This is a genomic window from Streptomyces violaceusniger Tu 4113 (assembly GCF_000147815.2).
Lineage (GTDB): Bacteria > Actinomycetota > Actinomycetes > Streptomycetales > Streptomycetaceae > Streptomyces > Streptomyces violaceusniger_A.
Genome location: NC_015957.1, coordinates 9,512,748 through 9,569,918, shown reverse-complemented (window position 1 = coordinate 9,569,918; position 57,171 = coordinate 9,512,748). Strand labels below are relative to the sequence as shown.

Annotated in this window: 48 protein-coding genes and 1 tRNA gene (2 of these 49 running past the window's edge); 34 read left to right on the top strand and 15 right to left on the bottom strand. The window is 71.3% G+C overall.

From position 1 onward, the window contains the following. A protein-coding gene (locus STRVI_RS39130) for a HelD family protein (RefSeq protein ID WP_014061094.1) crosses the window boundary here: on the top strand, window positions 1-2,291 show its 3' portion. Its footprint begins 250 nt before the window's first position; only the last 2,291 of its 2,541 coding nucleotides appear in the window; its start codon lies beyond the left edge, outside the window; it ends in the stop codon at window positions 2,289-2,291. 293 nt (window positions 2,292-2,584) lie between these two features. On the opposite strand, the gene STRVI_RS39125 is transcribed toward STRVI_RS39130, so the two are convergent. Then, entirely contained in the window at window positions 2,585-2,794 is a 210-nt protein-coding gene (locus tag STRVI_RS39125) for a cold-shock protein (RefSeq protein ID WP_014061093.1), read from the bottom strand. A 268-nt stretch (window positions 2,795-3,062) separates the two neighbouring features. Here STRVI_RS39125 and STRVI_RS39120 point away from each other — a divergent pair, with 268 nt between their 5' ends. Next, window positions 3,063-4,484 carry an NAD-dependent malic enzyme gene (locus tag STRVI_RS39120; RefSeq protein WP_043241279.1) on the top strand — a complete coding sequence of 474 codons (1,422 nt, stop codon included), beginning with the start codon at window positions 3,063-3,065 and terminating at the stop codon, window positions 4,482-4,484. 255 nt (window positions 4,485-4,739) lie between these two features. After that, complete coding sequence (locus STRVI_RS39115) at window positions 4,740-5,021, top strand: HU family DNA-binding protein (RefSeq protein ID WP_009717479.1); 282 nt, start codon at window positions 4,740-4,742, stop codon at window positions 5,019-5,021. A gap of 291 nt (window positions 5,022-5,312) precedes the next feature. Here the strand turns inward: STRVI_RS39115 and murA are convergent, their stop codons facing one another. Continuing rightward, on the bottom strand, window positions 5,313-6,656 hold the full coding sequence (gene murA, locus STRVI_RS39110) for a UDP-N-acetylglucosamine 1-carboxyvinyltransferase (RefSeq protein WP_014061091.1): 1,344 nt from the start codon (window positions 6,654-6,656) through the stop codon (window positions 5,313-5,315). Window positions 6,657-6,910: 254 nt separating this feature from the next. On the opposite strand from murA, the gene STRVI_RS39105 reads away from it, so the two are divergent. The 10 genes from STRVI_RS39105 to STRVI_RS39060 all read left to right on the top strand — a co-directional run bounded on the left by STRVI_RS39105 (window position 6,911) and on the right by STRVI_RS39060 (window position 19,150). Continuing rightward, window positions 6,911-7,498, top strand: coding sequence for a YqgE/AlgH family protein (locus STRVI_RS39105; RefSeq protein WP_014061090.1), 588 nt, complete (start codon window positions 6,911-6,913; stop codon window positions 7,496-7,498). 21 nt (window positions 7,499-7,519) lie between these two features. Then, a complete protein-coding gene (locus tag STRVI_RS39100; RefSeq protein ID WP_014061089.1) occupies window positions 7,520-7,813 on the top strand; it encodes a DUF3039 domain-containing protein in 294 nt (97 codons plus the stop codon). A 144-nt stretch (window positions 7,814-7,957) separates the two neighbouring features. Beyond that, window positions 7,958-8,368 carry a hypothetical protein gene (locus STRVI_RS39095; RefSeq protein WP_014061088.1) on the top strand — a complete coding sequence of 137 codons (411 nt, stop codon included), beginning with the start codon at window positions 7,958-7,960 and terminating at the stop codon, window positions 8,366-8,368. A gap of 157 nt (window positions 8,369-8,525) precedes the next feature. Then, entirely contained in the window at window positions 8,526-9,863 is a 1,338-nt protein-coding gene (locus STRVI_RS39090; RefSeq protein ID WP_014061087.1) for an extracellular solute-binding protein, read from the top strand. Next, entirely contained in the window at window positions 9,860-10,858 is a 999-nt protein-coding gene (locus STRVI_RS39085; protein WP_014061086.1) for a carbohydrate ABC transporter permease, read from the top strand. The genes STRVI_RS39090 and STRVI_RS39085 overlap by 4 nt, the downstream gene beginning before the upstream one ends. Continuing rightward, complete coding sequence (locus tag STRVI_RS39080) at window positions 10,855-11,724, top strand: carbohydrate ABC transporter permease (protein ID WP_014061085.1); 870 nt, start codon at window positions 10,855-10,857, stop codon at window positions 11,722-11,724. The genes STRVI_RS39085 and STRVI_RS39080 overlap by 4 nt, the downstream gene beginning before the upstream one ends. Before the next feature lie 86 nt (window positions 11,725-11,810). Beyond that, window positions 11,811-13,466, top strand: coding sequence for a beta-N-acetylhexosaminidase (locus STRVI_RS39075; RefSeq protein ID WP_014061084.1), 1,656 nt, complete (start codon window positions 11,811-11,813; stop codon window positions 13,464-13,466). A 325-nt stretch (window positions 13,467-13,791) separates the two neighbouring features. Next, entirely contained in the window at window positions 13,792-14,691 is a 900-nt protein-coding gene (locus tag STRVI_RS39070; RefSeq protein WP_043237255.1) for an FAD binding domain-containing protein, read from the top strand. Beyond that, window positions 14,688-16,832 carry a 2Fe-2S iron-sulfur cluster-binding protein gene (locus STRVI_RS39065; RefSeq protein ID WP_043237253.1) on the top strand — a complete coding sequence of 715 codons (2,145 nt, stop codon included), beginning with the start codon at window positions 14,688-14,690 and terminating at the stop codon, window positions 16,830-16,832. Before STRVI_RS39070 ends, STRVI_RS39065 begins: the two co-directional genes overlap by 4 nt. Further along, window positions 16,829-19,150, top strand: a complete 2,322-nt coding sequence (locus STRVI_RS39060) for a xanthine dehydrogenase family protein molybdopterin-binding subunit (protein WP_014061081.1) — start codon at window positions 16,829-16,831, stop codon at window positions 19,148-19,150. The genes STRVI_RS39065 and STRVI_RS39060 overlap by 4 nt, the downstream gene beginning before the upstream one ends. 135 nt (window positions 19,151-19,285) lie before the next feature. Here the strand turns inward: STRVI_RS39060 and STRVI_RS39055 are convergent, their stop codons facing one another. The 3 genes from STRVI_RS39055 to STRVI_RS39045 all read right to left on the bottom strand — a co-directional run bounded on the left by STRVI_RS39055 (window position 19,286) and on the right by STRVI_RS39045 (window position 24,887). Continuing rightward, complete coding sequence (locus STRVI_RS39055) at window positions 19,286-23,386, bottom strand: non-ribosomal peptide synthetase (protein WP_106685790.1); 4,101 nt, start codon at window positions 23,384-23,386, stop codon at window positions 19,286-19,288. 319 nt (window positions 23,387-23,705) lie between these two features. Then, window positions 23,706-23,780: transfer RNA gene (locus STRVI_RS39050), tRNA-Cys, on the bottom strand. A 231-nt stretch (window positions 23,781-24,011) separates the two neighbouring features. Beyond that, on the bottom strand, window positions 24,012-24,887 hold the full coding sequence (locus STRVI_RS39045; protein ID WP_043241274.1) for an alpha/beta fold hydrolase: 876 nt from the start codon (window positions 24,885-24,887) through the stop codon (window positions 24,012-24,014). A gap of 228 nt (window positions 24,888-25,115) precedes the next feature. Between STRVI_RS39045 and STRVI_RS39040 the strand changes: the two genes are divergently transcribed. The 3 genes from STRVI_RS39040 to STRVI_RS39030 all read left to right on the top strand — a co-directional run bounded on the left by STRVI_RS39040 (window position 25,116) and on the right by STRVI_RS39030 (window position 27,865). Then, complete coding sequence (locus STRVI_RS39040) at window positions 25,116-26,021, top strand: LysR family transcriptional regulator (RefSeq protein ID WP_014061078.1); 906 nt, start codon at window positions 25,116-25,118, stop codon at window positions 26,019-26,021. 126 nt (window positions 26,022-26,147) lie between these two features. Beyond that, window positions 26,148-26,798, top strand: a complete 651-nt coding sequence (locus STRVI_RS39035; protein ID WP_014061077.1) for a cysteine dioxygenase family protein — start codon at window positions 26,148-26,150, stop codon at window positions 26,796-26,798. After that, window positions 26,795-27,865: a YeiH family protein gene (locus STRVI_RS39030; RefSeq protein WP_014061076.1), complete on the top strand. Its 1,071-nt coding sequence runs from the start codon at window positions 26,795-26,797 to the stop codon at window positions 27,863-27,865. The genes STRVI_RS39035 and STRVI_RS39030 overlap by 4 nt, the downstream gene beginning before the upstream one ends. A 979-nt stretch (window positions 27,866-28,844) precedes the next feature. Here the strand turns inward: STRVI_RS39030 and STRVI_RS39025 are convergent. Beyond that, window positions 28,845-29,759, bottom strand: coding sequence for an IS982 family transposase (locus tag STRVI_RS39025; protein ID WP_014056674.1), 915 nt, complete (start codon window positions 29,757-29,759; stop codon window positions 28,845-28,847). Window positions 29,760-29,891: 132 nt separating this feature from the next. On the opposite strand from STRVI_RS39025, the gene STRVI_RS39020 reads away from it, so the two are divergent. From STRVI_RS39020 to STRVI_RS50280, 6 genes are all read left to right on the top strand, one after another. Beyond that, window positions 29,892-31,406, top strand: a complete 1,515-nt coding sequence (locus STRVI_RS39020; protein WP_014061074.1) for an MFS transporter — start codon at window positions 29,892-29,894, stop codon at window positions 31,404-31,406. A 41-nt stretch (window positions 31,407-31,447) separates the two neighbouring features. Next, window positions 31,448-31,645, top strand: coding sequence for a ribbon-helix-helix protein, CopG family (locus tag STRVI_RS39015; RefSeq protein ID WP_014061073.1), 198 nt, complete (start codon window positions 31,448-31,450; stop codon window positions 31,643-31,645). Continuing rightward, entirely contained in the window at window positions 31,646-32,029 is a 384-nt protein-coding gene (locus tag STRVI_RS39010) for a type II toxin-antitoxin system death-on-curing family toxin (RefSeq protein WP_014061072.1), read from the top strand. A 111-nt stretch (window positions 32,030-32,140) separates the two neighbouring features. Continuing rightward, window positions 32,141-33,937 carry a DEAD/DEAH box helicase gene (locus STRVI_RS39005; protein WP_014061071.1) on the top strand — a complete coding sequence of 599 codons (1,797 nt, stop codon included), beginning with the start codon at window positions 32,141-32,143 and terminating at the stop codon, window positions 33,935-33,937. A gap of 431 nt (window positions 33,938-34,368) precedes the next feature. Then, window positions 34,369-35,010 (top strand): IclR family transcriptional regulator, encoded by a 642-nt coding sequence (locus STRVI_RS39000; protein ID WP_014061070.1) that lies wholly within the window; start codon window positions 34,369-34,371, stop codon window positions 35,008-35,010. 319 nt (window positions 35,011-35,329) lie between these two features. Next, window positions 35,330-36,115, top strand: a complete 786-nt coding sequence (locus tag STRVI_RS50280; protein ID WP_014061069.1) for a S16 family serine protease — start codon at window positions 35,330-35,332, stop codon at window positions 36,113-36,115. On the opposite strand, the gene STRVI_RS38990 is transcribed toward STRVI_RS50280, so the two are convergent. The 4 genes from STRVI_RS38990 to STRVI_RS38975 form a co-directional block, all read right to left on the bottom strand. After that, window positions 36,054-37,382 (bottom strand): MFS transporter, encoded by a 1,329-nt coding sequence (locus STRVI_RS38990; RefSeq protein WP_043237248.1) that lies wholly within the window; start codon window positions 37,380-37,382, stop codon window positions 36,054-36,056. The genes STRVI_RS50280 and STRVI_RS38990 overlap by 62 nt on opposite strands. 61 nt (window positions 37,383-37,443) lie before the next feature. Then, on the bottom strand, window positions 37,444-37,668 hold the full coding sequence (locus STRVI_RS38985) for a hypothetical protein (protein ID WP_014061067.1): 225 nt from the start codon (window positions 37,666-37,668) through the stop codon (window positions 37,444-37,446). 21 nt (window positions 37,669-37,689) lie between these two features. After that, window positions 37,690-38,286 (bottom strand): ArsR/SmtB family transcription factor, encoded by a 597-nt coding sequence (locus STRVI_RS38980; RefSeq protein WP_043237246.1) that lies wholly within the window; start codon window positions 38,284-38,286, stop codon window positions 37,690-37,692. A 94-nt stretch (window positions 38,287-38,380) separates the two neighbouring features. After that, complete coding sequence (locus tag STRVI_RS38975; RefSeq protein WP_014061065.1) at window positions 38,381-38,848, bottom strand: Lrp/AsnC family transcriptional regulator; 468 nt, start codon at window positions 38,846-38,848, stop codon at window positions 38,381-38,383. Between the two features lie 182 nt (window positions 38,849-39,030). Between STRVI_RS38975 and hppD the strand changes: the two genes are divergently transcribed. The 3 genes from hppD to STRVI_RS38960 all read left to right on the top strand — a co-directional run bounded on the left by hppD (window position 39,031) and on the right by STRVI_RS38960 (window position 42,824). Beyond that, window positions 39,031-40,179: a 4-hydroxyphenylpyruvate dioxygenase gene (gene hppD / locus STRVI_RS38970; protein ID WP_043237243.1), complete on the top strand. Its 1,149-nt coding sequence runs from the start codon at window positions 39,031-39,033 to the stop codon at window positions 40,177-40,179. A 208-nt stretch (window positions 40,180-40,387) separates the two neighbouring features. Further along, the gene (locus tag STRVI_RS38965; RefSeq protein WP_251982825.1) at window positions 40,388-41,383 is read left to right on the top strand and encodes a phage baseplate protein; all 996 of its coding nucleotides are present in this window, start codon (window positions 40,388-40,390) and stop codon (window positions 41,381-41,383) included. Window positions 41,384-41,456: 73 nt separating this feature from the next. Beyond that, entirely contained in the window at window positions 41,457-42,824 is a 1,368-nt protein-coding gene (locus tag STRVI_RS38960) for an FAD-binding oxidoreductase (protein WP_014061062.1), read from the top strand. Window positions 42,825-42,938: 114 nt separating this feature from the next. Here STRVI_RS38960 and STRVI_RS38955 read toward each other — a convergent pair whose 3' ends face one another. Then, entirely contained in the window at window positions 42,939-43,988 is a 1,050-nt protein-coding gene (locus STRVI_RS38955; RefSeq protein WP_014061061.1) for an NAD(P)-dependent alcohol dehydrogenase, read from the bottom strand. Window positions 43,989-44,150: 162 nt separating this feature from the next. After that, a complete protein-coding gene (locus STRVI_RS38950; protein ID WP_050993843.1) occupies window positions 44,151-45,071 on the bottom strand; it encodes a helix-turn-helix transcriptional regulator in 921 nt (306 codons plus the stop codon). Window positions 45,072-45,374: 303 nt separating this feature from the next. On the opposite strand from STRVI_RS38950, the gene STRVI_RS38945 reads away from it, so the two are divergent. The 3 genes from STRVI_RS38945 to STRVI_RS38935 all read left to right on the top strand — a co-directional run bounded on the left by STRVI_RS38945 (window position 45,375) and on the right by STRVI_RS38935 (window position 48,472). Continuing rightward, a complete protein-coding gene (locus STRVI_RS38945; protein WP_014061059.1) occupies window positions 45,375-47,102 on the top strand; it encodes an RDD family protein in 1,728 nt (575 codons plus the stop codon). 149 nt (window positions 47,103-47,251) lie between these two features. Next, window positions 47,252-47,827 (top strand): RDD family protein, encoded by a 576-nt coding sequence (locus STRVI_RS38940; protein WP_014061058.1) that lies wholly within the window; start codon window positions 47,252-47,254, stop codon window positions 47,825-47,827. Window positions 47,828-47,965: 138 nt separating this feature from the next. Next, on the top strand, window positions 47,966-48,472 hold the full coding sequence (locus STRVI_RS38935) for an RDD family protein (protein ID WP_014061057.1): 507 nt from the start codon (window positions 47,966-47,968) through the stop codon (window positions 48,470-48,472). On the opposite strand, the gene STRVI_RS38930 is transcribed toward STRVI_RS38935, so the two are convergent. Then, entirely contained in the window at window positions 48,458-48,739 is a 282-nt protein-coding gene (locus STRVI_RS38930; protein ID WP_014061056.1) for a hypothetical protein, read from the bottom strand. The genes STRVI_RS38935 and STRVI_RS38930 overlap by 15 nt on opposite strands. Window positions 48,740-49,056: 317 nt before the next feature. On the opposite strand from STRVI_RS38930, the gene STRVI_RS38925 reads away from it, so the two are divergent. Further along, window positions 49,057-51,444, top strand: coding sequence for an immune inhibitor A domain-containing protein (locus STRVI_RS38925; RefSeq protein ID WP_014061055.1), 2,388 nt, complete (start codon window positions 49,057-49,059; stop codon window positions 51,442-51,444). A 133-nt stretch (window positions 51,445-51,577) separates the two neighbouring features. Continuing rightward, window positions 51,578-51,892 carry a hypothetical protein gene (locus tag STRVI_RS38920; protein ID WP_014061054.1) on the top strand — a complete coding sequence of 105 codons (315 nt, stop codon included), beginning with the start codon at window positions 51,578-51,580 and terminating at the stop codon, window positions 51,890-51,892. 106 nt (window positions 51,893-51,998) lie between these two features. Here STRVI_RS38920 and STRVI_RS38915 read toward each other — a convergent pair whose 3' ends face one another. Both STRVI_RS38915 and STRVI_RS38910 read right to left on the bottom strand, forming a co-directional pair. Further along, entirely contained in the window at window positions 51,999-52,583 is a 585-nt protein-coding gene (locus STRVI_RS38915) for a nicotinamidase (protein ID WP_043237238.1), read from the bottom strand. A 71-nt stretch (window positions 52,584-52,654) separates the two neighbouring features. Continuing rightward, complete coding sequence (locus tag STRVI_RS38910) at window positions 52,655-53,998, bottom strand: nicotinate phosphoribosyltransferase (RefSeq protein WP_014061052.1); 1,344 nt, start codon at window positions 53,996-53,998, stop codon at window positions 52,655-52,657. Window positions 53,999-54,081: 83 nt separating this feature from the next. On the opposite strand from STRVI_RS38910, the gene clpS reads away from it, so the two are divergent. From clpS to STRVI_RS38890, 4 genes are all read left to right on the top strand, one after another. Continuing rightward, entirely contained in the window at window positions 54,082-54,393 is a 312-nt protein-coding gene (clpS, locus tag STRVI_RS38905; RefSeq protein ID WP_014061051.1) for an ATP-dependent Clp protease adapter ClpS, read from the top strand. After that, window positions 54,393-55,004, top strand: coding sequence for a DUF2017 domain-containing protein (locus STRVI_RS38900; RefSeq protein WP_014061050.1), 612 nt, complete (start codon window positions 54,393-54,395; stop codon window positions 55,002-55,004). The genes clpS and STRVI_RS38900 overlap by 1 nt, the downstream gene beginning before the upstream one ends. 212 nt (window positions 55,005-55,216) lie before the next feature. Beyond that, window positions 55,217-56,629, top strand: coding sequence for an amino acid permease (locus tag STRVI_RS38895; protein WP_014061049.1), 1,413 nt, complete (start codon window positions 55,217-55,219; stop codon window positions 56,627-56,629). Between the two features lie 168 nt (window positions 56,630-56,797). Continuing rightward, on the top strand, window positions 56,798-57,171 hold the 5' portion of the coding sequence (locus STRVI_RS38890) for a Mov34/MPN/PAD-1 family protein (protein ID WP_014061048.1). Its footprint extends 52 nt past the window's final position; 374 of the gene's 426 nt are visible here — the first part of the coding sequence; it begins with the start codon at window positions 56,798-56,800; its stop codon lies off the right edge, out of view.

Genomic DNA, 57,171 nt, shown 5'->3' with positions numbered 1-57,171 from the left:
TGAACAGCGAGTTCGAGGACTTCCTCTTCGGCCGCATCGATCTGCTGCCGGGCAAGGACGGCGACCGCGGCCCCGACGGCGCCTACACCTCCGTCGAGCCCGCCGACGACGCCATCCGCACCGCCCCGGACGGCGACCGCGCGGAGATCGCCGAAACCCTGCACATCGGCCGCATCGGCGTGCTCGACGCCGACTACGCCCCGCTGGTGATCGACTGGCGGGCGCCTGCCGCCGCGCCCTTCTACCGCTCGACTCCGGTGTCCCCCGGCCGCGTCGTCCGCCGCCGGGTGATCCGCAGCAAGGGCCGCCGGGTGCTCGGCGTCGAGGACGATCTGCTGCGCCCGGAGCTCAGCGCGACCCTCGACGGCGGTGCGCTGCCGGTGGTCGGCGACGGCGCGCTGATGGCCGCGCTCGGCCAGGCCCGTGGCCACACCATGCGGGACATCGTCGCCTCCATCCAGGCCGAGCAGGACCAGGTGATCCGCGCCCCCGCCGCCTCCATCACCGAGGTCGAGGGCGGCCCCGGCACCGGGAAGACGGCCGTCGCGCTGCACCGCGCGGCGTACCTCCTCTACCAGGACCGGCGGCGGTACGCGGGCGGCATCCTCGTGGTCAGCCCCACCCCGCTGCTGGTCGCCTACACCGAGGGCGTGCTGCCCTCACTGGGCGAGGAGGGCCAGGTGGCCATCCGCGCGGTGGGCTCCCTGGTGGAGGGCGCCGAGGCCACCACGTACGACACTCCGGCCGTGGCCCGTGTCAAGGGCTCCTCCCGGATGCTGAGGGTGCTGCGCAAGGCCGCTCGCGGCGCGCTGGAGATGCCGCGGGGGGCCGCCGCCGGATCGGCCCCGTCGTCGGATCGTTCGTCGGCCTCGTCGTCGAACTCTTCGTCAGACCTCTCGTCGGCCCCGTCGTCGGATGACGGCCAGTTGACCCTCGACGCGGCGCTCGGCGCCCCCGCCGCGGCCCCGTCGAACGACGGCGGCAGACCCGGCGCGGGCTCCGGGACCAGACCCGGCGGCCCGCCCGAGCGGCTGCGCGTGGTCGCCTTCGGCGCCCGGATCGAGCTGGACGCCGATGAGCTGCGCCGCATCCGCCAGAACGTGCTGGGCGGCACGGCACCCGTCAACCTGCTGCGCCCCCGCGCCCGTCGGCTGCTCCTGGACGCGCTGTGGACCCGTTCCGGCGCGCCCGGGCGCTACACCGACCCCGAGCTGGCCGCCGAGGCGCGGGAGGGTTTCGACGAGGACATCTCCTCCGAGGACGTCTTCCAGGAGTTCCTGGACGCCTGGTGGCCCGAGCTCACGCCCCGCTCCGTCCTCGCCGCCATGGCCGATGAGAAGCGGCTGGGGCGCTGGTCGCGGCGGGTGCTCAACCCCCGCGAGGTCCGCCAGGTGGCCCGGTCGCTCGCCCGGCTCGGCCCGGACGGGCAGGGCCCGCTGTCGGTCCACGACGTGGCGCTGCTGGACGAGCTGAACACCCTGCTGGGCCTCCCCGCCCGCCCCGCCACCCCCCGCGAGGTGGATCCACTGGACCAGTTGACCGGTCTGGAGGAGCTGACCACCTACGCCGACCGGGCCGGCCCCCGCCGCAGCCGCGCCGACCGCGCCGAGCGGGAGCGCGCCGACTACGCCCACGTCATCGTCGACGAGGCGCAGGACCTCACCCCCATGCAGTGGCGGATGGTGGGACGGCGTGGCCGCCACGCCACCTGGACGGTCGTCGGCGACCCGGCCCAGAGCTCCTGGTCCGACCCGGACGAGGCGGGGCGGGCCCGGGACGAGGCGCTCGGCAGCCGCCCGCGCCGCCGCTTCACCCTCACCGTCAACTACCGCAATCCGTCCGAGATCGCCGAACTGGCCACCAGGGTCCTCACCCTCGCGATGCCCGGCACCCCCGCGCCCGAGGCGGTCCGCTCCACGGGCGTGGAGCCGCGCTTCGCACCGGGCGTGGACGGCGACCTCGGCGCCGCCGCGCGCCGGGAGGCGCTCCGGCTGCTGGACGAGGTGGAGGGCACCGTCGGCGTCGTCGTCGCGATGAACCGCCGCGAGCAGGCCCGTCAGTGGCTGACCGGTCTGGGCCACCGGGTGGTGGCGCTGGGCAGCCTGGAGGCGAAGGGGCTGGAGTACGACGCGACGGTCGTGGTCTCGCCCGCCGAGATCGCCGACGAGTCCCCGGCAGGGCTACGGGTGCTGTACGTGGCGCTCACCCGCGCGACCCAGCGGCTGACGGTGGTGTCGGGCGTACGCGACGAGCCGGACCCCCACGGCGTCCCCGACCTGCTGCGGGAGTGAATCCCTCGCCACGCTCGGCCGGGGGCGCCCAGGCCCCCGGCCGCCGCTGGGAGGCGGCCGTAAGGGCCGGCCCGGCCCGCTCGGGACGACGGGGCGAAATCAACCCCCGGGAGGGGAATCCCTTCCCGGACCTGTTTGTTAGCCTTGATGTGGCACCGGCCCGATCCAAGCCCCCGGGCCCAACCTTCGTCGCTTCGAGCGACCACTTGCCGCGAGGCGAGCATGGCGGGTCGGTGCCACTCTTTCTCTTCCGACCCCTCATCTTTTCCGTAAGAGGTCCGCGCCGGGCGGTGTCAGCCGCCCAGGATGCGGACCTCTTCGGCTTGCGGGCCCTTGCGGCCCTGCACGATCTGGAATTCGACCCGCTGCTCGTCGACCAGGCTGCGGTAGCCGCTGCCGTCGATCGAGCTGTAGTGGACGAAGACGTCCGGTCCGCCGTCCTCCTGGGCGATGAAGCCGTAGCCCTTCTCGGCGTTGAACCACTTCACGGTGCCCTGAGCCATGCCCGCGCTCCTCTTGTCTCTTCTCTGACGCTGTAGCGCGCCAGAGCCTAGGACGGTGGATGCGGCGGACGGCCCGCCTCGCCAGGCGTTCCCGCGAAGGAGTGGGGCTTTCCACTCGGGTGACCCCACTCTGCTATGTCAGAACAATATGTCCGAAAGTCGGGCCGGGTTACCCCGTACCCAGAGGTAGGTGCAACTATCTGAGGACGTGGCCCGGCATTCCCGCGGCCCGGACAGCATGTTCAAGGGAAAGCAGAGGAAGCAGGCCATGGCAACGGCGCCCAGCGTCTCGTACTCGATGACGGTCCGGCTGGAGGTGCCCGCGAGCGGTACCGCGGTCAGCCAGCTGACCACGGCCGTGGAGTCCTCCGGCGGCTCGGTCACCGGCCTCGATGTGACCGCTTCCGGCCACGAGAAGCTCCGCATCGACGTCACCATCGCCGCCACCTCGACCGCGCACGCCCAGGAAATCGTGGAGAAGCTGCGGGGCATCGAAGGTGTCTCGCTCGGCAAGGTCTCCGACCGTACGTTCCTGATGCACCTCGGCGGCAAGATCGAGATGTCGTCGAAACACCCCATCCGCAACCGTGACGACCTCTCCATGGTCTACACCCCGGGCGTCGCCCGGGTCTGTCAGGCCATCGCGGAGAACCCCGAGGACGCCCGGCGCCTCACCATCAAGCGCAACAGTGTGGCCGTCGTCACCGACGGCTCCGCGGTCCTGGGCCTCGGCAACATCGGCCCCAAGGCCGCCCTGCCGGTCATGGAGGGCAAGGCGGCCCTCTTCAAGCGCTTCGCGGGCATCGACGCCTGGCCGATCTGCCTGGACACCCAGGACACCGACGAGATCGTCGCGATCGTGAAGGCCATCGCCCCCGGCTTCGCGGGGATCAACCTGGAGGACATCTCCGCCCCCCGCTGCTTCGAGATCGAGGCGCGGCTGCGCGAGGCCATGGACATCCCGGTCTTCCACGACGACCAGCACGGCACCGCGATCGTGGTGCTGGCCGCGCTCACCAACGCGCTGCGGGTGGTCGACAAGAAGATCGAGGATGTGAGGGTCGTCATGTCCGGCGCGGGCGCCGCCGGCACCGCCATCCTGCGGCTGCTGATCGCCGCGGGCGTGCGGCACGCGGTGGTCGCCGACATCCACGGCGTGGTGCACGCCGGGCGCGAGGACCTGGTCTCCGCCGACCCGGAGTCCCCGCTGCGCTGGATCGCCGACAACACCAACCCGGAGGGCGTCACGGGCACCCTGCGCGAGGCCGTGCGCGGCGCTGACGTCTTCATCGGCGTCTCGGCCCCGAACGTGCTCTCGGGCGCCGACGTGGCCGCCATGGCGGACGGTGCGATCGTCTTCGCACTGGCCAACCCCGACCCCGAGGTGGACCCGGCGATCGCCCGTCAGACCGCCGCGGTGGTGGCCACCGGGCGCTCGGACTTCCCGAACCAGATCAACAACGTGCTGGTGTTCCCGGGCGTTTTCCGTGGTTTGCTGGACGCGCAGTCGCGTACGGTGAACACCGAGATGATGCTGGCCGCTGCCGGCGCGCTCGCGGACGTCGTCCACGACGACGAGCTCAATGCCAACTACATCATTCCGAGCGTCTTCAACGACAAGGTCGCGGGGGCGGTCGCCGGAGCCGTACGGGACGCGGCGCGCCCTGTGACCGGTACCACTGCGGTCTAGGCCCGGCACGGCGCGTCGCGCGCTGTGGGGTCCCGGAGGCAGCCATAGGGTGGCGGGCAGGAAAACGACCGCCACGGCGCTTTTCGTGTGACTCTCGAGGGCTCCGGATTGGCTTTCCCGCCACAGGTGCGGGCAGGATGCGTTCCGGGCGCGAGGGTCTGAACAGCAGACCCGGGTCCGGGGACTGTCCGAGGGCCCTGGCAGCATCGGCTTCGATCTCACGCCTCATTGGCAAGATGAACACGGGAGTACAACATGAACCGCAGTGAGCTGGTGGCCGCTCTGTCCGAGCGCGCCGAGGTGACCCGAAAGGACGCCGACGCCGTGCTGGCCGCCCTCGCCGAGGTGACCGGTGAGGTCGTCGCGAAGGGCGACGAGAAGGTCACCATCCCCGGCTTCCTGACCTTCGAGCGCACCCACCGTGCCGCTCGCACCGCGCGCAACCCGCAGACCGGTGAGCCGATCGAGATCCCGGCCGGCTACAGCGTGAAGGTCTCCGCGGGCTCCAAGCTCAAGGAAGCCGCCAAGGGCAAGTAAGCCCTCGCGAACGAAGGGGGCGGTCACCCGAGAAGGGTGGCCGCCCTTTTTGGCGCTCCTACGGGCCCTGAGACCCGTCTACGAGGCTCTAGACGCCGTCGGTGCCGCCCGGGAGTTCTGCCTTGGCGTCGAGTTCCACGAGCTTGCCCATGCCGCATCCTCCCGGGGGGTAACTCCCGGACGCTCAGCCGGGGGTGTCGTCGTGGCTCGGGGTGTGGGGATGGGGCAGCCCGCCCCGGGTGTCGGGGCGGGCTGTGGTGGTCGGGGCCGGGTGGCCGGGCCGGGTGTGGGTTATGCGGGGTCGGTGCCGCCCGGGAGTTCTGCCTTCGCGCCGAGCTCCACGAGCTTGCCCATGAAGTTCTCGTAGCCGCGGTTGATCAGGTCGATGCCGTGGACCCGCGAGGTGCCCTGGGCCGCCAGGGCCGCGATCAGGTAGGAGAAGCCGCCGCGGAGGTCGGGGATGATGAGGTCGGCGCCCTGGAGCTTGGTGGGGCCGGAGACGACCGCGGAGTGCAGGAAGTTGCGCTGGCCGAAACGGCACGCGGAGCCGCCCAGGCATTCGCGGTAGAGCTGGATGTGGGCGCCCATCTGGTTGAGCGCCGAGGTGAAGCCCAACCGCGACTCGTAGACCGTCTCGTGGACGATGGACAGGCCCGACGCCTGGGTCAGGGCCACCACCAGCGGCTGCTGCCAGTCGGTCTGGAAGCCGGGGTGGACGTCGGTCTCCAGGGCGATCGCGTTGAGCTTGCCGCCCGGGTGCCAGAACCGTATGCCCTCGTCGCCGATGTCGAAGGCGCCGCCCACCTTGCGGTAGGTGTTCAGGAAGGTCATCATCTCGCGCTGCCGGGCGCCGCGCACATAGATGCTGCCCTCGGTCGCCAGCGCCGCGCTCGCCCAGGAGGCGGCCTCCAGACGGTCCGGGAGGGCGCGGTGGTTGTAGCCGCCGAGCTTGTCGACACCGGTGATCCGGATCGTGCGGTCGGTGTCCATGGAGATGATGGCGCCCATCTTCTGCAGGACGCAGATGAGGTCCTCGATCTCCGGCTCGACCGCCGCGTTGGAGAGTTCCGTCACACCCTCGGCGAGCACCGCCGTCAGCAGCACCTGCTCGGTGGAGCCCACCGAGGGGTACGGCAGCCGGATCTTGGTGCCGCGCAGCCGGTGCGGGGCCTCCAGGTACTGCCCGTCCGCCCGCTTCTCGATCGTCGCGCCGAACTGGCGCAGTACGTCGAAGTGGAAGTCGATCGGCCGGCCGCCGATGTCACAGCCGCCCAGGCCCGGGATGAAGGCGTGGCCGAGGCGGTGCAGCAGCGGGCCGCAGAAGAGGATCGGGATCCGCGAGGAACCGGCGTGCGCGTCGATGTCGGCGACATTGGCGCTCTCCACGTGCGTGGGGTCGAGCACCAGCTCACCGGAGTCGTCACCGGGGCGCACCGTCACGCCGTGGAGCTGCAGCAGCCCGCGCACCACCCGCACATCGCGGATGTCGGGGACGTTGCGCAGCCGGCTGGGCCCACTGCCGAGCAGGGCGGCCACCATGGCCTTCGGCACGAGGTTCTTCGCGCCGCGGACACGGATCTCGCCTTCGAGCGGGGTGCCGCCGTGGACGAGCAGGACATCGTTCGAGCGGGTCATCGGGTCTCGCGTTCCTGAGACGGGCAGGGCCAAAAGGCACAGGGGCCAAAGGGCAAGAGTAATGGCCCTGGAGACCGCCTCCGTAAGACTCTTGCGCGCATTGAGTACTCGCGTGTGGGCGGCAACACGTTCCGTCCCCCTCGAAGAGCAAACAGTCACGTGCGCCGCATCTGCTGTCTTGCGCCCCGACCTGCTCTCATCCGGGACTCGTCTTCCACTCCCCCTCCGGCCCGGATATGGGGGATCATGTGGCCATGACCGAGGTGTCCTCGCTCACAGGACGGCTGCTTGTCGCGACACCGGCGCTTGCTGACCCGAACTTCGACCGCGCGGTGGTGCTCCTCCTCGATCACGACGAGGAGGGCTCGCTCGGTGTGGTCCTGAACCGCCCGACCCCGGTGGGGGTGGGCGACATCCTTCAGTCGTGGGCCGAGCTGGCCGGGGAGCCGGGGGTGGTCTTCCAGGGCGGTCCGGTCTCGCTGGACTCCGCGCTGGGCGTGGCCGTCGTCCCGGGCGAATCGGGGCGGTCCGCGGCGCGCACCGAGGAAGGGCCACTCGGCTGGCGCAGAGTGCACGGGGCGATCGGGCTGGTCGACCTGGAGGCGCCGCCGGAGCTGCTGGCGGCCGCCGTGGGGTCCTTGCGGATCTTCGCCGGTTACGCGGGCTGGGGGCCCGGGCAACTGGAGGACGAGCTCGCCGAGGGCGCGTGGTACGTGGTCGAGTCCGAGCCGGGCGATGTGTCCTCGCCCGCCCCCGAGCGGCTGTGGCGCGCGGTGCTGCGCCGCCAGCGCAGTGAGCTGGCCATGGTCGCCACGTATCCGGACGACCCTTCTCTCAACTAGGCATGAGTACCCTAGGGCTGTATGAGCACTCTTGAGCCCGAGCGCGGGGCAGGCACGGGGACCCTCGTTGAGCCGACACCTCAGGTGTCGCACGGTGACGGCGACCACGAGCGCTATGCCCACTATGTACAGAAGGACAAGATCATGGAGAGCGCCCTCTCCGGATCTCCCGTCGTCGCACTCTGCGGCAAGGTCTGGGTCCCGGGTCGTGACCCGAAGAAGTACCCGGTGTGTCCCATGTGCAAGGAGATCTTCGAGGGCATGGGCGCCGGCGGCGACAAGGACAAGGGCAAGGACGGCGACGGCAAGAAGTAGCCGGTCCGCCGGCCCCCGGCCCTGACGGAAAGCCCCGCGCGACAGACGGCTCGCCCGGCCCGCGACCCCACTCGGGGTCGCGGGCCGGGCGAGCCGTGCTTGTGCGCCCTGCCGTGCGCCGGAGGACCCCAGTAGGGTCGGCCCATGAGCGGGCGTACGGAGAACGGGGCGGCGCGGGCCGCCTATCTGGTGTTCGGGGCGCGTGAGGTCGACGAGCCCGATGCGGAAGGCGCCAGCGCCTACTGCCAGTTCGAGAAGGACTGGGACGCCCAGCTCGGACAGTGCGGGCGGCTGGCCGCCGAGCGGGGCTACCGGCCCGCCGGGAGCTGTGTGATGTCGGTCGCGCAGCCGACCCTTCCCAGACTTCTGGAGTGGGCGGCCGACCCGGGCTGTGACGTGGTGCTGGTGGCCAGCGACCGCGTCCTCGAGCGGATCCGGAAGACCTGGCCCGACTGGGACCGGGTGATCGCGCGCCTGGCGGAAGCGGGTGCGCGGGTGGAAGCCGTGCCGTATGTTGAACCCGCCTATCCGGGCGAGGAGTTACCGCATCGCTAGCGCGAAGTTCGTTGCGCCGCACAGCGGCTCGGCTCATTTGGTCACGGAGTGGTTCAGACCTCTTGTGGGCTCGCTCAAGGTTCCCTAGCCTCACGCATATTGTGCTGAGCGAAACATGCGTTGCGTATGTTGCAACGCCAAATGTTTAAGGGTCCTCATGAAGTCGTCCCATCTCTCCGTGTTCTCCCGCTTGTCCTCCCGCGTCACCGTGCCCGTGGCGGCACTGACCCTGGCGGGGCTGGCCGCGACCGGATGCGCTCCCTCCACCTCCGACAACAGCTCCGACAAGGACGAGAAGAGCGGCAAGCTGCGTGTCTGGCTCTTCCAGGAGGTCAACAACGCGCCCAAGAAGAAGGTGATCGACGAGGCGGTCGCCGGCTTCGAGAAGGAGCACGACGGGACCGAGGTCGAGGTGACCTACATCCCGATCGACACCCGGGCGCAGAAGATCAAGGCGGCTTTCAACGACCCCAAGAGCGCTCCCGACGTCATCGAGTTCGGCAACACGGACACCGCCGGCTACGTCAAGGACGGCGGACTGCTGGACATCAGCAAGGAGTTCGGCGCCTGGGGCGACTCGACGAACATCGACCCCACCGCGAAGTACTCGCTGACCATCGGCGGCAAGGTCTACGGCGCTCCGCTCTTCGTCGGCGTCCGGGCGCTGTACTACCGGACGGACGTCTTCAAGGATCTCGACCTGCAGCCCCCGACCACCCAGGACGAACTGATTGCGACCGCGAAGAGGATCCGCTCGGAACGGTCGGATCTGTACGGTCTGGCGGTCGGCGGCGCCTACACCTACGGCGCGATGCCCTTCATCTGGGCCAACGGCGGCGATCTCGCCAGCGAGAAGGGCAAGTTCGGCTCGAACGAGTACGAGGCGGCCATCGACAGCGCCGACGCCCAGAAGGGCGTCAAGGTGTACACCTCGCTCTTCGGCAACGACAACTGCCCGGCCGCCAAGTGCGCCCAGTGGGGCGGCAACGACACCATCGAGGCGTTCGCCTCGGGCAAGGCGGGCATGGCGATCGGCGGCGACTTCAGCCGTCAGGCCATCGAGGCGGGCAAGGTCAAGGGCAAGTACAAGGTCGTGCCGCTGCCGGGCGTGAAGAAGGGCGACATCGCCCCGGCCTTCGCCGGCGGCAACAACGTCGGGGTGCTCAAGAGCACCACCCACCGCACCCTCGCCGTGGACCTGCTGCAGACGCTCTCCGGCAAGCAGACCCAGCGCAAGCTCTACGACGCCATGGGCTTCCTGCCGACCTTCACCGATGTGCGCGGCGACGTCGCCCAGAAGGACCCCTTCGTGAAGCCCTTCGTGAAGACCCTCAACGACAGCGCCAAGTTCGTGCCCGCCTCGCCCGGCTGGGCGGCCATCGACGCGCAGCTCATCCTGCCCACCATGTTCCAGGAGATCGTCAGCGGCCGTAAGAACGTGGAGACGGCCACCAAGGACGCCGCGAAGAAGATGGACGAGGCATTCCAGCAGTGAGCTCCGGCACCGCACAGCACGCCCGGCGCGCCCCCGCCAAGGGCCGCCGGTCCCGGCCGGGCCCCGCCGTCCCGGCCGGGGGCCGAGCCAGGAAGGGCTCCCGGCGGGGAGCCTGGACGCCCTGGCTCTATCTCGCCCCGGCGCTCGTCGTCCTGGGCGGGCTGCTCGTCTACCCGATCTACCAGCTCGGTCTGATCTCCTTCCTGGAGTACACCCAGGCGCAGGTCAGCGGCGGTGAACCGACCACCTTCCAGGGATTCGCCAACTACGCCGAGCTGTTCCGCGACGGCGAGTTCTGGAACGTCGTCGTCGCCACGCTCCTCTTCGCCGCCGTCTGCGTGGTGTCGACCCTCGCGGTCGGCTGTGCGCTCGCGGTGCTGCTGACGCGCGTACGGGCCATTCCGCGGCTGGCGCTGATGCTGGCCGCGCTCGGCGCCTGGGCCACCCCGGCGATCACCGGCTCGACGGTCTGGGTCTTCCTCTTCGACCCCGACTTCGGGCCGGTGAACAAGATCCTGGTGTGGTTCGGGCTCTCCGGGTTCGAGAACTACTCCTGGACCTACGACCGCTACAGCGCCTTCGCCCTGGTGCTGTTCGAGGTCGTGTGGTGCTCGTTCCCGTTTGTGATGGTCACCGTCTACGCGGGCATCAAGGCCATCCCCACCGAGGTGCTGGAGGCCGCCGCCCTCGACGGTGCCTCCACCTGGCGGATCTGGCGCACCGTCATGGCGCCGATGCTGCGGCCGATCCTCGTCGTGGTGACCATCCAGTCCATCATCTGGGACTTCAAGGTCTTCACCCAGATCTACGTCATGACCGACGGCGGCGGGATCGCGCGCCAGAACATGGTGCTCAACGTGTACGCGTACCAGAAGGCGTTCGCGTCCTCGCAGTACAGCCTGGGCTCGGCGATCGGCGTGGTGATGCTGCTCATCCTGCTGGTCGTGACGCTGGTCTATCTGCGGCTGCTGCGACGCCAGGGAGAAGAACTGTGAGCCACTCGCGCGTCTCGCTGCGCATCCGCCGTCCCTGGCGCTTCGCCGCCGAGGCCACCGCCCTGATCGTGGCGGCCGTGGTCGCCTTCCCGCTGTACTGGATGGTGCTCTCGGCCTTCAAGCCCGAGGGGGAGATCCAGTCCACCGAGCCCCGGCCGTGGACGACGGCCCCGTCGCTGGACTCCTTCCGGCGCGTCTTCCAGCAGGAGGACTTCGGGCGCTACTTCCTCAACAGCCTCCTCGTGGCCGGGGTGGTGGTGGTCGCCTCGGCACTGATCGCCTTCCTCGCGGCGACGGCGGTCGCCCGCTTCCGGTTCCGCTTCCGCACCACGCTGCTGATCATGTTCCTGGTCGCGCAGATGGTGCCGATCGAGGCGCTGACCATCCCGCTGTTCTTCCTGATGCGCGATCTGGGGGAGTCGGTGCCGGGGATCGGGCTCAACACCCTGGGCTCGCTGATCCTGCCGCATATCGCCTTCTCGCTGCCGTTCGCCATCTGGATGCTGCGCGGCTTCGTCAAGGCCGTGCCCGAGGCGCTGGAGGAGGCGGCCTATCTCGACGGGGCCAGCCGCTCCCGCTTCCTGTGGCAGATCCTCTTCCCGCTCGTCTTCCCCGGACTGGTCGCGACGAGCGTCTTCTCCTTCATCTCCACCTGGAACGACTTCCTGTTCGCCAAGTCCTTCATCATCAGCGCGACCGAGAACTCCACCCTTCCGATGGCGCTGCTGGTCTTCTTCAAGGCCGAGGGCAACGACTGGGGAGGCATCATGGCGGCGTCCACCGTCATGACCATCCCCGTGCTGATCTTCTTCGTCCTCGTACAGCGCCGACTGGTCTCCGGTTTCGGCGGCGCCGTGAAGGACTGACGAAGAGACCGACGAACGGACCGACAAGGGCTGCCAACGCGCCGACAAACGCCGGGAAGCGCCGACAAGGGCCGATGAGGGAGCAGATGACACACGCCGCCGCGGGGCTGATCCCCGCGCCCCGCCATGACCAGAGCCGTACGGGCCGCGCGGGCGCGCGGATCCACCCGCGGCACACCGCCCTGGCCGCCGGCCCCGGCACCGAGGGCGTGGCGCGTCTGCTGCGCACCACCCTCGGCCAGGCGCTCGGCCTGTCCCTGCCGGACGGCGAACCCGGCCGCCCCGACACCCTCACGCTGCGGATCGACGCCGCGCTGGAGCCCGAGGGCTACCGGCTCACCGTGGCCGACGGCCGGGTGGAGATCGCGGGCGGCACGGCCGCGGGCGTCCACTGGGGCACCCAGACGCTCCGTCAGTTGCTCGGCCCCGACGCCTTCCGCCGCGCTCCGCTCAGGGACGCGGAGACCGGCTGGGAGCTGGCGGAGCGGACGGTCGAGGACGCGCCCCGGTTCGCCTGGCGCGGACTGATGCTCGATGTGGCCCGTCACTTCATGCCCAAGGACGGCGTCTTCGCCTATCTCGACCTGCTCGCCGCCCACAAGCTCAATGTGTTCCACTTCCATCTCACCGACGACCAGGGCTGGCGCGTCGAGATCCGCCGCTATCCGAGGCTGACGGAGACCGGCGCCTGGCGTGAGCGCACCAAGCTCGGCCACCGGGCGTCCCCGCTGTGGGACGAGCGGCCGCACGGCGGTTACTACACCCAGGACGACATCCGCGAGATCGTCGCCTACGCCGCCGAGCGGCATATCACCGTCGTGCCGGAGATCGACATTCCCGGGCATTCGCAAGCCGCCATCGCCGCGTACCCGGAACTGGGCAACACCGATGTCATCGACACCGCCTCCCTCGGAGTCTGGACCACCTGGGGCATCAACCCGAACGTACTCGCCCCCACCGACAACACGCTCCGCTTCTTCGAGCATGTGCTGGAAGAGGTCCTGGAGCTGTTCCCCGGCACCTTCGTCCACATCGGCGGCGACGAGTGCCCCAAGGACCAGTGGAAGGCGTCCCCGGCCGCCCAGGAGCGCATCCGCGCGCAGGGCCTCGCCGACGAGGACGAGCTGCAGAGCTGGTTCATCCGCCACTTCGGCCACTGGCTCGCCGAGCGCGGGCGCCGGCTGATCGGCTGGGACGAGATCCTCGAGGGCGGCGCGCCCGACGCCCCGCTTCCCGAGGGCGCCGCGGTCTCCTCCTGGCAGGGCTACGCGGGCGGGATCGCCGCCGCGCGGGCCGGCCATGACGTCGTCATGTGCCCCGAGCAGCAGGTGTACTTCGACCACCGGCAGGCTCCGGGCGAGGACGAGCCGGTCCCGATCGGCTACGTCCGCACCCTGGAGGATGTCTATCGCTTCGAACCGGTTCCACCGCAGCTCACCGGAGCCGACGCGGACCGGGTGCTGGGCGCCCAGGCCAATGTCTGGACCGAGGTCATGGAGGACCGCCGGCGCGTCGACTACCAGACCTTCCCCCGGCTCGCCGCCTTCGCCGAGGTCGTCTGGTCGGCGCTGCCGCCCTCGCCCGAACGGGACTTCGGGGCGTTCCAGGGGCGCATGGAGGCACATTACGCGCGTTTGGACGCGCTCGGCGTGAGCTACCGCCCGCCCGCCGGGCCGCTTCCCTGGCAGCAGCGCCCCGGCCTGCTCGGACGCCCGCGCGAGGGAGCGCCCCCGATGGTGTGAGCCGCCCCGCCGCGGCCGGGGGCACCCCCCGGCCGCGGCCGGGTGACCGGACCCTGAAAAGGTGCGCACCGACGCTCCGCCGCCCCTGGGAGCGTAGTCCCTCCGGCGCAAGACCAAATCGCACAAGGGTCCCTGAAACGTGGCAATCCACTCCCGGCGGAGACCTTGCCCCAAACCCGTACCATCCCCCAGGTCAGGGACGGATCCACGGATCACGGACCCCCACGACGGCGGGCTCGCAAGATGTGCCAGAGTTGCCACGCCCGGGCTGTCAGCACGTACCGTACGGCGCAACAGCCGGGACACCGGGGAAGGGGCAGCTGGGTTGACCACGCACGCACCGCAGGCGGCGCACACGGTGACGTTGCCGGGCACGCTCGACGAGGCCGTGGCGGCACTGGCCGCCATGCCCGCCGCCGTGCCCGTGGCGGGCGGTACCGATCTGATGGCCGCGGTCAACTCCGGCCTGCTGCGGCCCGCCGCGCTCGTCGGCCTCGGCCGGATCAGCGAAATCCGAGGCTGGCGCTATCTGGACGGGCACGCCCTCCTCGGCGCCGGACTCACCCACGCCCGGATGGGCCGCCCCGACTTCGCCGCGCTGATCCCGGCGCTGGCCGCGGCCGCGCGGGCCGCCGGACCACCACAGATCCGCAACGCGGGCACCCTCGGCGGCAACATCGTCACCGCCGCCCCCACCGGCGACGCGCTGCCGGTGCTCGCCGCGCTGGAGGCCACCGTCATCATCGCCGGGCCCGAGGGGTCCCGCCGCGAGATCCCGGTCAGCCATCTGCTCGCCGGGGTCGATCTGCTGAACCCCGGTGAACTCGTCGGATTCGTCCGGGTTCCGCTGCTGCACGCCCCACAGACCTTCATCAAGGCCACCGGGCGCACCGGGCCCGGCCGGGCGACCGCCTCCGTCGCCCTCGTCCTGGACCCCGCGCGGCGCGGGGTGCGCTGTGCGGTCGGCGCGGTCGCGCCGATGCCGCTGCGCCCCCTGGACGCCGAGCGCTGGGTCGCCTCGCTCATCGACTGGGACGGCGACCGCGGCCATCTCGATCCGCAGGTCACCACCGCTTTCGGCGAGTACGTCGCCGCCGCGTGCATTCCCGATCCGCTGCCCCCGCAGGACGGAAGCGAGCCGGTCCCCCTGCCACCTGCCGCGATCCACCTGAGGCGTACCGTGGCGGCCCTGGCCCGCCGAGCTCTGGGGAGGGCACTCGCGTGAGTGATGAACAGCAGCCGCACCGGCCGGATCCGGGGAGCGGATGGCAGCCGATGCCGCACGGCCCGGAGTACGACGCCGAGTCGACGGCCTTCGTACAGTTGCCGCCCGACTACGCCCACCCGGACCCGACCGATCCGTCCGGCCGTTGGGACCCGCTCGCGGCGCCCGGCACCGGCTACGCGCCCCCGCCGATGGACGTGGAGCACGGTGACCCGTCCCATGGCGGCCAGTGGCAGCCGTCCGGCCACGGCCAGGGCGCTCCCCACGACCAGGGCATGACCGGGCACTGGACCACCGCGGAGACCGACGGCGGCTACCTGTACGGCGGCCACCACGATCCGCACGGCTCCGTCCAGTGGCCGGTGCCCCCCGAGGACCAGCAGGGCCACTACCCGCCGCACACCGGCCACTGGCCGGCTCCGGCGGCCGAGGAACCGGTGGACGACTGGCCGGTCGACGACTGGCCGGTGCCCGCCTCGTCCGACAACGGCGCGGGCGGGCCCGTGCAGACCAGCCAGTGGACCATCCCGGTCGCGGGCGACGAGGGTGTGGACGAGACCGGTGAGTACCGGGTCGACGACCACCCCGGCCCGGCCGTCCCTCCGTACGGCGGCCACGCGGACGGCCCTCAGGACCCGCAGACGACGGCCCAGTTGCGGATGCCCTTCGCCGGGTCGGCGCCCCGGCAGCAGCCCCACCAGCCGCATCAGCCCCACCAGCCCGCGCCCGGGCAGCAGCAGGGGCACAGCGGCCAGTGGTCGGTTCCGGCCGCCGAGGAGGGCGCGGAGGACTCCGGGGAGTACGCGGTCGAGGGCCACCCGGGCCCGGCCGCGGCCGCCCCGTCGGCCACGCCCACGCAGCCGCCCGCCCGCCGCCGGCTGCGCATGCCCGACCGACAGGACCCGGCGTGGCCGGGGCCCTCCGCCGGGGACTCGGGCGAGTTCGCGGCCGAGGGGCACCAGGGGCTGCACACCCCGCCCCGTGGCACCCCGCCCCATGGCAACCCGGCGCCCGGTGAGCGGACGCCCGGCGACGCCCCCGGGCGGCGGCCCGGCGGTCCGGCCGCCGGGGGCTCCGGCGAGTTCCCCATCGACGGTCAGCACGCCGGACTGGAGACCCCGCCGCACGGCAGCCTGGCGCCCGGGCTGCCCCAGGAGACGAGCTGGCCCGGCGCGTTCGCGGACGACCGGTTCGCGGACGACCGGTTCGCGGGCGAGGCCCATGGGCACGCCCCGCACCCCGGCCCCGAGGACGACGCGGGCCGCACCGACGCCCCCGACGCCGCGCCGAACGCCGCCGAGGCCCCGGCCGAAGCGCTGCCGGACGACGCCGAGCCGGAGCCCGCCGAGCCCGCGGCCGAGCCTGAACCGGCCGCGGCCGCGGCCGAGGACGCGTTCGCGGCCGCCCCGGCCGGGACCCCGACGGACGCTCCCGAGGCCGCTGCCGCCCCCGGCGAGCCCCTTACGGACCCCGGTTCCGCCCCGGCCGACCCGGCCGCCGACGAGCAGCCGAGCCACAGCGAGCATCCGCTCGCCTCCTACGTGCTGCGCGTCAACGGCGCCGACCGCCCCGTCACCGACGTCTGGATCGGCGAGTCGCTGCTCTACGTCCTGCGGGAGCGCCTCGGCCTCGCCGGGGCCAAGGACGGCTGCTCGCAGGGCGAGTGCGGGGCCTGCTCGGTGCAGGTCGACGGGCGGCTCGTGGCCTCCTGCCTGGTGCCCGCCGCCACCGCCGCGGGCAGCGAGGTCCGCACCGTCGAGGGCCTGGCCACCGGCGGACAGCCCTCCGACGTCCAGCGGGCGCTCGCCGAGTGCGGGGCCGTGCAGTGCGGCTTCTGCGTGCCCGGGCTCGCGATGACCATGCACGACCTCCTCGAGGGCAACCACGCCCCCACCGACCAGGAGACCCGCCAGGCGATCTCCGGCAACCTCTGCCGCTGCTCCGGCTACCGCGGGATCCTCGACGCCGTCCGCGAGGTCGTCGCGGGCCGCGAGGCCGCCGACGAGGCGGCGCAGGCCGAGCCGGACGGCGGACCCGACGTCCACCAGGACCCGGCCCGTATCCCGCACCAGACGGGACCGCACGGCATCACCGGCAACGGGAGCGTCAACGGAAGCGGTAGCGGAAGGGCATCGGCATGACCGGAATCGCGGACGGCGGGGGCGCCGTCACCGCCACCCCCGCCGCCGGAACGCCCATCCAGCCCCCGTCCACCATGGGCCTCGGCGTGTCCCTGCCGCCCGCCGACTCGGCGGCCAAGACCTCGGGCACCTTCCCCTACGCGGCCGACCTGTGGGCCGAGGGACTGCTGTGGGCCGCGGTGCTGCGCTCCCCGCACCCGCACGCCCGCATCGTCTCCATCGACACCACGCAGGCCGACGAGATGCCGGGCGTACGGGCCGTGGTGACCCACGCCGACGTGCCCGGCGACGCCTCCCACGGCCGCCGGGTCGCCGACCGTCCGGTGTTCGCCAAGGACCTGGTCCGCCACCACGGCGAGCCCATCGCCGCGGTCGCCGCCGACCACCCCGACACCGCCCGGCTGGCGGCCGCCGCCATCGCCGTCGAGTACGAGGTGCTGGAGCCGGTCACCGACCCCGAGCAGGCGTTCTCCGCCGAGCCGCTGCACCCCGACGGCAATCTGGTCCGCCATATCCCGCTGTCCTTCGGCGACCCGGACGTGGTCGGCGAGGTTATCGCCGAGGGGCTGTACCGCATCGGCCGTCAGGACCCGGCGCCCATCGGCGCCGAGGCGGGCCTGGCCGTGCCGCGCCCCGACGGCGGGGTGGAGATCTACACCGCCTCCACCGATCCGCACGCCGACCGCGACCTGGCCGCCGCCTGCTTCGGCCTGGAGCCGGAGCGGGTGAAGGTCGTCGTCACCGGCGTCCCCGGCGCCATGGGCGAGCGCGAGGACCCGGGGATGCAGTTGCCGCTCGGGCTGCTGGCGTTGCGCACCGGACATCCGGTGAAGCTGGCCGCGACCCGTGAGGAGTCCTTCCTCGGCCACGCCCACCGCCACCCCACCCTGCTGCGCTACCGCCACCACGCGGACTCCCAGGGCAAGCTGGTGAAGGTCGAGGCGCAGATCCTGCTGGACGCGGGGGCCTACGCCGACTCCTCGGGGGACACCCTGGCCGCCGTCGTCTCCTTCGCCTGCGGCCCCTACGTCGTCCCGCACGCCTTCATCGAGGGCTGGGCCGTACGCACCAACAACCCGCCCTCCGGCCATGTGCGCGGCGAGGGCGCGATGCAGGTGTGCGCGGCGTACGAGGGCCAGATGGACAAGCTGGCGGCCAAGCTGGGCATCGACCCCCTCGAGATCCGGATGCGCAATGTGATGGCCACCGGCGATCTGCTGCCCACCGGGCAGACCGTCACCTGCCCGGCCCCGGTCGCCGAACTGCTGCAGGCCGTAAGGGACGCACCGCTGCCCGCCCTCCCCAAGGACCAACCCGAGGAGGAGTGGCTGCTGCCGGGCGGCCTGGAGGGCGCGGGCGACCCGGCCGCCGTGCGGCGCGGGGTCGGCTACGCCCTCGGCATGGTCCATATGCTCGGCGCCGAGGGGGCCGACGAGGTCTCCACCGCCACCGTCAAGGTCACCGGCCCGGTGGCCACCGTGATCTGCGCGGCCGTCGACACCGGCCAGGGCTTCGCCACTCTGGCCCGCCAGATCGTCCAGGACGTCCTCGGCATCGAGGAGGTCCATATCGCGCCCATCGACACCGACCAGCCCCCGGCCGGGCCCGCCTCGCGCGGCCGCCACACCTGGGTCTCCGGCGGTGCGGTCGAGCGGGCCGCGAAGATGGTCCGCACCCAGCTCCTGCAGCCCCTCGCGCATACGTTCGGCATGTCGACCGAGCTGCTCAGCATCGCCGACGGCAAGATCACCTCGTATGACGGGGTGCTCAGCACCACCGTCGAGGAGGCCCTGGAGGGCAAGGAGCTGTGGGCCACCGCGCAGTGCCGTCCGCATCCCACCGAGCCGCTGGACGAGACCGGGCAGGGTGACGCCTTCGTCGGGCTCGCCTACTGCGCGGTGCGCGCCGTGGTGGACGTCGACATCGAGATCGGCGCGGTACGGGTCGTCGACATGACGGTGGCGCAGGACGTGGGCCGGATCCTCAACCCGCGTCAGCTCAGGGCCCGTATCGAGGCGGGCGTCGCCCAGGGCATCGGCGCGGCCCTCACCGAGAACCTGCGCACCTCACGCGGTGTGGTCCGGCACCCGGACCTGACCGGCTACGCCCTGCCGACCGCCCTGGACGTCCCCGACATCCGCATCGTCAAGCTGGTCGAGGAGCGGGACGTGGTGGCACCCTTCGGTGCCAAGCCGGTCAGCGCGGTGCCGGTGGTGACCTCCCCGGCGGCGGTGGCGGCGGCGGTCCGCGCGGCCACCGGCCGTCCGGTCAACCGCCTCCCGATCCGCCCCCAGGCGGCGGTCGTCAACCGTACGTAGCCGACGCGTCCGTAAGGCGCCGGCCGTAGGTAGCCGACGCATCCGTAAGGCGCCGGCCGTGGGCGCCCCGCCGTCGCGGGGCGCCCGTTCCAGTGCCCGGCTTCCGTGCCCGGCGATCGCGCCCGGCTTCCGTGCTCAGCGCATGGCGGCCGCGCTCAGTACGGGGCGGTCGTGCTCGGCCGGGCGGCCGGTGCCGAGCGCGCGGCGGCCGGCTTCGAGCGCCGCCGCCACCACCGGGCCGATCCGGGCCAGGGACTCCTCCCGCATCATCCGGTAGTGGTGGTCGGGGACGCCGTGCACCGTAAGGGCGCCATCCACGAAGGGGCGCCAGGAGTCCGGCACATGCAGCGGATCGCGCCGGTAGCCGGGGATCTCCTTCGCCGCGTGGAACAGCAGCATGTCGCCGTGGAACCGGTCGGGCGCGAACTTCCGCATCAGCTCCTGGTCGTTGAGCAGGATGTCGAGCAGCGGGAAGCTGGTCTCGCCCTCCAGCAGCCGGGCGGGCAGCCCGGTCTCCCGGCAGAGGTCCGCCACCAGGTCGGCGGTGCCGTCCGCGCCGTCGGGGTGCGCCTCCAGCCAGCCCGGGGCGAAGATGTCGCCGCCCCCGATGTCGTCGAGCAGCACCCCCAGCCACTGACGCTTGCCGAGCTCCGGTGCCTCGGGCAGCGCCTGGGCGTTGTCGGGGTAGGCGTCGACCACGGCCAGTACGGCGACCTCCTCGCCCTGGGCCTGCAGCCGGGTGGCCATGGCGTGCGCGATCAGCCCGCCGAAGGACCAGCCGAGCAGATGGTAGGGACCGGCCGGCTGGACGGTCCGGATCTGCCGCAGATAGTCGGCGGCCATCTCCTCGACGCTCGCCGGGAGGACGTCCGGTTCGGTCAGCCCGCGCGCCTGGAGGGCGTACACCGGCTGGTCCGGGGCGAGATGGCGGAGCAGCCCGGTGTACGACCAGCCGAGACCGCCGCCGGGGTGGACGCAGAACAGCGGCGGGCGCTGCCCCTCGCCGCGCAGCGGCAGCAGGATGTCCAGTGGCTGCTGCCGCTGCGCCTCGGCCGGTCCCACGGCGTCCAGGCGGGCCACCAGCCGGGCGACGGTCGGCGCCTCGAAGAGGTCGCGCATCGACAGCTCGGTGGCCAGCGTGGCGCGGGCCTGGCTGGCCAGCTTGGAGGCGAGCAGCGAATGGCCGCCGAGCAGGAAGAAGTCGTCGTCGATGGTGACGCCGTCGACGCCCAGGACCTCGCCGAAGAGCGCGCACAGCGTCTCCTCGCGCGGGGTGCGGGGCGCCCGCCCGCCCGTGGCGGCCTCGAAGGAGGGCGCGGGCAGCGCGGCCCGGTCCAGCTTGCCGTTGGCGTCCAGAGGGAGGGTGCCGAGGACCACGACCGCACTGGGCACCATGTGCTCGGGCAGCACCTCGCCCAGCGCCTCGCGGGCCGTGGCGGCGTCCGGCGGGGTGTCCCCGGCGCCCGTCACATAGGCGACCAGCCGCTGGTCGCCGGGCCGGTCGGTGCGGACCGCCGCGGCGGCCTCGGCGACCTGGGGGAGCGTCCGCAGCGCCGCCTCGACCTCGCCCAGCTCGATACGGAAACCGCGGAGCTGGACCTGGCCGTCGGTGCGGCCCACGTACTCGACGTCGCCGTCCGGCAGCCGGCGGGCCAGATCGCCGGTGCGGTACATCCGGGTGCCGGGCGGGCCGTAGGGGTCGGCCACGAACCGCTCGGCGGTCAGGGCCCGGCGGCCCAGATAGCCGCGGGCCAGTTGCGCCCCGGACACGTACAGCTCCCCGGTGACCCCGGCCGGGCAGGGCTTCAGGGCGGTGTCGAGGACGTACATCCGGGTGTTCCACACCGGCCGGCCGATCGGCACCGGCCCCTCAGCGCGGGGCGCGGAGGGGTGGTGGGCGATCTGGATGGTGGTCTCGGTGGGCCCGTAGAGGTTGTTCAGCGGCACGCCGGGGAACCGCTCGTGGAACCGCTCGGCGGTCTCGCGCGGCAGCGCCTCACCGCCGCTGGAGGCCCGCCGCAGGACGCCCGCGCACGCGTCGGCGGCGGCCGGGTCGGCGAGGAACGCCTGGAGCATCGACGGTACGAACTGGAGCGCGGTGATGCCCTGTTCGCGCACCGTGCGCGCCAGATACGCCGGGTCCTTGTGGCCGCCGGGCCTGGCGACCACCAGGGTCGCGCCGCTGAGCAGCGGCCAGAAGAACTCGCAGACCGAGGCGTCGAACCCGGCCGGGGTCTTCTGCAGCATCCGGTCCCCGGGGGCGAGGCCGTAGGCGTCCTGCATCCACTCCAGGCAGTTGGCGACGGCCCGGTGGGGCACCAGGACGCCCTTGGGGCGGCCGGTGGAGCCCGAGGTGTAGATGATGTACGCGGGGTGCTCGGGGTCGATCGCCACCGCCGGAGCGGAAACGTTCACCGCGTCCCGGGCGCCGGTGATGTCCACGACGTCCAGCAGCAGCCGCCCCACACCGTGGCGCGCGGGCAGCGCCCCGGCGCTGTCGGCGCGGGTGACGACGAGGGCGGGGCCCGCGTCGTCGAGCATGTACGCCAGCCGCTCGGCCGGGTAGTCCAGGTCCAGGGGCAGATACGCGGCCCCCGTCTTCAGTACCGCGATCAGCGCGATGACCAGGTCGGCGGAGCGGGGCAGGGCCACGCCGACGGTGCGCTCGGGCCCGGCGCCGCGCGCGATGAGCACCCGGGCCAGCCGGTTCGCCGCCCGGTCCAGCTCGGCGTAGCTGAGCACGGTGTCATCCACGGTGTCGGCGCAGACCAGGGCCTGGGCGTCGGGAGTCCGGGCGGCCTGGGCCGCCAGCAGCTCCGGGAGGAGGGCGCCGGAGGTCGGATGCGCCGTCTCGCCCGGCGCGTCCAGGACCCGCCGGCGCTCCTCGGCGGACAGCAGCTCCAGGGAGCCGACCGTGCGCTGCAGGTCGGAGATGTCGGAGAGGGAGCGCAGCAGGCCGAGAAAGCGCTCCCGGTGGGCGATGAGGGCGTCCTCGGTGTAGAGGTTGGAATTGGCGTTGAGGTCGATCCGGATACCGGTGCCGTCGGACCGGTCGTATCCCATGATCGAGAGATCCTCGACAGTTCCGTTGGAGAGGTTGTGGCCCTTGACCCGGTGACCGGCGAAGTGGAAGTCGTAGTCGTACGTCATGATGTTGACGTGCGGGCCGAGCAAACCGTTTCCGCCGTCCGGAAGTCGCAGATCCCGGGCCAGGTCGATACGGCGGTAGCGCTGATGGCGCAGGGCCTGCCTGACTTCCCGTGAGATCTGCCGTACCAGCTCCCGTATTCGCATATCGGCGCGCACCTGGATGCGCAGCGGCACCACATTGGCGAACATCCCGGGAATGGTGCGGGCGGTGGCATCGGTACGCCCGGAGACCGGCAGCGTCAGAATGATGTCCGATTTACCGGTCATTCGATGCAGATAAAGAGAGGTCGCTGCGATGATCATAGCCGACCAGTGGGTGGCGTATTTACGGGCGGCGGCCCGCAGCTCGACCGCTTCCTCCTCGCTCAGGTAGGCGGTCTGCCGGAGGGCGGTGGAAAGTTCCCTGGTGGGGTGGGTGGAAAGCCGTGCGGGGCGCGGGGAATCGCCGACGTGTTCCAGCCAGTACGCGCGGTCTTTGGCGAAATCCGGCGAGGCCCGGTATTCCGCGTCCTGGTCCACCATCGCCTGCAGGGAGCCGAAGACCGTTTCCCCCTCGGCCCGTTCCCCCTCGGCCGGTTCGGTCCCCGCCACGAGCGCGGTGTACACCTCGGCGGTCCGCCGGCCCAGCAGGGCGGCCGATCCGGCGTCCGAGACGATGTGGTGCGTGCCCTGGTACCAGAGGAAGCGCTCGGGCTCCACCTTCAGCAGGGCGAAGGAGAACGCCGGGTAGTCGCCCAGCTTGAGCGCCCCCGTGGCCAGGTCGTTCTTCATCCACCGCTCGGCCGCGGCCCAGGGGTCGTCCTCGCCGGTGAGGTCCAGCTTCGGCAGCTCCCAGTCGGTCACCGGGTCCAGGATCTGCCAGGGCTCCCCGTCGTCCTCGCCGACCCGCACGTTGTAGGGCTCGGCCTCCGCCACCGCCCGGCGCAGCGCCCGCTCGAATATCTCGGTGTCTATCGGTCCTTGTATCTCCAGGTACTCGCCGACCCTGAAGGTGGTGCTCTCCGGCGGCTCCAGCTGCTCAATGAACCAGATCTCACTCTGGCCGGTCGAGAGCGGCAGACGGGCGGCCGGTGCGGCGGGCTGCACATTTCCCCCATTGAGGATGGAACCACGGTCGAAAAAGGTGCCTGTCGACCGGGAGTCGTTTTCCACGCGGCCGCAGGCACCACACTGACCCTATGAGACGGAATTGCACTCAGTGAGGGGGTCAGGAGACCGTTCGGTGGCGAGAGTGTGAAAATCGCTGAAGCCCTAGGGATTTACCTGGGGTGTCCCGGTGCCGAGACGGCTGGACGGCGTGGATGAGCATGCGTCAGGAGGGCGCGTGTGTCCAGAGCATGTCCGAGAGTTCACCGAGCGGCAACGCATTGCGCGGACGCCCATGAGGGCGCCCGCGCATGGTGTGTGGAGGCCGTGGCGGGAATCGAACCCACGTAACTCGATTTGCAGTCGAGCCCCTCAACCACTCGGGCACACGGCCGATGTCGTGCTCTGTTCCCGACGATAGGACGGGGGTGGGGCGGGCACAACGCCGAGGCGGGGGCTGCCATACGACTGACACACTGCGTTCATGGCCGCCGGATACGCCCGCCCGGATGCGCCCGCCTGGGGGCGCCCGCCCGGATGCGCCCGCCTGGGGGCGCCCGCCCGGATGCGCCCGCCTTGGGGTGCCCGCCCGGATACGCATGCCCGGGGGCGGCCGGGCCCCGGTTCACGGCGTGGGGCGATCCGCCAGGAAGTCCTCGACCACCTGGCGGAAGAGATCCGGGTCGTCGACCCACGGATAGTGGCCCACCCCGGGCAGCGGCCGCGCCTGCCCGTCCGGGAAGGACTCGGCGACCAGCTCCCCGGCCCGCATCCCCGTCACCGCGTCCCGGTCGCCGGTGATCGCCAGCACCGGGCACGGCACCTCCCGCAGCCGGGCCAGCACCGCGCGCCGCCCCGCCTCGTCGACGCCCTGCCAGAAACCGGCCCGCGGCACCGGCCCGAGCTGCTCACCCTCGCTCTCGGCGTGCGCCCGCTGGGGCTCCTCCCAGCGGCCGTACGCCATGGGGGCGGCCTGCAGCAGCAGCCTGCGCACCTCGGCGAGGTCGGTGGTGTCGGGCAGCAACTGGACCGCCGCGTACGCCTCCTGCCACCAGGGCTCGTCGGCGCGGGACTCGAAGATCTCCCGGGCGTCCTCGGGGAGTTCGCCCTGCAGCCGCGCGCCCGGGCAGACCACGATCAGCCGGCCGAGCCGCTCGGGGTGGGCGGCCGCGTACGCCTGGGCCGTCGCGGCGGCCGCGTCATGGGCGAGCAGCGGGAAGCGGGCGAGGTCCAGATGGCGGCGGAGCGCCTCGAGGTCCTCGGCGAGCCCCGGGAAGGCGTAGCCACTGGGGTCGGCGGCCGGCGGGGAGTCTCCGGTGCCGCGGCTGTCGGGGATGACGAGGGTGTGATGGGCGTTCAGTCCGCCGAGGTCGCCCAGATACGCGGCGCTGCGCCCCGGCCCGCCCGCCAGGCAGATCAGCGGCGGCCCCGCTGAGCCGTCCCGGGCCTCCAGGACGCGGTAGGCCAGCTCGGTTCCGTCATACGAGGTGTAGTGCGGCATGGAGTCAGCTTGCCCCAGCATCGTCATCTTGACCGTGCTTGACCGGTGACCTCGTGCGCCGGGTGTGGCGTGTGTGCCGTGACCGCAGGTGTCGTGGCCGCATGTGCCGGGGCCGGCGGCTGTCTCGTGACCGGCGGCCCGTGTGACGCAAAAGCTTCGGTTGGGGCGATCTTGCGCAGACCCAAATTACGCTTATGGTTTCCGTCCGCTTCTCCGTATGATGCGCGTGTGTTCGATTCCCGGCACGTCAAGACGTTCCATGAGGTGGTCCGCTCCGGCTCCTATTCCGGGGCCGCCCGCGCGCTCGGCTACACCCAGCCGGCCATCACCCAGCAGATGAAGGCGCTGGAACGGGCCGTCGGCAGTCCGCTGTTCATCCGGGTCGGCCGGGGGATGCGGCTGACGGAGGCGGGGGAGACCCTCGCCCGTCACGCCGACACCATCCTGACCAGCATCTCCACCGCCCAGCAGCAGATGAGCGCCATCACCCGGCTGCGCTCGGGCCGGGTGCGGGTCTGTGCCTTCCCCAGCGCCAACGCGACCCTCATCCCCGAGGCCATGGCCCGGCTCGCCGCCACCCATCCGGGAGTGCGGGTGGAGCTGCTGGAGGGCGAGCCGCCGGACTCGCTGGGGCGGGTGGTGCGCGGCGAGTGCGACATCACGCTCGCCTTCACCTATCCCGGGCTGCGCGAGGAGACCCCCGTCGAGCTGGTGGAGATCCCGCTGCTGGAGGACCAGCTCACGGTGCTGCTGCCGACCGGGCATCCGCTGGCCAGACGGCGGGCGGTCAAGCTGGCGGAGCTGAGCGAGGAGCGCTGGATCGCCGGGTGCCTGCGGTGCCGCGCCAACTTCCTGCACGAATGCGCGGAGCAGGGCTTCGCCCCGGACATCGCCTTCACCACCGACGACAATCTGGTGGTGCAGAGCATGGTCGCGGCGGGGCTGGGCGTGGCGATGATGCCGGGGCTGGTGCTCTCGTTCCTGTGCCACCAGAAGGTCACCGGGCGCGCCCTGGACCCTGCCTCGCGCCGCCATGTCTCGGCGTATGTGCTGCGCGAACATCTGGAGATACCGGCCACCGCGCGGGTGCTGGAGGAGCTGAAGACGGTGGCGGGGAACCGGGTCGGATGCTGAGCCCGGCCGTGCGCTGACCGCTTATCCATAGGCGCCATCCACAGGCGCCATCCATAAGCAGAGCTTGGGGAGGGCTCAACAAGCTGTCGTTGGACGTGATGGAGGCGGCGGCAGGACGCTGCCACCATGAGCACCCCGACCGCGTATCCGTCCTCCCGTCTTCTCACGGCACGCCTCGGCGAGCTCGTCGGCGACGTCCGCGAGGCCGTCGGCCGGGGGCTGGCGCCCGATGTGACCGCCTATCTGGTCGGCGAGCGGCTCGCGCCCCACCTCGGCGCGGTCGATCTGCTCACCCCGGGGCAGCGCGAGGGCGACCCCGGCCGCTACCGCCAGCACGTTCTGCACGCCGAGCCCGACGGCAGCTTCTCGATCGTCGCCCTGGTGTGGCTGCCCGGTCAGCGCACGGCGATCCATGACCATGTGTCCTGGTGTGTGACCGGTGTCCACGAGGGCGAGGAGCACGAGCGGCGCTACCGCCTCGTCCCCGACGGCCCGGGCTCGCGGCTGATCGCGGTGGAGGACGTGGTCAACCCGCGGGGCGCGGTGTGCGGTTTCGCGCCGCCCGGAGATATCCACAGGGTGTGGAACGCCTGCGGGACGAAGGCGATCTCGATCCATGTATACGGAGCGGACATCGCCCGCCTGGGCAGCAGCGTCCGGCGGGTCTACGACCTCCCGACGGCGGACGAGGTCAATGGCCTTCCGACGGCGGACGAGGTCAATGGCCTTCCGACGGCGGACGAGGCCCACGGCCTTCCGATGGTGGACGGCCAGTGACGCTGACCGCCGCGCCCGGCCGGGCGCGGCAGGCCGCCGGATGGCGGCCGCCCGCCACCGTGTACGGGCTCGGGCTCGCCGCGGCCGGGGTGGCGACCGCCTGGGGCGTCCACCGGCTGCTCCCCGCCGTACCCCTGCTGACCGCCGCCGTGGTGCTGGGCATCGTAGCGGCCCATCTGCCGGGGGCGCGCGGACTCGTCCGGGGCGTCTGCCGCGCCGGGCTCTCCTTCGCCGGGAAGCGGCTGATGCGCCTCGGCATCGTGCTGCTCGGCCTCAAGCTCAGCCTGAACGATGTGCTGGGCCTCGGCTGGGCCACCGTGGCGATGGTCCTGGGCGTGGTCGCGGCCACCTTCTGCGGCACCTGGTGGCTCGGCCGCCGGATGGGGCTGCGCGGAGATCAGCCGCTGCTGATCGCGACCGGCTACTCGATCTGCGGGGCCTCCGCGATCGGCGCGGTGAGCGAAGTGTCGGAGAGCGACGAGCGCGATGTGGCCACCTCCGTGGCGCTGGTGACGCTGTGCGGCACGCTCGCCATCGCCGTCCTGCCGCTGCTTCAGCACCCCTTGGGGCTGGACGACGTGGCGTTCGGCCGGTGGGTGGGCGCGAGCGTGCACGACGTGGGCCAGGTCGTGGCCACCGCGCAGACCGCCGGGCCGGCGGCACTGGGCGACGCGGTGCTGGTCAAGCTGGTGCGGGTGGCCCTGCTCGCCCCGCTGGTCGCGGCGCTCGCGATGTCCGTACGGGCGCGGGAGCGCGCCAAGGCGGCGGCGGGCGAGGGGACGGCGGCGGGCGAGGCGGCGAAGCGGCGGCCGCCGCTGGTGCCGCTGTTCGTCCTCGGCTTTCTCGCGATGACCGCCCTGCGCAGCACGGACCTCCTGTCCACCGCCGCGCTGGACACCGCCGCCACGGCCCAGGAACTCCTCCTCGCCGCCGCCCTCTTCGGCCTCGGCAGCGCCGTCCACCTCCCCTCACTCACCCGCACCGGCGCCCGGGTCGCGGCGCTGGGGCTGTGCGCCTGGGTGGTGATCGCGGCGGCGTCGTACGCGGGGGTGCTGCTCACCACGTAGGGCCGGAGGCGGCCCAGGGATCCGGGGGCGCGGCGAGGGCCCGCAGGACCGGTGTGTGGCCGGGGCCCGGTGCCCGGCCAAGGGCCGGGGTGCGGCTAGGGGAGCGTGGCGAGCGCCCGCAGGCCCGGGGGCCGGGGTGCAGCCGTGGGTGCCGGGGGCGTGGCGGGGGCCGGAGTGCTCGGCCCCGGGGCGTGGCCAGGGTCCGGTGCACGGCCGGGATCCGGGGTACGGCCAGGGGGGCGCGGCCAGGGGGCGCGGCGAAGCTTTGGGTGCCGAGCGCGGCCAAGGGCCGGGGGGTGCGGCTAGGGGAGCGTGGCGAGCGCCCGCAGGCCCGGGGTCCGGCGTGCAGCCGTGGGTTCCGGGGGCGCGGCGAGGGCCGGAGTGCCGGGCGCCGCCGGCGGGGCGGGCACGCGGCCCCCGAGCGGGGGTTGGCGACTGCTCGCCGGGGAGCGTGCATGAGGGTGGTTTAACTCGATCGTGTGATGGTCTACTTCCGGGCTTGCGCTGGCCTGGGCCGTTCGGGCTACGGTGATCGTGCGATCTGGGACGCCGGGTGCGGCGCCAGCGTGCGGGGCCCCTGCTCCACCGGAGTGATGGTTCGGGGCCTCCCCGTCGCCTCTGGCCGTATCCACATGGCCAGGTCGTGAGGGAACCGGCCTCCCGGGATCGGACCACGGACAGGATCCGTGTCGCTGCCCCGGGGTCGAGTACGCCGGGGACCAGTGCGCCCAAGACCGTTCGGGGCGTGCGGCTGGACAGGCTCACTCCTGCTCAGTCCACAGGAACGGTACTGCTACGGGTGCCGGGGGCGCAGCAAGGGTTGCGGGGGCGCAGCCAGGGTACCGGGATGCGGCCAGGGCCTGGGCTGCGGCCAGGGGCGCCGGGAGCGCAGCCAGGGTTGGGGGGCTCGGCCAGGGCCCAGGGTCCGCGTCGCGGACATTGCGCCCTAGATGAATGAGTCCAAGGGGTGTTGTCACGGTCAGTGGTCATAGGCGATCAGTGATCGCTTGACCGGCTGTCTGGTGAGGTCGTTGTGCCAGACGGCCGCGGTCAGCGCGAGGATCCGGCACAGAACGCGTGCGACCACGCCACGTGGGCTCTTGCCGCCATGCCGTTCCAGATCGAGCTGGCCTTTGAGAGTCTGGTTGATCGACTCGATGACCTGGCGAAGGGGCTTGAACAGGTGCGCTCCGGCCCGCTCGGGCTCGCCCTTGCGGGCTGGCCGCAGCAGGACGAGGTGACGCTCCGCGAGGTCGTGCTCGAACTCGTAGCCGTAGTAGTTCTTGTCGGCGATGATCGTCTGTCCGGGGTGGGAGGCGGTCACGTCCGGCGCGGTGTCGAGCATGTCCCTCAGCGTTTCGCGTTCATCGGCCTTGGCGCCGGTCAGCGCGAACAGGACCGGCAGGCCGCCGAGCGTGCACACCAGGTGCAGCCGCAGCCCCCAGAAGTACCGGGAGTGGGATGCGCAGTAGCCGTACTGGGCCCATCCGGCCAGGTCCGAGCGTTTGGCTGTTTCCCGGGAACATCCGCAGCCGACCGGGGTGGAGTCGACCAGCCACACGTCGTCGCTCCACAGCGAGGTGTCCCGGGCCAGAATCCGGATCATGCTGATGAGCAGGGACGACGCGGCACGCAGGCGCTTGTTGTAGCCAGACTGCTGGGGCACACGGGGAAAGAGATGGCGGAAGTCCTGGTCGACACGGCGCAGCCAGCGCCGCTCGGAGGTGTAGCCGAGCACCGCCGACATCACAGCGAGCGTGAGCAGCTCCGCGTCACTGAGCCGGGGAGCGATCCCCACCGCGGGCCGCGCCGGGGCCAGCCACGGCGAAGCCTTCAACTCATCGTCGATCCGGGCGTACAGTGCCGTTGCGAGGGTGTTCAGGTCGTTCGTCACACATCGACATTGGACGCCCTCGCCTCATGTCCGCAGGCCATCCCTTGGACTCATTCATCTAGGGCTAACGGCTGAGCGTGGCTCCGTCCCGCGACAGGTGTGACGTCCCGGTACGCCACTTACCCTGACGCCATGACCCCTCGCGACCCGCATGACGCCGACGCCGCCGTCACGGACAGCGCCGCCCCCCTGCCGCCTCAGGCGTCCCCCGTCCCACTCGAGCCGCAAGACGGAGACCTCGACCTGGGCCTGGACCCGGGCTTGGAGGGCGGCGGCACCGGCGACACCGTGCTGGGGAGGCGCTACCGCGCCCTCACCCTCGGCATTGTCACCGTCGTCTCCCTCATCGCCTTCGAGGCGAGCGCGGTCAATACCGCGATGCCGGTCGCGGCCCGTGCGCTGGACGGGGTCGAGCTCTACGCGTACGCCTTCTCCGGCTACTTCACCGCGAGCCTGTTCGCGATGGCGCTGTCGGGGGAGTGGTGCGACCGCAAGGGGCCGCTGGCGCCGCTGTTCACCGGGATCGCGGCGTTCGCCGCCGGGCTGCTGGTGGCCGGTTCGGCGCAGCAGATGTGGATGTTCGTGGGCGGGCGCGCGGTGCAGGGCATAGGCGGCGGGCTGGTGATCGTCGCGCTGTATGTGGTGGTCGGCCGCGCCTATCCGCAGCGGCTGCAGCCCGCCGTGCTGGCGTCCTTCTCCGCCGCCTGGGTGCTGCCGGTCATCGTCGGCCCGCTCGCCGCCGGGACCGTCACCGAACAGGTCGGCTGGCGCTGGGTGTTCCTGGCCATCCCGGTGCTGGTGCTGCCGCCGCTCGTGGTGATGCTCCCCGCGCTGCGCGCCCTGCCGCCGAGCGAGCGGTCCGCGGGCATGAACCGCCGCCGCATCCTCCTCGCGCTCGCCGTCGCGGCCGGCGCCGGGCTGCTGCAGTACGCGGGCCAGGACCTGAACTGGCTCTCGCTCGTCCCGGCCGCCGCCGGTCTCGGGCTGCTCGTCCCCTGTGTACTGCGGCTGCTCCCCGAGGGCACCTTCCGCGCCGCCCGCGGACTGCCGTCGGTGATCCTGCTGCGCGGGGTGGCGGCGGGATCCTTCCTGGGCGCGGAGAGCTTCGTTCCGCTGATGCTGGTGACCCAGCGCGACCTGTCCGCGACCGCCGCCGGGCTCTCCCTCACCGGCGGCGGACTCACCTGGGCCCTGGGCTCGTACACCCAGAGCCGCCCCCGCCTGGAGCCGCACCGCGAACGGCTGATGGGTCTCGGCATGCTCCTGATCGCCGTGTCCATCGCCGCGGTGCTCCTGGCCCTCATCGACTCCGTCCCGGCCTGGATCGTGGCCGTGGCCTGGGTGATCGGCGGCTATGGGATGGGGCTGGCCATCTCCAGCGGGAGTGTGCTGCTGCTGAAGCTCTCCCGCCCGGAGGACGCGGGCAGCAATTCCGCCTCCCTCCAGGTCTCCGACGCGCTCGGCAACATCACGCTGGTCGGCCTCAGCGGTGTCCTCTTCGTCTCCTTCGGCGGCGGCGATATCGCCGCCACCGGTTCGACGGCCTCCCACCAGCCGGCCGCCTTCGGCGCGGTCTACGTGGCGATGGCGGCGGTGGCGCTGGTGGGGGCGTGGGTGACGACGCGATTGCGACCCGTCACCGGGTAGTACCACTTTGGCCCCATTGATGGTACCGTTTTGGTATGGCTATGAATCTCCGACTGCGCGACGACCAGCAAGAGGCGCTCAAGCAGCGGGCCGAGGAGGAGGGCCGCAGTATGCACGCCATAGTGCTTCAGGCGATCGATCGGTATCTCGAGCAGGAGGCGGACCGGGAGTCGGTCCAGCGCCTGGGGGCGAAGTACGCGGCACGCCACGCGGACCTTCTACGGAGGCTGGGGGAGTAAGTGAAGTACCTGACGGTCCAGGAAGTGCTGGACCTGGCGGAAATCGCCTGTGGGGGGCAGCGGATCGCGGTGCGCGATCTGGGGTTGCTGAGCTCGGCTGTGCATCGTCCGCAGTCGCAGATGTTCGGCATAGAGGCGTACACCGACCACTTCGAGAAGGCCGCCGCGCTGCTCCAGTCGCTCGCCGTCAACCACCCGCTGGTGGACGGCAACAAGCGGATGGCGTGGATGTGCGCGGTGGTCTTCCTTGACCTCAACGGCATCGAAATGCTCGACGTCGACCAGGACGAGGCGTACAAGCTGGTGGTCGGCGTGGCCTCGGGCGCGCTCGAGGATGTGGCGGACGTCGCGTCCGGATTGCGGAGGCTGCACGAGGCGATGTGAGTCTGATCCCACCCTCGGGTGGGATCACCCCGTACCCCGGAGCGTGAACGATGGCACCGGTAGGCTGACGCGGTTCCCGAACGACCTCGCCGAGCCAGCCCGACGGAGACCGTGAGTACTACTGCCGCCTCCACCAGCCATCACCTCTCGCCCGCCTTCCCCGGCCGGGCTCCTTGGGGTACCGCGAGCAAGCTGCGCGCCTGGCAGCAGGGCGCATTGGACAAGTACATCCAGGAGCAGCCGCGGGACTTCCTCGCGGTCGCGACCCCCGGCGCCGGTAAGACCACCTTCGCGCTGACCCTCGCCTCCTGGCTGCTGCACCACCACGTCGTCCAGCAGGTGACGGTCGTCGCGCCGACCGAGCATCTGAAGAAGCAGTGGGCGGAGGCCGCCGCGCGGATCGGCATCAGGCTGGACCCGGAGTACAGCGCGGGTCCGCTGAGCCGGGAGTACCACGGGATCGCCGTCACCTACGCGGGCGTCGGCGTCCGGCCCATGCTGCACCGCAACCGGATCGAGCAGCGCAAGACGCTCGTCATCCTCGACGAGATCCACCACGCCGGCGACTCCCGCTCCTGGGGCGAGGCGTGCCTGGAGGCGTTCGAGCCGGCGACCCGGCGGCTGGCGCTCACCGGCACCCCGTTCCGGTCCGACACCAACCCCATCCCCTTTGTCGTCTACGAGGAGGGCAACGACGGGATCCGGCGCTCGTCAGCCGACTACACCTACGGCTACGGCAACGCGCTCTCCGACGGGGTGGTGCGCCCCGTCATCTTCCTCTCCTACAGCGGCAACATGCGCTGGCGCACCAAGGCGGGCGACGAGATCGAGGCGCGGCTCGGCGAGCCGATGACCAAGGACGCCGTCTCCCAGGCGTGGCGCACCGCGCTCGATCCGCGCGGCGACTGGATGCCGAATGTGCTGCGCGCCGCCGACCAGCGGCTGTCCGAGGTCCGTAAGGGCATCCCGGACGCGGGGGCGCTCGTCATCGCCGCCGACCAGGACTCGGCCCGTGCGTACGCCAAGCTGATCCGCGAGATCACCGGCAACAAGGCGACGCTCGTGCTCTCCGACGAGGCGTCGTCGTCCCAGCGGATCGAGGACTTCACCCACTCCGACGACCGCTGGATGGTCGCGGTCCGCATGGTGTCGGAGGGCGTGGACGTGCCCCGGCTGGCGGTCGGGGTCTACGCGACCACCATCTCCACACCGCTCTTCTTCGCCCAGGCCGTCGGCCGTTTCGTACGGTCGCGGCGGCGCGGCGAGACCGCGTCCGTCTTCCTCCCCACCATCCCGATGCTGCTCGGCTTCGCGGGCGAGATGGAGGTCGAGCGCGACCACGTCCTGGACAAGCCGAAGAAGGACGGCGAGGAGGAGAACCCGTACGCGGAGGAGGAGAAGCTCCTCGAGGAGGCCGAGAAGCAGCAGGACGAGGACACCGGCGAACAGGACCAACTCCCCTTCGAGGCGCTGGAGTCGGACGCGGTCTTCGACCGGGTGCTGTACGACGGCGCCGAGTTCGGCATGCAGGCGCATCCGGGCAGCGACGAGGAGCAGGACTACCTCGGCATCCCCGGGCTTCTCGAACCCGACCAGGTGCAGATGCTGCTCCAGAAGCGGCAGGCCAAGCAGATCGCGCACAGCCGCAAGAAGCCGGACGAGGAGGCGGATCTGCTGGAGCTCCCGGCGGAGCGACGGCCGGTGGTCACCCACAAGGAGCTGCTGGAACTGCGCAAGCAGCTCAACACGCTGGTCGGGGCGTATGTCCACCAGAGCGGCAAGCCGCATGGCGTGATCCACACCGAGCTGCGCCGGGTCTGCGGCGGCCCGCCGAGCGCGGAGGCGACGGCGGGGCAGCTCCGCGAGCGGATCAAGAAGGTGCAGGAGTGGGCGACGCGGATGCGGTGACGCGGGCGCGGTGACCTGGGCGCGGGCGCGGTGAGGCGGGCGCGGTGACGCGTATGCGCATACGTATCCGCATACGCATACGCATTGCGCGGCGGTGACGTGCGTTGCGCGGGGGGTCCGCCCCGCGCAACCCCTTTTCGAAAAGTTTCATGAACCGGTCGCACGCCCCCCTTATTTATCCGGACGAACCGGGTCGATTCGGGATGCTCCCATGTCGTTCTCTTTGGCAGCTCCGCTCGGATTCTGGACAAAGCCTTCCGCAAAGCGGACCGGCTCGCTAGCGTTCGGGCACGCACACGCCCCGTGGCAGCGCCGCCGCGGAGCGCAGCCGGTGCGTGACCACCGCGACCGGCGGCCTCTTCGCGCGCCGTCGTCGGGACCGGCGGGACACCGCGCGAAGCGCCGCCACTCATCACCGAGGAGGGGGCGTCGTGACCGCGGAGACCTCTCAGACGCTCGATCGGGGACTGCGCGTCCTCAAACTGCTCGCCGACACCGACCACGGGCTGACCGTGACCGAGCTGTCCAACAAGCTCGGCGTCAATCGCACCGTGGTCTACCGGCTGCTGGCCACCCTTGAACAGCACTCCCTCGTCCGCCGGGACATCGGCGGGCGGGCGCGCGTCGGGCTAGGGGTGCTGCAGCTTGGCCGTCAGGTGCATCCGCTCGTACGGGAGGCGGCGCTGCCCGCGCTGCGCTCCCTCGCCGAGGACGTCGGCGCGACCGCCCACCTCACCCTGGTCGACGGCACCGAGGCCCTCGCCGTCGCGGTCGTCGAGCCGACCTGGACCGACTACCACGTGGCCTACCGGGCCGGATTCCGGCATCCGCTCGACCGGGGCGCCGCCGGCCGCGCGATTCTCGCCGCCCGTGCCGGCCGCCCCGACGACCCCGGGTACGCCCTCACCCACGGCGAACTGGAGGCGGGCGCGAGCGGCGCGGCCGCCCCGCTCGTCGGGGTGACCGGGATAGAGGGCAGCGTCGGGGTCGTCATGCTCTGCGACTCGGTACCGGACCGGGTCGGCCCGAGGGTCGTCGACGCGGCCCGAGAGGTCTCGGACGCCCTGAGCTGAGCGCCCGGCGCGGAACAGCACGCCGTGGCGGCGGGGCTGGGCCCGCGTGGGCCTGACTGTGACCGCCCCCCCTGGGCCGCCCCGCCGCGCGGGTCGGCACGGTCACCGCGCGCGGGCGGCCGTGTGGCCATGCGGCTGGGAGCCGTGAGCCCGGCGCCGTTGGCCGGGCGCCGCGTGCCTGCCCCCGTCGGCCGGGCGTCACGAGCTGAGCCTGCCGGTCCGCGCCCGCCGCCCGCCAGGGCTCGCATCCGCCGCCCGCCAGGGCTTCGGGGGTCGGGGTGGCGCCTCGTGCGTCCCGGCGGTCAACTAGATTCGCACCATGCCTGCCGTCTCGCCCCGCGCCCGCGTCCTCGCGCTCTGCTCCGCGCCCGTGCTCGCCCTGCTCGCGGTGGCCGCGTTCGCCCCGCTGCCGTTCACCGTGGCCCAGCCCGGTTCGACCGTGAACGTCCTCGGCGCCGACCGCGGTAAGCAGGTGATCAGCGTCTCGGGGAGCGGCACCCGCAAGACCACCGGGCAACTGCGGATGACGACGATCCTGGCCACCGGCCCGGACGCCACCGTGCGGCTGAAGGACGTGGTCAGCGGCTGGTTCGCCACTGATCGCGCCGTCATGCCGCATGACTCGGTCTACGTCGGCGGCACCACCAAGCAGATCGAGCGGCACAACGCCGAGGAGATGCAGCAGTCACAGTCCTCGGCCACCAGCGCCGCGCTCGGCTATCTCCACCGCTCCCCGCGCGACGTCAAGGTCACCCTGCGCCTGGCCGACGTCGGCGGGCCGAGCGCCGGGCTGCTCTTCTCCCTCGGTGTGATCGACAAGCTGGACGGGGACGGCCGCGGCGGCGATCTCACCGGCGGCCGGACGATCGCGGGCACCGGCACCATCGACGCCAAGGGCAGGGTCGGTGCCGTGGGCGGGGTCCCGCTCAAGACGCAGGCCGCCAAGCGGGACGGCGCCACGGTCTTCCTGGTGCCGAAGGCCGAATGCGCCGACGCCACCGCCGAACTGCCCAAGGGGCTGCGGCTGATCCCCGTCACCACGCTCAAGGGTGCCGTGACGGCTCTGCGGGCGCTGCGGTCGGGCGGCGCGGTCCCGCACTGCTGAGCGGTGCCGCCGTCCGCTCCTCCACCGCCGTCCGCTCGTCCACCGCCGTCCGCTCCTCCACCGCCGTCCGCTCGTCCATCCCGCGCCAGGCCGGGAAGACCAGCGGGCTGAGCGTGGCCAGGAAGTAGACACCACCCGTCACCAGGAAGGCGGCGGTCAGCCCCACCCCCTCCACCAGACACCCGGCCGCGAGCCCGCCGAGCGGCATCACCACCCACACCCCCGCGGTGAGCGCGCCCGAGACCCGGCTGCGGAGCTCATCGGGGACGGCCTCATAGGTCACCGTGGTCAGGATCGGGTTGAGCATCCCCGCCGCGACCCCGCTGGCCGCCATCGTCACGGCGAGCGGGGATACGCCGGGGACGAACGCGGCGATCAGGAAGCGCGGCAGTCCGCACACCAGGAAGCTCACCGCGAAGACGGTCCGGCGCGAAAAGCGGTCGCCCACCGCCCCGTAGAGCAGCGCCCCCACCAGCGCACCGCCGCCGAACAGCGCGGTGAGCAGACCCAGTTGCACCGATCCGCCCAGGTGCCGCTCGGCGTGGACGGGCAGCAGTACGGAGGACAGCCCCTGGTCGAGGCCGTTGGTAACCATGACCATCAGCACGATGGCCAGCAGCAGCCGATGGTGCAGCAGAAAGCGGTACCCCTCGCGAAGCTCCGCGCGGTAGGCGCGGGCGGACACCGGCACGACGGGCTTGCGCGGCGCGGCGGCGGGCAGCCCGCGCAGCCCCGCCATGATCAGCAGCGCGGACGCCGCGAACGTCGCCGCGTCCAGCAGCAGTACGGAGGGCGGGCCGAGCAGCGCGATCAGCAGCCCCCCGACCGCCGCGCCCAGCATCCGGGCCCCGCGCGAGGCCCCGTCGTAGAAGCTGGCGGCGCGGCTGAGGGTGGTGCCCGCCCGTTCGGCCAGCGCGGGGACGAGCACCTGGCGGGCGGTCTCGCCCGGTGCGTGGAGCAGTCCGCAGAACGCCATCAGCGCGCACAACTGCCAGAACCGCAGCAGCCCGGTGAAGTGCAGCACCGGAATCGTGGCGACGGCCACCCCGCACAGTGCGTCGGAGGCGATGGAGACCCGCCTGCGGCCGACCCGGTCGATCACCGGCCCGCCGATGACGGCGGAGACCACCACCGGCAGGGTCGCGCAGAAGGACACGAACCCGGCCTTGGCCGCACTGCCCGTGGTCTCCAGGACGAACCACGGGACGGCGATCAGCGTGAGCGAATTGCCCGCGATGGAAACCGTGTTGGCGGCGAGGACGAGCATGAGCGGTCTTCGGTCACCGCTGCTTCCCCGGCGCTCTCTGTCTCCTGTGTCGTCGGCCATGTCAGTGGTCGAACCGCGCGGTCAGACCGGATTGCGGCAGCCGCGGGGTGGCCAGCCGCAGCCCGACCTCCACCAGCGTCCAGCCGAGCCGGGCGCGCAGCGCCCGGGCGCGGGCGGGGCGGGTGCGGCGGTGGGGCCGGGGCGCCTCGTAGGTCTCGTGGGCCTCGTGCTGGAGACGCTCGGCGCGTATTCGGTGGAGCCACAGATGGATCTCGTCGCCGTACATATCGTTCCCCCCAGGGATCGGTCAGTCCTCTTCGCGCGGGAAGGCATGCAGATGGACGCGGTACGGGGCGGAGCCCTCGGTGTCCCGGTCCACCTCCTTCTCGCGGTAGCTCTCGATCACTTCGTGCACCTTGTCGCGCATTTCGCTGGCGAGTTCGGGCGTGAGACGCATAGCGAAGTCGCTCATGTCCGAAGCGCTGCGCCATGCTGAGGGCCAGTCGTGCATGGTGCTGAACCAAGTGGACAGGTCCTGGCCGTGGATGGTGGCCCACTCGTGGAGCAGGGTGTTTATCGCTCCGCGCACGGCCGGGTCGGGGCTGGTCAGGAACCTGTCGGTACCCACCCGCACGCCCCGCTGCGCCGCCTTCCACCACCGCTCCCGCCCCTTGCCCCGCTCCGGGTCGTCCTTGACGAAGCCATGGGCCGCGAGCTGTCGCAGATGGTAGCTCGTGGCACCGCTGGACTCGCCCAATCGGTCGGCCAGTTGGGACGCGGTGGCCGGTCCGTACTCGCGCAGCGCCCCGAGCAGACGTATCCGCAGCGGATGCGCGAGCCCGCGCAGGGAGCGGGGGTCGAGCACGCGGACGCCGTCGGGCGCAGGCTCTTCGTTCTCTGCCATGCGCGGCAGCGTAAGCATGCAAAGACTCAGTTGCAACACTTTCTTTGCAACGGAGTCTTTGGATCCGCTTCAGGGGCTCCCCGGGCCCCAGCCATCAGTCCAGCGCCGCCTGCCGCACCAGCGGGATGATCCGCAGCGGAACCGCGTTCTCCATCACGATCGCCGTCGAGGCCCGGACGATCCCCTCGAACCCCACCACCAGGTCGATCACCCGCTGAAGATCGGCGTTGGAGCGGGCCACCAACCGGCAGAGCATGTCCCCGTGGCCCGTGGTGGTGTGCAGCTCCAGCACCTCCGGAACGGTCGCCAGATGGGCCCGTACATCCTGCCCCTGCCCCTGCTTGATCTCCAGCGTCGCGAACGCGGTGACCGGATAGCCGAGCGCCGCCGGGTCCACGTCGGGGCCGAAGCCCCGGATCACCCCCTGCGCCCGCAGCCGGTCCAGCCGCGCCTGCGCCGTGCCGCGGGCGACACCGAGGCGGCGCGACGCCTCCAGCACGCCTATCCGCGGTTCCTCGGCGAGCAGCTCGATCAGGCGGGCGTCGAGCCCGTCGATTCCCATGCGGTCCCCCTTGAGGTCTCCGTGGTCCCTGTGGCGATCTCTGCGACGTTCTCTGCGACGTTCTCTGTGACGGTGGTCACCCTGTGCAGGATGCTCTATGGCAGACCGCCCTGGCTATACACACTGACCAGCGTTTTCGCGAAGTGTTGCGCACCTTGAGCCATGGGGGGACGCTGCGAAGTATGACTGAGACGACAGAGATGCTGCAGCAGGGGGACGCACGGCACGCCGACCCGTTCCCCGTGAAGGGGATGGACGCGGTCGTCTTCGCGGTCGGCAACGCGAAGCAGGCCGCGCACTACTACGCCACCGCCTTCGGGATGAAGCTTGTCGCCTACTCCGGTCCGGAGAACGGCAGCCGGGAGACGGCCAGTTACGTCCTCGTCTCGGGCAGCGCCCGCTTCGTGTTCACCTCCGTCATCAAACCGGTGAGCGCCTGGGGCCGCTTCCTGGCCGAGCATGTCGCCGAGCACGGCGACGGTGTGATCGACCTCGCGGTGGAGGTGCCGGATGCGCGCGCCGCGTACGCGTACGCCGTCGAGCACGGCGCCGCCGGGATCGAGGAGCCGCATGAGCTCAAGGACGAGCACGGCACGGTGGTGGTGGCCTCGATCCGCACCTACGGCGACACCCGCCACACCCTCATCGAGCGCACCGGCTACGACGGCCCGTACCTGCCCGGCTTCGCGGAGGCCGAGCCGATCGTCGACCCGCCGGCGCGGCGGAACTTCCAGGCCATCGACCACTGCGTCGGCAATGTGGAGCTCGGCCGGATGGACGAGTGGGTCGGCTTCTACAACCACGTCATGGGCTTCACCAACATGAAGGAGTTCGTGGGCGACGACATCGCCACCGAGTACTCCGCGCTGATGTCGAAGGTCGTGGCGGACGGCACCCGCAAGGTGAAGTTCCCGCTCAACGAGCCCGCGGCCGGCAAGAAGAAGTCGCAGATCGACGAGTATCTGGAGTTCTACGGCGGCCCCGGCGTCCAGCACATCGCGCTCGCCACCAACGACATCGTCGCCACGGTGCGGGCGATGCGCGCGGCCGGGGTGCGGTTCCTGGACACCCCGGACTCGTACTACGAAACCCTGGGGGAGTGGGTCGGCGACACCCGCGTCCCGGTGGAGACCCTCCACGAGCTGAAGATCCTCGCCGACCGCGACGAGGACGGCTATCTGCTGCAGATCTTCACCAAGCCGGTCCAGGACCGGCCGACGGTCTTCTTCGAGCTGATCGAGCGGCATGGCTCGATGGGCTTCGGCAAGGGCAACTTCAAGGCGCTCTTCGAGGCGATCGAGCGCGAGCAGGAGAAGCGCGGCAACCTCTGAACCGTCACGCGGGGGGCGGGCCGCGGCCCGCCCCCCGCGTTCCCCTCACCCGTGTGCACATGCGCCGCTCATGCCAGAAAACCCGAACACATGAATGGGAGCGCTTTCTCAGCGTCTACACTCTCGGCGATCTGTTCACTCCAACACGGCGTGATCGCATGGGAGTTGTCGAGTATCAATGCACACGGAAAAGTACACTGCGGGTCGTTTGACCAGGCGTAGGTTCACCCTCGGCGGGGGCGTGGCCGCGGCCGGCGCGCTCGGTGCCTTCGCCGCCCGCGCGGGGGCCGCCACCGTGGCGGGAGGCCGGTTCGATCTGTCGGTGCCCTCCACCCCGCTGATCCGCGAGAAGACCCCGCACAACGCCACCGTGCTGCAGTCCTTCGCGTTCGATGACGTGGGCGGCCACCTCTACACCGTCCAGCAGATGCAGGGCGGTATCCAGCTCAGCGGGGAATCCGCCCCCGTCTCCGGTGCCGACCGCGCCGCCCACGGCGATCTGTGCCTCACCAAGCTGTCCCTGGCCGGAGCGGAGCTGGGCTCCATGTACCTCAAGGGATTCGGGCACGGCGTCGCGATGGGCTGCGAGCCGGTCGGCGCCACCGCCTATCTGTGGACCGAGTCGGACGCCAATCCCGACTCCGGCTACGGCCGCGCCATCAGCCGCTTCAAGTTCGCCGATGGCACCGTGCTGTCGTCCGGTTCGTCCTCGCTGGTCGAGCACCGCCCGGTGGCGGGCTCCACCAGCAACCAGCCCGCCGTCGACATGCTCAACCGCCGGCTGCTGCTGCGCTACCGCCTCGGCGGCGAGGCCCGCTACCGGCTGATGAGCCTCTCCGGGGTCAGCGCGGGCGACTACACCGCCGTGTACGACGACATACCCCAGACCGGCGTCGAGGACGGCGAGGTCTTCCAGGGCTTCACGGTCCTCGGCGACTACGCGTACCAGCTCACCGGTACCGCCTACACCGACGAGGGCGGCGCCAACCCGCCCTCCGGCCACGGCAACACCTACGTCTCCTGCATCGATCTGCGCACCGGCGAACTCGTCCAGCGCGCCCGTACCGAGGCCGCCTACTCGCTGAGCTACCGCGAGCCCGAGGGCCTGGCCGTCCAGCTTTCCAGCCCCCGCCGGCTGTGCATGGGCTTCGCCTCGGGCGCCGCCGGAGACCGTAAGGTCAGCGTCTACTACAAGGCGCAGTAGACCGGCGATTTCGCGGTAACCCGTCCGCTGCCGCGATCTTCCCCGCGCGCTTCCCGGGTGCGAGGCTGGACACATGACGGACCTCATCGAGCTGCTGCGGGAGGGCCTCCCCGAGGAGGCCGTGCTGACCGACCCGGATGTGACCGGGGCCTACGCATACGACATGGCGAGCTTCTGCGAGGCGGGCGCGCCCGCCGTCGTCGTCCTCCCGCGCACGGTCGAGCAGGTGCAGCACGTCTGCCGCACCGCCACCGCGCTGCGCGTCCCGGTCGTGCCCCAGGGCGCGCGCACCGGCCTGTCGGGCGCGGCCAACGCGTCCGAGGGCTGCATCGTGCTGTCCCTGGTCAAGATGGACCGGATCCTGGAGATCAACCCGGTCGACCGGATCGCGGTCGTCGAACCGGGCGTGATCAACGCGACCCTGTCCCGCGCGGTCATGGAGAAGGGCCTCTACTATCCGCCGGACCCCTCGAGCTGGGAGCAGTGCACGATCGGCGGCAACATCGGCACCGCGTCCGGCGGGCTGTGCTGTGTGAAGTACGGCGTCACCGCCGAGTACGTCCTCGGGCTCGATGTCGTCCTGGCCGACGGGCGGCTGCTGAGGACCGGCCGCCGTACCGCCAAGGGCGTCGCGGGCTATGACCTGACCCGGCTGTTCGTCGGCTCCGAGGGCAGCCTCGGCATCGTCGTCGGCGCGGTCCTCGCCCTCAAGCCCGCCCCGCTGGAACAGCTCGTCCTGGCCGCCGAGTTCCCCTCCACCGCGTCCGCCTGCGACGCCATCTGCCGGATCATGGAGCGCGGCCACGCCCCCTCGCTGCTGGAGCTGATGGACCGGACGAGCGTCCGCGCCGTCAACGCGATGGGGAACATGGGCCTCCCGGAGTCCACCGAGGCCCTGCTGATGGCGGCGTTCGACACCCCGGACCCGGCCCCCGACCTCGCCGCCGTCGCCGAGCTGTGCACGGCGGCCGGTGCGACGGAGGTGGTCCCGGCCGAGGACGCCGCCGAGTCCGACATGCTGCTCCAGGCCCGCCGGATGACGCTTCCGGCGCTGGAGGCGGTCAAGGGCGTCACCATGATCGACGACGTCTGTGTGCCCCGCTCCCGGCTCGCCGAGATGATCGACGGCACGGCCGCCATCGCCGAGAAGCACGCCCTCACGATCGGCGTCGTGGCCCACGCCGGGGACGGCAACACCCATCCGACGGTGTGCTTCGACCCGGCCGACCCCGACGAGTCGCGGCGGGCCCGGGAGTCGTTCGACGAGATCATGGCGCTGGGCCTGGAACTCGGCGGCACCATCACCGGTGAGCACGGCGTCGGCGTCCTCAAGCGGGAGTGGCTGGCGCGTGAACTGGGCCCGGTGGGGGTGGAGTTGCAGCAAGGGATCAAGCAGGTCTTCGATCCGCTGGGCCTGCTCAACCCCGGCAAACTGTTCTGAGGCCGCCCGGACCCGGGGGTGGTCCGGACGGCCTCGGCTTCAGAACCTGATCACGCCGTCAGCGAGGCGACACCGCTGTGAGCGGGGCGCCCGCTTGCAGCGAGGCGATGTCGCTCAGGCATTCAGGGAGGCGATGTCGATCACGAAGCGGTACCGCACATCGCTGCTCACGACGCGGTCGTAGGCCTCGTTGATCTGGTCGCCGTTGATCACCTCGATCTCCGCGCCGAGCCCGTGCTCGGCGCAGAAGTCCAGCATCTCCTGCGTCTCCCGGATGCTGCCGATCTTCGACCCGGCCATCGACCTGCGGCCCATGATCAGCGAGAACTGGCTGAAGGCGCTGGGGTTCTCCGGCGCACCCACGTGCACCAGCGTGCCGTCGACCTTCAGCAGCGACAGGTAGCCGTCCAGCGGCAGGTTCGCCGAGGTCGTGTTGACGATCAGGTCGAAGGTGCCGGCCAGCTCGGTGAAGGTGGAGTCGTCGCCGGTGGCGTAGAAGTGGTCGGCGCCCAGCCGCAGCCCGTCGTCCTTCTTACGGAGCGTCTGGCTCAGCACGGTCACCTCGGCGCCCATTGCATGGGCGATCTTCACGCCCATGTGGCCGAGGCCGCCCAGGCCGACGATGGCGACCTTCTTACCGGGACCGGCGTTCCAGTGGGCGAGCGGGGAGTAGAGGGTGATCCCGGCGCACAGCAGCGGGGCGGCGATGTCCAGCGAGATCCCCTCGGGGATGCGTAGGGCGTAGTTCTCGTCCACCACGATGTGGGTGCTGTAGCCGCCGTAGGTGGGGGCGCCGTCGTACTCCGTGCCGTTGTACGTCTGCACCTCGCCCTTGAGGCAGAACTGCTCCTCGCCCGCGAGGCAGTTCGCGCACTCGCGGCAGGAGTCGACGAAGCAGCCCACGCCGACCCGGTCGCCCACGGCGTACTTGGTCACACCGGGGCCGACCTCGGCGACCACACCGGCGATCTCATGGCCGGGCACCATCGGGAACTGGGCGGAGCCCCATTCCTCGCGGGCCTGGTGGATGTCGGAGTGGCAGATACCGGCGTAGGCGATCTCGATGAGGATGTCGTGCTCGCGCAGTGCGCGGCGCTCGACGGTGGTCTTTTCCAGCGGGGCCTTCGGAGCGGGGGCTGCGTAGGCGGTGACGCTGGTGGTCATAGAGCTGTCTCCCTGGAGGAATTGAGCGGAATGCGATGAATGTGGGGGGTGGCAGGCATGGGGGTGGTCAGGCGGATAGTGCGGATGGCGTGAATTGCGTGAATTGCGTGAAAGGGAGATTGGCGCGAAGGGGGATCAGTGCGAAATGGGGGGTCGGTGAGATCAGGGGGAAACGTCGGAGGACGGTCCCCCCGAAGGACGCGCATCGGAAGAGGGCGCGGAGGAACGGGCGGAAGGAGGCGCGGTCCAGCTCGCCAGCAGCCGCAGGGCCGCCTCGGAGGGAGAGCCGGGCTCGACCGTGTACATGCACAGCGCCTGGTCGGGATCGCCGGGAACGGTCACGTTCTCGTAGGAGAGCGTCATGTCCCCGACCACCGGGTGGTGGTAGCGCTTGACGCCATGGGTCTTCTCCCGCACGTTGTGGTCCGCCCACCACTTGCGGAAGTCCGCGCTCTTGATGGTGAGCTCACCCACCAGCTCGGTCAGCCGGGGATCCTCGGGATGGCGCCCGGCCTCCAGCCGGAGTGAGGCCACCATCTCCGCCGCGACGGTCTCCCAGTCCGTCCACAGCGAACGGGCCGCCTCGTCGAGGAACATGAAACGGGCCATGTTGCGCTCGTGGTACGGGAGCGCCTCGAAGTCGATGATCAGCGCCCGGGCCAGCTCGTTGGAGGCCAGGACATCGCCCCTCCGGCCGAGGACGAAGGCCGGTGAGATCCCGTCCAGCGTCCGCAGCAGCGCATGCACCCCGGGCCGCACCCGCTGGGGGCGGGGCGGCCGGCGGCGCACCGTGCGCCGGGGGCGCGGCCGGGTCAGCTCGAAGAGGTACGCGCGCTCGGTGTCGTCGAGCTGCAGCGCACGGGCCACGGCGTCCAGCACCGTCTCCGACACATTGAGGTGACGGCCCTGTTCCAGACGCGTGTAGTAGTCCGTGCTCACCCCGGCGAGCTGCGCCAGCTCCTCGCGGCGCAGCCCCGGCACTCGACGGGGGCTGTCGTTGGTCACGCTCACGCCCGCGTCCCCAGGGCTCAGACGAGCCCTGCGGCTCCGCAGGAACTCACTGAGCTCGGTATTGCGGTCCATGGGTTCCAGTATTGGCAACGGAAAGGCCATCCGAGCGTGTCAGAGTAGGTCTGTTGAACCTAGGCCGGGCGGTGCCAGGCGGGCCGTCGCCGCTCGGAAGGCTTCGTGGCGCTCGCACGGGAGAGTGGTGGCGAGGAGCTGTGGGCGCCGTCGGCGGGCCGGTCTGATAGACCATGACAGCGCGCGTTCCGGGTTGCACAGCGGCTCCTGTACGGCAAACTGCTTACGCCCCCCTCACCGCGAGGCACCGTAAAGGCGCAGCGCAGTACAGCACGGCCGAGCAGATATGGGACATCGGAGATCATGAGCGCCCCTACCTCAGGATCCGCGGACGGCAGCTCCATTCCTGGCTTTTATCCTGATCCGTCCATCCCCGGCTACATCCGTTACTGGAACGGTGCCGCCTGGGTGCCCGGCACCAGCCGTCCCGCCCCGGCCGTGGGCGAGGCCATGCCCGCGCCGCCGCCCGGCATCACCCATACCCAGGTGATCAGCCCGGCGCCGGACGAGACGGGCCCGATGTTCCTGGACGAGGAGCCGGCGCCGCGGCCCGCGGAGGAGACCGGCAGCGCACTGCCCGAGCTGCGCCGGAGCGCCGAGATGGACATCCGGGGCGCGGGCGGGCCGCCCGAGGCGGCGGCCGGTGGCATGGGGGCCCAGCCGGTGCCGCCCGGCGGCGTCCCGGCGTCCGTCGACTGGAACGACCCCCAGCGGCTGTACGGCACCCGTCCCGATGCCGGGTCGGTCTGGCAGGCGGACGCGTCCCGGCAGGGCGGATTCGGCGGTGAGCAGGACCACCGGGTCTCCTGGGGCTCGGAGACGGACGCCCCCGGCGACGCCCAGGCCGGTGGCGGACTGCCCGGTGGCGGACAGGCCGGTGGCGGGCAGTGGCCCGGGGTGCCCGACCCGCGCAGCGCGGGCCCGGGCGAGGGCGCCGGACGCGATGAGGGCACGTTGACCATGCGCGCGGGCGGGAGCGGCGGGACGGTGGACCGCTCGACGCAGGCCCTGCCACCCGTGCGCCGGGCCCCGGAGCTGCCCTCGGCGGACGACGGGGAGACACCCGCTCCGGTGAGCGACGGGACGATGACGATCCGCGCGGTGGGGCGCGGCGACGGAGCGGCGCCCACGACAGGCCAGGGTCAGGGGCAGGGTCAGGGCCAGGGCCGGAATCCGGCGTCCGGCCGCGACGACGGGACGATGGCGATCCGGGCGATCGGCCGCGGCGGCTCGCGCAAGGGCGCCGAAGCGGCACCCCCGGCCCAGCCCCCGCACCAGCCCCAGCAACCTCCGCAGACACACCAGCCTCAGCAGCCCCCGCAGCCGTACCAGCCCCAGCAGCCCCAGCAGCCCTTCGGCGGTATCCCCGCCCAGGGCGGCGGCCCGGCCTGGCAGCAGCAGGGGCACCAGTTCGCCCAGCAGCCCGGCCCGGCGCAGGGCCCGCCGCAGGCCGCACCGCATGGCGCCCCGCCGGGCGCGCCCGAGGGCGTCATCCCCTGGAAGCCGCCCGTCGACAACCCCTTCCTGCTGGCCGCCCAGGCCCAGGGACGGCCCGCCCCGCTCGGCCGCCGCCTCGCCGCCCGGCTGATCGACACGGTCGTGCTGCTCGGCGTCGTCGGCGCCGTCGCGTTCCCGCTGTGGGGCAAGGCGAGCGACCACATCGACGAGAAGGTCGAGACGGCCAAGCAGAGCGGTGAGACCGTCACGGTCTACTTCCTGGACGGCGCCACCGGCGGCTATCTCGGCATCGTCCTCGGTCTGCTGCTCGTCCTCGGCATCGTCCTGGAGACGCTGCCGACCGCCAAGTGGGGCCGCACGCTGGGCAAGAAGCTGAGCGGGGTGCGAGTGCTGGACATCGAGGGGCACGACACCCCGTCCTTCGGCGCCGCGCTGCGCCGCTGGCTGGTCTACTCGGTGCTGGGGGTGCTCGTCATCGGTGTGCTGAACGTGCTGTGGTGCCTGTTCGACCGCCCGTGGCGGCAGTGCTGGCACGACAAGGCGGCCCGCACCTTCATCGCGGCGGCCGACTGAGCAGGGCCGCGGCCGAGTGAGCACCGCCGCTCCCCTCCCGGCCCCTGAGCCTCCACCTGCCCGCCCCCGCTGAGGCGGATGGACGATCCCGATCGCCCGAACGGTGCGCGCCGGATGCGACAGGCCCGGCTCCGGGGTCGACTCGGGCCATGAGCACCGACCAGCCGCCCCCCGGGCCCGATGAGCCCCGGGACCGGGACAGCAGCGATCCGTCCGCCAAATATCCGCGGGCGAACGGCTCCCCGTACGAGGACCACACCGCCGGGACCGAGCCGTACGCCGGGATGCCCCCGCTCGCGCACCTCGGCCGCCGTCTGATCGCCCGGATCATCGACGCGCTGCTCGTCGGCATCCCGGTCGGGCTCGTCCTGAGCGCGATCGTCGGCGGCTACGACCCGGTCGACGGCAGCGCCCGTTCGACCATCGTCACGCTGATCTACGTCCTGGTCTACTTCGTCTACGAGGGGCTGATGCTGACCCGGGACGGCCAGACCGTCGGCAAGAAGGCGATGAAGATCCGGGTCGCCCTGCTGGAGAACGGCCAGCCGCCGGCCGGCCAGGTGGGCTGGGTGCGCGCCGGGGTGTACACCCTGCCCGAGATCGTGCCCTGCTGTGGCTTCCTCTTCTGGCTGATCAATGTGCTGTGGTGCACCTGGGACCGGCCCTACCGGCAGTGCCTGCACGACAAGGCGGCCAAGACCCTCGTGGTCTCGGCCGTGCCCTGAGCCCCCGAGCCCCCGAGCCCCCGAGCCCCCGAGCCCCCGAGCCCCCGAGCCCCTGAGCCCCTGAGCCCCCGAGTCCCCGAGTCCCTGAGGTGCCACCCTGAGCTTCCGGTCCACCGGGAGCGCTGATGTAATCGGGGCATGGCCCCCGACCCGCTGTCCTCGCCCCCGCACGCGTTCCCCGCCGGGATGCCCCCGCTGGCCACCCCTGGTCAGCGCTTCGCCGCCCGGCTCATCGACATCGTCGTCCTCGGCGTCATCTGGACGGTGGCGCTCATCGCGACCGGCGCGCTCCAGTACACGATGGACCACCCGGGCGAGCAGCACATCGGCAAGGTGACCCTCGCGCTCATCATCACGATGGCCCTCTACTTCGGGTACGAGGGCGTCATGCTGGCGCGCAGCGGACAGACGCTCGGCAAGAGGGCGCTGCGCATCCGGGTGGCGATGCTCTCCGACGGGGATGTGCCGGCCGGTCAGGGCTGGGTGCGCGCGGCGGTCTACGTACTGCCCGGGATGCTGATCCCGCTGCTCGTCGGCACGGTCTTCTGGCTGGTCAACTCGGCCTCACTGCTGTGGGACAAGCCGTTCCAGCGCTGTCTGCACGACAAGGCCGCGCGGACCGTGGTGGTGTCAGCCGCGCATTGAGTCGGCGTGCGCCCGGCTGCGCGCCCCCGCCGAGTCGGCCGGTCCGGACCCCGCCGCGGGGCTGCTGGTGCGGACGGTGCGACTGGGGCGGGACACCCGGGCCACCGGCACCGTGACGGCGACGAGGAGCCCGGAGGCGAGCCCGACCACGGTGACCACCGCGATACCGAGTCCCGATCGGGTCTGGGACAGCAGCAGCATGGCGAAGGTCGAAAGAACGACGGTGGCCGAACCGTAGGCAAGCTGTGCAGGAGTCGGACGCGGCATGGCGGTATCCGTCCTCAAGGGCGATATGCAGGGGGCATGGGTCAGGCTGATGTGACCGTCAGCTTGACCCTACGGTGGTGAATGCCCGAGGGGGAACGGAAGTAAGCGTGACCTCACCCACGGCGCCGTTGCACAGGGGGCGCACGGAGTCATCGGCTGTTCCAACCGGCGCGCACGGCGCGCCCGTTGCTGTCCGTTAACCGGAACGCCGGGATCGCAGAACGTACTTGTCCCATCAGTCCAAGTCAAGGTCTGTCTTTTCTCCTGCCACTCCGGTCAAATGTCCGGCACCGGTGTGAAAGGGGAGGACTGAGCGAGTGAACAGCCAATGGAGAACGGCCAGATCGGCCGCCATAGCCACCGTGGTGGCCGCGCTCGGCGCGGCGGCACTCTCGACGGGCATGGCTCAGGCGGACGCGCCGTCTACGCGTGTTGAGCGCCGTGATCCGGCGCCCGCGAAGACGGATGTCCAGCACGATCTCGAGGGCCCGTACAGCAAGCAGCAGGAAGCGCAGCGCCAGGAGGCGCTGCGTCAGGTCATCTCCGGCGACACCAAGGCGACCACGCGCGGGGCGTCGAAGGTGGTGAAGCTCGGCAAGGGCAAGTACGTCGAGCTGGCCCGGGAGAAGACCGACAAGATCTTCACCATCCTGGTCGAGTTCGGCGACAAGGTGGACGACACCACCATGTACGACCCGGACGGTGACGGCCCCCAGCCGCCGGTGAAGAAGTACGGCGGCGAGCCGGGCCCGGCGCACAACACCATCGCCGAGCCGGACCGCGCGAACGACAACAGCACGGCCTGGCAGAAGGACTACAACCGCGAGCACTTCCAGGACCTCTACTTCTCCAAGGACAAGAAGAAGGAGTCCCTGAAGAAGTACTACGAGAAGCAGTCCTCGGGCCGCTACTCCGTGGACGGCGAGGTCTCCGACTGGGTCAAGGTCGACTGGAACGAGGCCCGGTACGGCTCCAACTACTGCGGCGACACCAACTGCGCCAACGCCTGGGACCTGATCCGCGACGGCGTCAACCAGTGGGCCAAGGACCAGAAGGCGGCCGGCCGCACCGACGCGCAGATCAAGGCGGACCTGGCCGAGTACGACCAGTGGGACCGCTACGACTACGACGCCGACGGCAACTTCAACGAGCCCGACGGCTACATCGACCACTTCCAGATCGTCCACGCCGGTGAGGACGAGTCCGCGGGCGGCGGGGCCGAGGGCGAGAACGCCATCTGGGCGCACCGCTGGTACGCGTACGGCACCGACGCGGGCAACACCGGCCCGGGTGAGAACAAGTCGGGCGGTACCCAGATCGGCGACACCGGCATCTGGGTCGGCGACTACACGATGCAGCCGGAGAACGGCGGCCTCGGCGTCTTCGCCCATGAGTACGGCCATGACCTGGGCCTGCCGGACGAGTACGACACCACCGGTAAGGGTGAGTCGTCCGTCGCCTACTGGTCGCTGATGTCCGCGGGATCCTGGCTCGGCACCGGTAAGGACGCCATCGGCGATCTGCCCGGCGATATGAACGCCTGGGACAAGCTGCAGCTCGGGTGGCTGGACTACGCCAAGGCCAAGGCCGGGAAGAAGTCGACCCACACGCTCGGGGTCGCCGAGTACAACACCAAGAACAAGCAGGCGCTGGTCGTCGAGTTGCCCGCCAAGCCCGTCACCACCGAGGTGGTCGCCCCCGCCGAGGGCGCCAAGCAGTGGTGGAGCGGGATGGGGGACGACCTGAAGAACACCCTCACCCGGTCCGTGGACCTCACGGGGAAGTCCAAGGCCGGCCTGGACCTCCAGGGCTGGTGGGACATCGAGGAGAACTTCGACTACCTCTACACCGAGGTCTCCACCGACGGCGGCGCCAACTGGACGCCGATCGACGGTACGGCGGACGGCAAGGCCATCCCGCGCGACGCCGGTGACAAGCCCGCGCTGACCGGCACCGCCGGGGCGTACAAGAAGCTCTCCTTCCCGCTGGACGCCTACGCGGGCAAGAAGATCGAGCTCCGCTTCCGCTACCAGACCGACGGCGGCGTGGCGCAGAAGGGCTTCGCGGCCGACGCGATCACCCTGACCGCCGACGGCGCCCCGGTCTTCAGCGACGGCGCCGAGGGCGATGACAACGGCTGGACCGGAGACGGCTTCTCGCGTATCGGCGCGTCCTTCAGCAAGGACTACCCGCAGTACTACATCGCCGAGAACCGCCAGTACGTGTCGTACGACACCACCCTGAAGACCGGTCCGTACAACTTCGGCTGGGCCTCCACCCGGCCCGACTGGGTCGAGCACTTCCCGTACCAGAACGGCCTGCTGATCTGGCAGTGGGACACCTCGCAGCCGGACAACAACGTCGGCGTCCACCCGGGCAGCGGTCTGATCCTGCCGATCGACGCGCACGCCACCCCCGAGAAGTGGGCGGACGGCACGCTGATGCGCAACCGGATCCAGACGTACGACTCGCCCTTCAGCCGGCTCCCGTCGGACGGCTTCACGCTGCACAACGACGGTAAGGCCGCCAAGGTCAAGCCGAAGCCGGGCAATCCGGTCTTTGACGACCATAAGGGGATGTACTGGGACAAGAGCAATCCGACCGGCGGTGTGAAGATTGCTGACACCAACACCCGGGTCAAGATCCTCAAGGAGCTCCCGGGCGGGTCGACGATGACCGTCCAGGTCGGACCGTCCGCCTCCTAGATCCACACCGTCTGCGTTTTCGCAGGTCAGAGCGGCAGCGGCCGTCGCCCCCTAGCGGGCGGCGGCCGTTCGCGTTTAGATGCCCCTACGACCAACTTGTTGACACGACGTCTCACGGGGGACATGACCCGCAATGGCCAACGGAGGATTCACCAAGCTGCCCGGCGGCAGCGTGGTGGTCGCACTGACGCTGCCGAGCCCGCTGGGCGAGGGCGGCGTCCGCGTCCTGGTACACGCCATGAACCGCCAGCGCGCCCTGACCAGGCTGCGCAATCTCGGGCTTCGCGCCGTCTACCTGCGCGGCAATATGGCCCCGCCGACACCCGATGAGGTGACGGCGGTGCTGCACCATCCCGACGGGCTGGTCTGGCGCACCGCGCCGGACCGGGGAGGGGAGCTCTGGCATCCGATCGCCGCTCTGCTCAGACCGTCGGCCCCGGCCTCGTAGCGCCCGGGCCCTCGTAGCCCCGGGGCCCTCGTAGCGCCGGGGCCCGGAGGGCGGCCGCAGGGGCCGCCAGGGCGGCTGGGAGGCGCCCAGAGCGCCTCCTGCGCCCTCAGACGACCGGCTTGCCGCTGAGCTCGACCCCGGCCGCCCGCAGCTCCCCCAGGGCGCGCTCGGTCGTGGCCGGGGAGACGCCCGCGGTCAGGTCCAGCAGGACATGCGTGGCGAACCCCTCGCTGCGCGCGTCCAGCGCGGTGGCCCGCACACAGTGGTCGGTGGCGATGCCCACCACGTCCACCTCGGTCACCTCCCGCTCGCGCAGCCACTGGGCGAGCGAGGTGCCGTGCTCGTCGATGCCCTCGAAACCGCTGTACGCCGCCTGGTACGCGCCCTTGTCGAAGACCGCCTCGATCGCGCCGGAGGCGACGGCGGGCGCGAAATTCGGGTGGAACCCGACACCCTCGGTGCCCGCGACGCAGTGCACCGGCCAGGTGTGCTCGTAGTCCGGGTTGTCCGAGAAGTGATCGCCCGGGGCGATGTGGTGATCACGCGTGGCGACGATATGGCGGTAACCGGGCGTCGCCTCCCCGATCAGATCGGTGATCGCGGCCGCGACATCCGCGCCCCCCGTCACCGCGAGGCTTCCGCCCTCGCAGAAGTCGTTCTGGATGTCGACGACGATCAGTGCCCGGTGCATGTCACCGAGGGTAGACAATCCGCGTCGATTGCGGCAGTGGGCATGCCCCGTGTTGCCCCTCATGACGCGCCTCAGGCCGGCAGGTACTCGGTGGGCAGGACCGGCTCCCCGCGCGAGAGCTGGGTCGCCGACAGCGGCAGCCCGGCCCGGGCCGCGATATGCCGGTCCCGCGCCGCGTCCAGCGGCTCCCGGCCCACGATCTCGCCGCCGCGCACCAGCTCCACCAGCAGTTGATGGCCTGCCAGCTCCTCGGGGGCCGTACCGGTGCCGACCACCTCGGCCTCGGCCACACCGTGCTCGTCCACCCGCCGCGCCGCCCATTTGCGGCCGCCCACGGAGGACTTCGAGCCCATGGACTTCTTGGCCACCGGCAGCAGCGGTGCGTCCGGGCTGTCCGGGGTGTCCGAACCGGCCCGCGCGACCAGCTTGTAGACCATCGAGCAGGTGGGGTGGCCGCTGCCGGTGACCAACTGGGTGCCGACCCCGTACGCGTCCACGGGGGCCGCGGCCAGCGAGGCGATCGCGTACTCGTCCAGATCGCTGGTCACCGTGATCCTGGTGTTCTTGGCGCCCAGCTCGTCGAGCTGCTGGCGCACCCGGTGGGCGAGCAGCAGCAGATCGCCGGAGTCGATCCTTACGGCGCCCAGGTCCTTGCCGGCCACCTCCACGGCGGTGCGCACCGCCTCGGCGACGTCATAGGTGTCCACGAGCAGCGTGGTACCGCTGCCGTGCGCCTGGACCTGCGCCGTGAAGGCGTCCCGCTCGCTGTCGTGCAGCAGGGTGAAGGCATGGGCGCTGGTGCCCACGGTGGGGATGTTGTAGCGGAATCCGGCCGCGAGGTCGGAGGTGGTGGCGAAGCCGCCGACGTAGGCGGCGCGGGCGGCGGCGACGGCGGCCAGCTCATGGGTGCGGCGGGCGCCCATCTCGATGAGCGGCCGGCCGCCGGCGGCGGTGGACATCCGGGACGCGGCGGCGGCCACCGCGGAGTCGTGGTTGAAGATGGAGAGGATGACCGTCTCCAGCAGCACCGCCTCGGCGAAGGTGCCCTCCACCCGCATGATCGGCGAGCCGGGAAAGTAGACCTCGCCCTCCGGGTAGCCCCAGATGTCGCCGCGGAAGCGGTAGTCGGCGAGCCAGGTGAGCGTCGGCTCGTCCACGATGCGCTGCTGGGCGAGGAAGTCCAGGACGTCGCTGTCGAAGCGGAAGTTCTCGACGGCGTCCAGCACCCGCCCGGTGCCCGCGACGACACCGTAGCGGCGGCCCTCGGGGAGGCGCCTGGTGAATACCTCGAAGACCGAGCGGCGGTCGGCGGTGCCCGCCCGCAGCGCGGCCTGCAGCATGGTGAGTTCGTACCGGTCGGTGAAGAGTGCGGTCGACGGCACGTCCACCGGCAGTCCCAAGTCCGCAGTGTCCATGGTTGACGATGCTACCTCCCGTACTCGTCAGACTGACGAGATCTGGGTGCCGGTTTATGCGGCGGCCGGTGCCGGGTGGCAGCATGGGACGTGTGAGTGTCGCGCCCGTGGAGATCGAACGTCCCGAAACCCGTGAAGCACCGATGTCGGTGCCCGAGCCCGACGTTCCCTGGGTGACGGTGGTGCACAACGACCCCGTCAATCTCATGAGCTATGTGACCTACGTCTTCCAGAGCTATTTCGGCTATCCCAAGGACAAGGCGCACCGTCTGATGCTCGACGTCCACCACAAAGGCCGCGCGATCGTCTCGAGCGGCAGCCGCGAGGAGATGGAGCGCGACGTGCAGGCGATGCACGGCTACGGCCTGTGGGCGACCCTCCAGCAGGAGCGCTGATGTCGGGACGCTTCGAGCCGCTGCCCGGCGGCGGTGCCGCCCTCTCGCTGGACGAGGTCGAGATCTCCATTCTGCGCAGCCTGGCCATGCAGCTCGCCGAGCTGATCGGCCCGGGCGACCAGCCCGCCGAGGGCGGTGACCCCCTGGACGCGCTCTTCGCCGACGGCCCCAGCAAGCCGCCGGCCGACCCCGCGCTGGCCCGGCTGTTCCCGGACGCCTACCGCGCCCCGGACCAGGAGCTGGGGCCGCGGGAGGAGAAGACGGCGCGGGAGGCGTCCGCGGAGTTCCGCCGCTTCACCGAGAACGACCTGCGGGCGCGCAAGCGCGACGACGCCCTGACGGTGGTGCGCGACCTGGACTCGCTGGCCTCCGGGGCGTCCGCCGGGGCCCCGGGCGTGCTGGAGCTGGCGCCGGAGAAGGCCCGGCACTGGCTGACCGCCCTGAACGACCTGCGGCTGGCCATCGGGGCCCGGCTGGAGGTCACCGACGAGGACGACGGCGGTGACCTGCTGCGGCTGCCCGACTCCGATCCGCGCAAGCCGATGGTGATGGCGTACTTCTGGCTCGGCGGGCTGCAGGAGACCCTCGTCGAGACCCTGATGCCGGAATAACTCCCTCCGGCGATTACTGAGTGTTCGTTTAGAGGATGCTCAACTCCGGATAACGATCGCATCACTGCGGTTGTGAATTTTATTGCGCGACATAACTTTTGTCCGCTTCTCCCTGTGGTGTGCACCACACGCGGCTCAGTCGATCAGCGTTGCGGTCGTGGTAAATCTTCACGATCGCCAGCCAGCCGCCACAGGGAGAAAGGCGCAGCAATATGACCTCAGCGGCTCCTGAAGAGGGCTATGAGCGCGGCCTGGGCAGTCGCCAGGTACAGATGATCGCAATCGGTGGCGCCATCGGCGTCGGCCTGTTCATGGGCGCCGGTGCGAACATCGCCAAGGCCGGCCCGAGCATCATCCTGATGTACGCCCTCGCGGGCGTGGTCATCTTCTTCATCATGAGAGCGCTCGGTGAGCTGCTCCTCTACCGCCCGGTCTCCGGGTCCTTCGCGGAGTACGCCCGGGAGTTCCTCGGCCCGTTCTTCGGCTTTGTCACGGGGTGGACGTACTGGCTGATGTGGGTGGTGACCGGCATGGCCGAGCTCACGGCCGCCGCCATCTACATCAACTACTGGTACCCCTCGATCCCGCAGTGGGTCAGCGCCCTGGTCTTCCTGGTGGTGCTGTTCGGCGTCAACCTGATCTCGGTGAAGATCTTCGGTGAGGTCGAGTTCTGGTTCTCGATGGTCAAGGTCACCGCGATCATCGGCATGATCGTCATCGGCCTGGGCGTGCTCACCCTTGGCTTCTCCGACGCCGGTGACACCGCGGCCGCCTCCAACCTCTGGTCCCACGGCGGGTTCTTCCCCCACGGCATCGGCGACAGCCTGATGACCCTCCAGGGTGTGATGTTCGCCTACCTCGCCGTCGAGCTGGTCGGCGTCACCGCGGGCGAGTCCGAGGACCCCGAGAAGACCCTGCCCAAGGCGATCAACACGCTGCCCTGGCGCATCATCATCTTCTACGTCGGTGCCCTGGTGGTGCTGCTCGCCGTCGTCAAGTGGACCGAGTTCTCGGCCGGCGAGAGCCCCTTCGTGCATGCCTTCTCCAAGATCGGAATCCCGTTCGCGGCCGGCATCGTCAACTTCGTCGTGCTCACCGCGGCCCTGTCCTCCTGTAACTCCGGGATGTACTCCACCGGCCGGATGCTGCGCGGCCTGGCCGCCAACAACGAGGCCCCGCGGGCCTTCGGGATGCTCAACTCCCGGAAGACCCCGGCCATCGGCATCACCGTCTCGGTGCTGCTGATGGGCATCGGCGTGATCCTCAACTACGTCGTCCCGGAGAAGGCGTTCGAGTACGTCACCTCGGTGGCCACGGCCGCGGGCATCTGGGCCTGGGCGATGATCCTGCTCAGTCATATCAAGTACCGCAAGGCCGTGACCTCCGGCCGGCTGCCGGCCTCGTCCTTCCCGGCCCCGGGCGGCGCCGTCTTCAGCTGGGTGGCGCTGATCTTCCTGATCATCGTGACCGGCCTGATCGCGTACGACAAGGACGCCCGGGTCTGTCTGTACGTGGGCGCCGGCTGGGCCGTCCTCCTGGTGATCGGCTGGTTCATGCTGAAGTCGCGCGAGGGTGGCCGGCCGGGTGCCGACGCCGAGGCCGAGCCGGAGTACGCGCGCAAGTAAGCCGTAAGCCGTATCGCCTTTCGGGCGCCGTATCTCAGCAGGCGGGCTCCGGACCACTGTCCGGAGCCCGCCCGTCTCCCGCCGCCACCCTCAACCGGGGCTCCCCCAAACTTCGTCCGGGAGGTGCCCCCTGCGCGCCGCCCCCTTTTTCTTTCCTATTGTGTGCTCATGCTGACCATCACCCAGGCGCTCCACGACAAGATCGTCGCGCACGCCCGCGCGGACCACCCCGACGAGGCTTGCGGCGTGATCGCGGGCCCGGCCGGAAGCGGCCGCCCCGAGCGGTTCGTCCCGATGCTGAACGCGGCCCGCTCGCCCACCTTCTACGAGTTCGACTCGGGTGACCTGCTCAAGCTCTATCGCGAGATGGACGACCGGGACGAGGAGCCGGTGGTCATCTACCACTCGCACACCGCCACCGAGGCGTACCCCTCCCGCACCGATATCTCTTACGCCAATGAGCCCGGTGCCCACTACGTCCTGGTCTCCACGGCGGAATGCGGCAATGACGAGGGTCCCGCCCAGTTCCGGTCCTTCCGGAT

Bases quoted from the DNA above. Each gene is read 5' to 3' on its own strand.
- STRVI_RS39125 (WP_014061093.1), bottom strand. From the start codon at position 2,794: ATGGCTCAGGGCACCGTGAAGTGGTTCAACGCCGAGAAGGGCTACGGC.
- STRVI_RS39120 (WP_043241279.1), top strand. From the start codon at position 3,063: ATGGCAACGGCGCCCAGCGTCTCGTACTCGATGACGGTCCGGCTGGAG.
- STRVI_RS39115 (WP_009717479.1), top strand. From the start codon at position 4,740: ATGAACCGCAGTGAGCTGGTGGCCGCTCTGTCCGAGCGCGCCGAGGTG.
- murA (WP_014061091.1), bottom strand. From the start codon at position 6,656: ATGACCCGCTCGAACGATGTCCTGCTCGTCCACGGCGGCACCCCGCTC.
- STRVI_RS39105 (WP_014061090.1), top strand. From the start codon at position 6,911: ATGACCGAGGTGTCCTCGCTCACAGGACGGCTGCTTGTCGCGACACCG.
- STRVI_RS39100 (WP_014061089.1), top strand. From the start codon at position 7,520: ATGAGCACTCTTGAGCCCGAGCGCGGGGCAGGCACGGGGACCCTCGTT.
- STRVI_RS39095 (WP_014061088.1), top strand. From the start codon at position 7,958: ATGAGCGGGCGTACGGAGAACGGGGCGGCGCGGGCCGCCTATCTGGTG.
- STRVI_RS39090 (WP_014061087.1), top strand. From the start codon at position 8,526: ATGAAGTCGTCCCATCTCTCCGTGTTCTCCCGCTTGTCCTCCCGCGTC.
- STRVI_RS39075 (WP_014061084.1), top strand. From the start codon at position 11,811: ATGACACACGCCGCCGCGGGGCTGATCCCCGCGCCCCGCCATGACCAG.
- STRVI_RS39060 (WP_014061081.1), top strand. From the start codon at position 16,829: ATGACCGGAATCGCGGACGGCGGGGGCGCCGTCACCGCCACCCCCGCC.
- STRVI_RS39045 (WP_043241274.1), bottom strand. From the start codon at position 24,887: ATGCCGCACTACACCTCGTATGACGGAACCGAGCTGGCCTACCGCGTC.
- STRVI_RS39035 (WP_014061077.1), top strand. From the start codon at position 26,148: ATGAGCACCCCGACCGCGTATCCGTCCTCCCGTCTTCTCACGGCACGC.
- STRVI_RS39020 (WP_014061074.1), top strand. From the start codon at position 29,892: ATGACCCCTCGCGACCCGCATGACGCCGACGCCGCCGTCACGGACAGC.
- STRVI_RS39015 (WP_014061073.1), top strand. From the start codon at position 31,448: ATGAATCTCCGACTGCGCGACGACCAGCAAGAGGCGCTCAAGCAGCGG.
- STRVI_RS50280 (WP_014061069.1), top strand. From the start codon at position 35,330: ATGCCTGCCGTCTCGCCCCGCGCCCGCGTCCTCGCGCTCTGCTCCGCG.
- STRVI_RS38990 (WP_043237248.1), bottom strand. From the start codon at position 37,382: ATGCTCGTCCTCGCCGCCAACACGGTTTCCATCGCGGGCAATTCGCTC.
- STRVI_RS38985 (WP_014061067.1), bottom strand. From the start codon at position 37,668: ATGTACGGCGACGAGATCCATCTGTGGCTCCACCGAATACGCGCCGAG.
- STRVI_RS38980 (WP_043237246.1), bottom strand. From the start codon at position 38,286: ATGGCAGAGAACGAAGAGCCTGCGCCCGACGGCGTCCGCGTGCTCGAC.
- STRVI_RS38975 (WP_014061065.1), bottom strand. From the start codon at position 38,848: ATGGGAATCGACGGGCTCGACGCCCGCCTGATCGAGCTGCTCGCCGAG.
- hppD (WP_043237243.1), top strand. From the start codon at position 39,031: ATGACTGAGACGACAGAGATGCTGCAGCAGGGGGACGCACGGCACGCC.
- STRVI_RS38960 (WP_014061062.1), top strand. From the start codon at position 41,457: ATGACGGACCTCATCGAGCTGCTGCGGGAGGGCCTCCCCGAGGAGGCC.
- STRVI_RS38955 (WP_014061061.1), bottom strand. From the start codon at position 43,988: ATGACCACCAGCGTCACCGCCTACGCAGCCCCCGCTCCGAAGGCCCCG.
- STRVI_RS38950 (WP_050993843.1), bottom strand. From the start codon at position 45,071: ATGGACCGCAATACCGAGCTCAGTGAGTTCCTGCGGAGCCGCAGGGCT.
- STRVI_RS38945 (WP_014061059.1), top strand. From the start codon at position 45,375: ATGAGCGCCCCTACCTCAGGATCCGCGGACGGCAGCTCCATTCCTGGC.
- STRVI_RS38940 (WP_014061058.1), top strand. From the start codon at position 47,252: ATGAGCACCGACCAGCCGCCCCCCGGGCCCGATGAGCCCCGGGACCGG.
- STRVI_RS38935 (WP_014061057.1), top strand. From the start codon at position 47,966: ATGGCCCCCGACCCGCTGTCCTCGCCCCCGCACGCGTTCCCCGCCGGG.
- STRVI_RS38930 (WP_014061056.1), bottom strand. From the start codon at position 48,739: ATGCCGCGTCCGACTCCTGCACAGCTTGCCTACGGTTCGGCCACCGTC.
- STRVI_RS38920 (WP_014061054.1), top strand. From the start codon at position 51,578: ATGGCCAACGGAGGATTCACCAAGCTGCCCGGCGGCAGCGTGGTGGTC.
- STRVI_RS38915 (WP_043237238.1), bottom strand. From the start codon at position 52,583: ATGCACCGGGCACTGATCGTCGTCGACATCCAGAACGACTTCTGCGAG.
- STRVI_RS38910 (WP_014061052.1), bottom strand. From the start codon at position 53,998: ATGGACACTGCGGACTTGGGACTGCCGGTGGACGTGCCGTCGACCGCA.
- clpS (WP_014061051.1), top strand. From the start codon at position 54,082: ATGGGACGTGTGAGTGTCGCGCCCGTGGAGATCGAACGTCCCGAAACC.
- STRVI_RS38900 (WP_014061050.1), top strand. From the start codon at position 54,393: ATGTCGGGACGCTTCGAGCCGCTGCCCGGCGGCGGTGCCGCCCTCTCG.
- STRVI_RS38895 (WP_014061049.1), top strand. From the start codon at position 55,217: ATGACCTCAGCGGCTCCTGAAGAGGGCTATGAGCGCGGCCTGGGCAGT.